Below are 57,671 nucleotides of genomic sequence, written 5' to 3' on the forward strand. Positions count from 1 at the left end.
GAGCTGAAGAAGCTGCGCCAGATGTCGCCGATGTCCGCGGAAGCGACCGTCGTGCGCAACTATCTCGACTGGCTGCTCGGCATTCCGTGGAACCGCCGTTCGAAGATGCGCAAGGATCTCAAGGGAGCGCAGGATCTGCTCGATGCGGATCACTACGGTCTCGACAAGGTCAAGGAACGCATCGTCGAGTATCTCGCCGTTCAGCAGCGCGCGAACAAGCTGACGGGCCCGATCCTCTGCCTCGTCGGTCCTCCCGGCGTCGGCAAGACCTCGCTCGGCAAGTCGCTCGCCAAGGCGACGGGGCGCGAGTTCGTGCGCATGTCGCTCGGCGGCGTTCGCGATGAGTCCGAGATCCGCGGTCACCGCCGCACGTATATCGGCTCGATGCCCGGCAAGATCATCCAGTCGATGCGCAAGGCGAAGACGTCCAACCCGCTCATCCTGCTCGATGAGATCGACAAGATGGGCATGGACTTCCGTGGCGATCCGTCGGCGGCTCTGCTCGAGGTTCTCGATCCTGAGCAGAACAACACCTTCAACGATCATTACCTCGAGGTCGACTACGACCTGTCGAACGTGATGTTCGTGACGACCGCCAACACGCTGAACATCCCGGCGCCTCTTCTCGACCGCATGGAAGTGATCCGCATCGCGGGTTACACCGAGGAAGAGAAGGCGGAGATCGCCCGCACGCACCTGATCCCCTCGGCCATGAAGAAGCATGGCCTCGCGGACAAGGAATGGTCGATCACCGACGAGGGTCTCTTGATGCTGATCCGCCGCTACACCCGCGAAGCGGGCGTGCGTAACCTTGAGCGCGAAGTCGCCAACCTGGCCCGCAAGGCCGTGAAGGAGATTTTGCTCAACAAGGTCAAGAAGGTTCAGGTCAGCCCGGACAACATCGCCGAGTTCTTAGGACCGCCGCGCTACCGTTATGGCGAGGTGGAAGCCGAGGACATGGTCGGTGCCGTTACGGGCCTTGCATGGACGGAAGTGGGCGGCGAGTTGCTGACCATCGAAGGCATCATGATGCCCGGCAAGGGCAAGATGACCGTCACCGGCAACCTGCGTGACGTGATGAAGGAATCGATTTCCGCGGCGGCGTCCTACGTTCGCTCGCGCGCCGTCGATTTCGGTGTCGAGCCTCCGCTGTTCGACCGTCGCGACATTCACGTCCACGTGCCGGAAGGCGCGACGCCGAAGGATGGTCCCTCGGCCGGTATCGCGATGGCCACCGCCATCGTCTCCGTCATCACGGGCATTCCGGTCCGCCGGGATATCGCGATGACGGGCGAGGTGACCTTGCGCGGCCGCGTGCTGCCCATCGGCGGGTTGAAGGAGAAGCTTCTGGCGGCCCTCAGGGGCGGCATGAAGAAGGTCCTGATCCCCGAGGAGAACACCAAGGACTTGGTCGATCTCCCGGCCAGTGTGAAGAACGGCCTCGAAATCGTGCCGGTCTCGCGCATGGATCAGGTTCTCGAGCACGCCTTGACCCGCAAGCCTGAACCGATCGAATGGGAGGAGGGAAGCGTGCTTCCGAAGACCTCCGCTGCCGACGACGAATCGGTCGGCGTGATCGCCCATTGATAGTTGCCGTTACGGCATTTTCAGAAAAAGCCCCCGGATGATGAATCCGGGGGCTTCTTTTTGATGTGGACTGTCGAAAAATGGCTCATTCTAGCCGTTTCAGGGGTTGCATGCGGGTTGGCTTTAGGTCACACGGTTCATCCCTGAAGCGGCGGCCAGCATACTCAATCCGAGCTGCCGCGATCATTGGAGGTTAAGGATATGAATAAAGGCGAGCTCGTTGCTGCCGTGGCCGATAAGGTCGGTTTGTCCAAGGGTCAGGCTGGCGAAGCCATCGACGCCGCCATCGAGGCCATCACCGGCGCTCTGAAGAAGGGCGACGAGGTCAAGATCGTTGGTTTCGGCACCTTTGTCGTGACGAACCGCGCCGCTGGCGAAGCGCGCAACCCGCGCACCGGCGAGAAGGTCAAGGTTCCGGCTTCGAAGACCCCGAAGTTCCGCGCTGGCGCGGGCCTGAAGGACGCCGTGAACGGCAAGTAATCTCTTTTTCGATTACGTTTTTGCCTAACGAGGGCCGGCAGCGCTTGCGTTGTCGGTCTTCTCTTTTTATGTCGTAGCATCTTCAACCGCACGATCCGGCGTATGAGCGCTCGGTCGAAAGCGGCGAGGGCGGTTAGCTCAGTTGGTAGAGCATCTCGTTTACACCGAGAGGGTCGGCGGTTCGAGCCCGTCACCGCCCACCATTTCTCAAGCCGGATCCCGGCTCCTCTTCTGAACATTGCACGCGCTCTGCGCGATTGATCGACAAGCCATGCGGCATGCTCCGATGTGTCGCAGTGTAACGATATTAACTTTTCTTTAACCATGCTCCTGTATTGATTTGTTCATAGTGGAGGATTTTTCAGATGTCCGTACTCCTGATCGGCGTTGTTTTCATTTCCTCGACCTGCCTCGTCTCGATCCCCCTCATTCGGATGTGGGGGCTTCCTCCAGATGAGATCCGCACGGGTCATGCGGGGCCTACACTCGCGCCGCGTTGATCGGGCCACACGTCTCTCGAACGCGAAAGCTTTCAACCTGGTCCCCCCAAAGATCGGCCCGCCGCGAGTTTGCCGGGATCGAGCCGCTAAAGCGTTGGGGCGGCCTGTGTCTTCGGGCGCGCGCCCATGCGGATCGTTCTTGCTCGATCGCTGTCTTGTCCTGTGACGTCGCAGCCACTCACGTCATCGCCGACCGCGCACCTCAAGACAGCCCCGATAAACGCTTGGTATCCTCTCCCGCTTCGAAGGCCTGGAGTGTCGGTCTCTCTTGATTCCCGCCCGGATTGGGCCCCGTAGATTCGCATGGAGCCTCATGAAGGCCCGCGTGGCATGTGTTCGATTTCAAGTTCGAGACGAGCCACGCGATGTCGATCCGAGTCATTTCCACGGTGCAACCCACGCAGACGGCTGCGGGCGTTCATGCCGCAGTCGCCAGCTCAGGCGTTTTCTCATGATCGAGACGTTGGGATCTCTCTCGGCCACCGGCGCCGGTGCCAACGGCATTCGCGGGGCGGTGGGAGCCCTGGCCGTGACCGTCGCGGGAAGCGTGTCTGCCGCGAATTATGGGATTTATGCGAGTAGCGGCAGCAATTCGTTACATGTTGCAACCGGAGGCCCCGAGCCCCGGCAAGCTCCGCGCAGCCTTCTAAGGCTAACCATTGCCGCAGAATTCGGTTGCGCTTCGGCGGCAGCTCCGCCAAACAATGTTGCAATGCAACTGAGTTTCGTTAGTCGTATTCTATCCTTTGCGAATCGGAGGCCCTGACGGTGTCCATCTTCCTGGTCGGTGTGGTTTTCGTCTCCAGCGCCTGTCTTGTCTCGATTCCGTTTTTCCGACTCTGGGGCGCCACCTCGGAGGAGGTTCGCGGCGAGAAAGCTGGCCCTTCGCTCGCTCCGTGATGGAAGGCCTTTCTAATGCCGGTTCGATGCGCCGGCAGAAGGGCCTGTTTTCGCCATTTTTCGGCTTACCCTGCCGTGTTCGACAAACAATCGGCAAATTAAATTTCAGAGGCTTGACACTGCTGGAGGGGCGTCCTTAAACGCCTCACACCGCTTGGGCGGTCAGTTGCGCGGGCGTAGCTCAGTTGGTTAGAGTGCCAGCCTGTCACGCCGGAGGTCACGGGTTTGCCCCGCCCACCTTCACCCTCTGAAAAGCAAGCAGTTCTCGCGCATTATGATCGGGATTTCAGCCCCTCAGAAGAACGAATCTCTAGAGGCAATCAGGGGGTTGGCTTCCCTTAATGTGGCACTGTCCCACTACCTTATATCGTTCTTCCCGTTTGTCGGGAATTTCCTCTGGAATGGCCACGATTTCACGACACGACCGGTCACCCAGCGCTACGATTGGGAGGGATTTTTCGGCGCATTCCCCTTCACTCTGCTTTTTAATGGCACCTTTCCGGTTTGCATCTTCTTCGCTCTCAGCGGATATGTTTTGAGCGCATCCTTTATCTACACAGGTCGATATGAGGCCTTAAGGTCCGCTGCCCTCAAGCGTTACCCGAGAATTGTAATTCCCGTATTAGTCTCTGTGCTTGTTACCTGGGCGTTGATTGCATCGGGAGCCATGTCAACCTGGATGGCGCGGTCGATCGGAGCTGCGCCGTGGTTGACGGATATCTACTCGAAGCCCGTACCGCTGCTTTCAGCGATCTGGACGGGGGCGATTGGTGCTCCTCTGCTGGGGGAGGTGTCTATCAATGTTCCCCTTTGGACCATCAAGATCGAGATCATCGCCTCGTTTATGCTCTTTGCAGCTTACGCCCTTGCGGGAAACCGAAGGCCCTATCTCGCCGCTGCATTCTTTATTGCCGGAGTCGTCGCCTTGTTCCCATCCTCGGATATGGCGATTTATTATATGACGTTTTTTGCAGGCAGCCTTGTCCACTACAGCAAGCGATACCTTGGAAGATTGGAAATTGCGGGAGGCATACTTATCGCTTTTGGCATTTTCCTTGGCGCTTTCGATTATTCGCCGCGACTTGAATGGTTTGCCGGCATTGTGCCGTCGATTGGTTGGTTAAACGCCACAAAGATGCAAGTTTCCTATTCGATCGGTGCCTTGTGCCTTCTGGCTGGTGTGGTGACATCCGCGCGTGCTTCAGCTTGGTTGGAAAGGCCGATTCTTGTTTATACGGGAAAAATTTCTTTCGGACTGTACCTCCTCCATTGGCCAATCATTTGTTCGCTTGGCTTTGCCGTCGTCGGGGCGCTTTTGAATTTAGGAGTGTCTTATCCGATAGCGGTGGGCGGCTCTGCTATTGTCACCTTCGCAGCAATATTTACGGCTGCTGCAGCCTTTACACGGTTCGTCGACAGTCCGGCGACAGAGCTGGGCAAGCGATTGGCGAGGCGTCAGGGGGCGACCGCAATCGATGAAGCGCTGGGACAGGCAGTTCGATAGCGCTAGGCCAAGCGGTTCTGTGCGTATTCTCGTCCGGTGAAAGTTAACGGCAGCCAAGGTCGTCGGAAACGAGGCTATGACCGCCCAACTAACACGGCCTCGTGAGATTCGTAGTTCGAGTGACGTGCCGCCTCTGCCGCTTCGCTAGCTAGCTTTCTCAAGTCTCAGGTCGGGTTTCTTTCTCAGGTTGCTCGTTTGCTGCTTTTTCGCCCCTTTTTCATTGCCGCCGTCAACATTCTTCAAATTAAAATCCCGAGGCGCTTGACACCGCCGGGGGGCGCCCTTAAACCCCGCCCCACACCGCTTCGGCGGTCAGTTGCGCGGGCGTAGCTCAGTTGGTTAGAGTGCCGGCCTGTCACGCCGGAGGTCGCGGGTTCGAGCCCCGTCGCCCGCGCCACTCATCAGCAGTTTTGAAAACTGCCACGCGGCCAGAGTCGCCTTGCTCCCAAGATAATTCGTTCATGATTAACCGCTGCTCTTCGTGACAGGGCGAAGCGTTTTTGCCGGAACGCCTGCGGCAGTGAGGCATTCCTGCCGCGCATGGCAGATGTTTTTCTGGCCTTTCAATTGCATTGCCGGAATGCCCCTCTATGCCCCACCCGGGCTTGCAGCCGGGATTTCCAATCCCTTGCCGCTATTCGGCCCGGCTGCAGGCTGGGGCGGTCGTTTTTGGCACTTCAGGAGGGCTGTTCGGGGCTCCGCAGGGGGCAAAAAAAGGCGGTAGAGTACTTTAGAAACGTTCTTTCCGCAGTGCGGCAAACACTTGTCAGGGAAGGGGATCTCGGTTAAGCGTCCGGCCACAATTCGTGGTTTGTCGCAGGGCCTGTCACAAGGCGCTATTCCGATTAAATCCAGGAGTTGAGGCGGGTTTTGGAACCTGCCCGTTTCCCTTAGGTGTCGCATGACGAATCTTCTCGCGGACTACCTGCCTCTGGTCATCTTTATCGGCGTTTCGCTGGTGATCGGTCTGGCGCTGCTCGTTGCCCCCTTCATCGTTGCCTATAGCCGCCCCGACACGGAGAAGCTGTCGGCCTACGAGTGCGGCTTCAACGCCTTCGACGATGCGCGCATGAAATTCGATGTGCGATTCTATCTCGTCTCCATCCTTTTCATCATCTTCGACCTTGAAGTGGCCTTCCTCTTTCCCTGGGCGATCACGTTCGGCGGTCTCGGGTGGTTCGGCTTCATCTCCATGATGATCTTCCTCGGGGTGCTGACCGTCGGCTTCGTTTACGAATGGAAGAAGGGAGCTTTGGAATGGGATTGATCACGAATACCAATTCGACCCTCATCGCTCCGGCCCCCGTCGGGGCGCTCGATCCGGCGACGGGGCAGCCCGTCGGGGCGAACGATCCGTTCTTCGGTTCGATCAAGGATGAGCTGGCCGACAAGGGTTTCCTCGTCACCTCGACGGAGGATCTCATCAACTGGGCCCGCACCGGCTCGCTGATGTGGATGACCTTCGGCCTCGCTTGCTGCGCCGTGGAAATGATGCAGGCTTCCATGCCGCGCTTCGACGTGGAGCGTTTCGGTTTCGCACCCCGCGCCAGCCCGCGCCAGTCCGACGTGATGATCGTCGCCGGCACGCTCACCAACAAGATGGCCCCCGCGCTCCGCAAGGTCTACGACCAGATGCCCGAGCCGCGCTACGTCATCTCGATGGGTTCCTGCGCCAATGGCGGCGGGTACTATCACTATTCCTATTCGGTGGTGCGCGGCTGCGACCGCATCGTGCCCGTCGACATCTACGTTCCCGGCTGTCCTCCCACTGCTGAAGCGCTGCTTTACGGCATCCTGCTTCTGCAGAAGAAGATCCGCCGCACCGGCACTATCGAGCGCTGAACGAAAAAGGTTATCGCATGAGCGCGGAGCTTCAGGCCCTGAGCGACCACATCGCCGCCTCCCTTGGCGGAACGGTGAAGGAGCAGGCCATCGCCTATGGCGAACTGACCATCGGCGTCGGCGGACAGGATATCGTCAAAACCATCGAGTTCCTGCGTGACGATTCGAAGTGTCTCTTCGTCAGCTTCATCGACTTGTGCGGGGCGGATTATCCGGGGCGCGAAATGCGCTTCGATGTGGTCTATCACCTGCTGTCGCCGCGCCATAACCAGCGCATCCGCGTGAAGGTCGCAACCGACGAGGTGACGCCTGTTCCCTCGATCATCGGTGTGTTCCCCTCCGCCAACTGGTTCGAGCGCGAGGCTTATGACCTCTACGGCATCCTCTTCTCCGGCCATCCGGATCTGCGCCGTCTTCTCACCGATTACGGCTTCGAGGGCTTCCCGCTCCGCAAGGACTTCCCGCTCACCGGCTTTGTCGAGGTTCGCTACGATGATGCCCAGGCGCGCGTGGTCTATGAGCCGGTGAAGCTGAACCAGGAATTCCGCAACTTCGACTTCCTCTCGCCGTGGGAGGGCACGGACTACGTGCTCCCGGGCGACGAGAAGGCGAAGGCGTAAAGCGGAGAGGGCGATCCAATGGGCGAGCATAATATCCGCAACTTCTCGATCAACTTCGGCCCGCAGCATCCGGCGGCGCACGGCGTGCTGCGCCTCGTGCTGGAGCTGGACGGTGAGGTGGTCGAGCGTGTCGATCCGCATATCGGCCTGCTTCATCGCGGCACCGAGAAGCTGATCGAGTACAAGACCTACACGCAGGCGACACCTTATTTCGACCGGCTCGATTACGTCGCGCCGATGAACCAGGAACATGCGTTCTGCCTTGCGGCCGAGCGGCTTCTCGGCATCGAAGTGCCGCGCCGCGCGCAGCTCATCCGCGTGCTGTTCTCGGAAATCGGGCGTCTTCTCTCGCACCTGCTCAACGTGACGACGCAGGCGATGGACGTGGGCGCGCTCACGCCGCCGCTCTGGGGCTTCGAGGAACGCGAAAAGCTGATGGTGTTCTACGAGCGCGCTTCCGGCGCGCGCATGCACGCCAACTATTTCCGTCCCGGCGGCGTGAACATGGACATCACGCCCGAGCTCATCGACGACATCGAAGCCTTCTGCGACCCGTTCCTGAAGGTCGTGGACGACCTCGACGCCCTCGTGATGGACAACCGCATCTTCAAGCAGCGTAACGTCGATATCGGCGTGGTGACGCTCGACGAATGCTGGAAATGGGGCTTCTCGGGCGTCATGGTGCGCGGCTCCGGCGCGCCGTGGGACCTGCGCAAGTCGCAGCCCTACGAGTGCTACGAGGAAATGGATTTCGACATTCCCGTCGGCAAGAACGGCGACAGCTACGACCGTCAGGTGATCCGCATGGAAGAGATGCGCCAGTCGGTCCGCATCATGAAGCAGTGCGTCGCCAAGCTCCGTCAGCCTGACGGGAAGGGGCCCGTGCGCACGCTCGACGGCAAGGTTGCGGCGCCCTCGCGCAAGGACATGAAGCGCTCGATGGAAGCGCTGATCCACCACTTCAAGCTCTACACGGAAGGCTTCCATGTGCCGGCGGGCGAGGTCTACGCTGCCGTCGAGGCTCCGAAGGGCGAGTTCGGCGTCTATCTCGTGTCGGACGGCTCCAACAAGCCGTATCGCTGCAAGATCCGCGCTCCGGGGTTCGCGCACCTGCAGGCGATGGACTTCATGTGCCGTGGGCACATGCTGGCCGACGTCTCGTGCATTCTAGGTACGCTCGACATCGTGTTCGGCGAGGTCGATCGGTGAGCGTGATCGTGACAGCCGCGAGAGGTGTCGCATTCGGTGCTACAATCGTAGCGTCGCTCTTTGCGAGCGGGTTCGTCGCATGGCTTGTCACGTATTTCTTTATTGATGGCTCCGAGCCTGAGAGTCCGGGAACCGACCCGGGGGCTGGCTTGGCGTTCCTTGGGCTTCTGTTCGTTTTTGCTCCGGTTTTTGTGGCCGCAGGCAGTGTTCTGAGCTGGAAGTTCGTCATTAGGAAGATTGGGCGGCAGCAGGGTTCGATGAACTCTGCCGTTGCTTGATACAGAGGTAAGAGATGGCTGTTCGTAAGGTCGCTCCTGAGGAATTGCAGCCCAAAAGCTTCGCGTTCACGCCTGAAACCGAAGCCTTTGCGCAAGCGCAGATCGCCAAGTACCCGCCGGGCCGTCAGGCTTCGGCGGTGATTCCGCTGCTCTGGCGCGTGCAGGAACAGCATGACGGCTGGTTGCCGCAGAAGGCCATCGAGGTGGTCGCCGCGCGGCTCGACATGCCGCCGATCCGCGTGATGGAGGTGGCGACCTTCTACACGATGTTCAACCTCGCCCCGGTCGGCAAGTATTTCATCCAGTTCTGCGGCACCACGCCCTGCCAGCTTCGTGGCGCGGGCGACATCAAGAAGGTGCTGGAAGCCCGCGTCGGCGAGCAGGGCCATGTGAGCGACGATGGCATCTTCTCCTGGCTCGAGGTCGAGTGCTTGGGCGCGTGCTGCAACGCGCCGATGGTGCAGATCAACGACGATTACTATGAAGACCTGACCACCGAAAACTTCGAGAAGCTGCTCGACGATCTCGCCGCCGGCCGCCCCGTGAAGAAGGGCCCGCAGAATGGTCGCCACGCTTCCGAGCCGCAAGACGCGATCAAGACGCTGCAGGACCCCTCGCTCTATGACGGGTCCGTCATCGGCTCCTGGCGCAAGCGTTTCGAGGAAGAGGCGGTGAAGGCCGCCGACGCCGACACCGAAAAGAAGTCCTGAGGGAGGAACAGACATGCTTCAGGACAAAGACCGCATTTTCACCAACCTCTACGGCCTGCATTCGCCGGGCCTGAAGGCTGCGCAGATGCGCGGCGCCTGGGACGGCACCAAGTTCCTGCTCGAGAAGGGCAAGGATTGGATCATCGACGAGATGAAGAAGTCGGGCCTTCGCGGGCGCGGCGGCGCGGGCTTCCCGACCGGCATGAAGTGGTCCTTCATGCCCAAGCAGTCGGATGGCCGTCCGAGCTACCTCGTCGTCAACGCGGACGAGTCGGAGCCGGGCACCTGTAAGGATCGCGAGATCATGCGGCACGATCCGCATCTTCTTGTCGAAGGCTGCCTCATCGCGTCCTTCGCCATGAATGCGAACGCGGCCTACATCTACATCCGTGGCGAATACATCGCCGAGAAGCACGCGCTGCAGAAGGCCATCGACGAGGCCTATGAGGCCAAGCTCATCGGCAAGGACAACATCCACGGCTATCCCTTCGACCTCTATCTCCACCACGGCGCGGGCGCTTACATCTGCGGCGAGGAGACAGCGCTTCTGGAGAGCCTCGAGGGCAAGAAGGGCATGCCGCGCCTCAAGCCTCCGTTCCCGGCGAACATGGGCCTCTATGGCTGTCCGACGACGGTGAACAACGTGGAATCGATTGCGGTGGCGGGCACGATCCTGCGCCGTGGCGCGTCCTGGTTCTCGGGCATCGGCCGCCCGAACAACGTGGGCACCAAGCTGTTCTGCGTTTCCGGCCATGTGAACAAGCCGTGCAACGTGGAAGAGGCGATGGGCATCACCTTCCGCGAGCTCATCGACACCCATTGCGGCGGCATTCGCGGCGGCTGGGACAACCTGCTTGCGGTGATCCCCGGCGGATCATCCGTGCCGTGCGTTCCTGCGGACCAGATCGCCGACGCCTACATGGATTTCGACACCCTGCGCGGCCTGCGCTCGGGCCTCGGCACGGCGGCGGTCATCGTCATGGACAAGTCCACCGACATCGTGCGCGCCATCGCCCGCATCTCGTACTTCTACAAGCATGAGAGCTGCGGCCAGTGCACGCCGTGCCGCGAAGGCACGGGCTGGATGTGGCGCGTTCTGAACCGCATGGCGGAAGGCCGCGCGCAGAAGCGCGAAATCGACATGCTGCTCGAAGTGTCGACCCAGATCGAAGGCCACACCATCTGCGCGCTCGGCGATGCGGCGGCGTGGCCGGTGCAGGGCCTCATCCGGCATTTCCGGCATGAGATCGAGAAGCGCATCGACGACTATGCGGCGAACCCGCATTCCGAATCCGTGCTGATTGCGGCGGAGTGAAGTCATGACAGGAACGGCACAAGGCTTCACGCCTCCCCGCAAAGAGCCGGTTGGGATCGGTGGCTGGCTGATCCTGCCCATCATCGGGTTTATTGGAACACTCGGCCTAACGATCTTCAATCTCTCAGGACTCTTCAAGGAGCTTGACGGATTTATTGCGATCTTCTCCGCGACTTCAGGGCAGCTTGCCGAGATGAGGCTTCCCGTAGCGTTGTCTATGCTGGGTGGCGTGGCAGTGATCCTGAGCGCTGGCGCGTGCTTGGTCTTCATCTTCCAGAAGAAGCCGATCATCGTGAAGGCCGCGACAGCGCACTACCTTATTCTCGTGGCTGCAAGCCTGATCGAGCTTTGGGGGGATGCAAGGTTTCGCGAGATACTTCCTGACGAGCCGGTCGATCCCAAGGTGGCCAGGGATACGGTGCGCGTGTTCATGACTGCGCTGATCTGGATCCCGTATTTTCACGTTTCCAAACGTGTGAAAAACACCTTCCGGAACCCTGTAGTCGGGCATAACGAGTCGGCTTCGGCCATGCGGCCCGCGCCATTGGATGCAAACTCATGACCAAGATCATCGTTGACGGTATCGAGGTAGACGTTCCGCCGGAGTTCACGCTGCTGCAGGCGGCGGAAGCGGCGGGCGCGGAAGTTCCGCGTTTCTGCTTCCATGAGCGTCTTTCCATCGCCGGCAATTGCCGCATGTGCCTTGTGGAAGTGAAAGGCGCGCCGAAGCCGGTCGCATCCTGTGCCTGGGGCGTCCGCGATTGCCGTCCCGGCCCGAACGGCGAGCCGCCGGAGATTTCCACCAAGTCCGCGACGGTGAAGAAGGCGCGGGAAGGGGTGATGGAGTTCCTCCTCATCAACCACCCGCTCGACTGCCCGATCTGCGACCAGGGCGGCCAGTGCGACCTGCAGGACCAGGCGATGGCCTACGGCGTCGACACCAGCCGCTACGAGGAAAACAAGCGCGCGGTGCCGGACAAGTATCTCGGCCCGCTGGTCAAGACCTCGATGAACCGGTGCATCCACTGCACCCGCTGCGTGCGCTTCACCACCGAAGTCGCAGGCGTCTCCGATCTCGGCGCGATCTGGCGCGGCGAGGACATGGAGATCACGAGCTATCTCGAAAAGGCGATGGGCTCGGAGCTGCAGGCCAACGTGGCGGATCTCTGCCCCGTCGGCGCGCTCACCCACAAGCCGGAAGCGTTCCACTATCGTCCGTGGGAGCTGAACAAGACCGATTCCGTCGATGTGGTGGATGCGGTCGGCTCCTCGATCCGCGTCGACTCGCGTGGCCGCGAAGTCATGCGCATTCTGCCGCGCGTGAACGAGGCGGTGAACGAGGAATGGATCACCGACAAGGCGCGCCAGATCGTGGACGGCCTGCGCGTGCAGCGCCTCGACCGCCCCTTCGTGCGCGAGAACGGCAAGCTGCGCCCGGCCACCTGGCAGGAGGCCTTCGGCGTCATCGCGAGCCGCGTGAAGGGCACGGCTCCGAAGAAGATCGGCGCCGTCGTCGGCGATCTTGCCGCGGTTGAGGAAATCTACGCGCTCAAGCTCCTCATGCAGAGCCTCGGCGTTGCGAATATCGACGCCCGTCAGGACGGCGCGGCGCTGTCGCCCGCTTTCGGCCGAGCGTCGTATGTCTTCAATTCGACCATCGCCGGCATCGAGGAAGCGGACGCGATCCTCATCGTCGGCTCGAACCCGCGTGTCGAGGCATCTCTCGTCAACGTGCGCATCCGCAAGCGCTGGCGCGCGGCTCCGCTGCCGATCGCGCTGATCGGTGAGAAGGTCGACCTGACCTACGCTTACGAGCACCTCGGCGCTGGCCCCGAGACCTTGGCGGAACTTGCCGCTGGTCGTCACAGCTTCGTCGAGAAGCTGAAGGCCGCGAAGAAGCCGCTCATCATCGTCGGGCAGGGCGCTTTGTCCCGCGCCGATGGTCAGGCGATCCTCTCGCTTGCCGCACAGCTCGCGCGCAGCGTCGGCGCTGTCGCGGAAGGCTGGAACGGGTTCTCGATTCTCCACACCGCTGCCTCCCGCGTCGGCGCGCTCGATCTCGGCTTCGTGCCGGGTGAGGGCGGCCTGAATGCGCAGGACATGGCCAAGGGCGGCGTGGACGTTCTGTTCAACCTCGGGGCCGACGAGATCGACGTCGCTCCGGGTGCTTTTGTGATCTACCAGGGCACCCACGGCGACCGCGGCGCGCACCGCGCGGACGTGATCCTGCCCGGCGCGGCCTATACGGAAAAGTCCGCGACTTACGTGAATACGGAAGGCCGGGTGCAGATGGCCAACCGCGCGGCTTTCGCTCCGGGCGATGCCCGTGAGGATTGGGCGATCCTGCGCGCGCTCTCCGACGTGCTCGGCCAGCGCCTGCCGTTCGACTCGCTCAACGCGCTTCGGGCCAAGCTTTATGCGGAATATCCGCATTTCGCGGCTCTCGACGAGGTGGCGCAGGGCGATGTGGCGAAGGCCGTGGAGGCGCTTGCCGCCATCGGCGGCACGCCGGGCCGCGACGCCTTCCAGAGCCCGGTCAAGGACTTCTATCTCACGAACCCGATCGCCCGCGCGTCCGGTGTGATGGCCGAGTGCTCCGCGCTCGCCCGCCATGTCCGGCTCGAGGCGGCCGAGTAAGAGGAACCGAACATGGAACTCGGAGACCTTCTCCTCTCTCTGGCGATCATCCTGGGCAAGAGCCTGCTCCTGCTCGTGGCGCTTCTCGTCTTCATCGCCTACGCGCTTCTGGCCGACCGCAAGATCTGGGCGGCGGTGCAGCTGCGGCGCGGTCCGAACGTGGTCGGCCCCTGGGGCCTGTTCCAGTCGTTCGCGGACCTGTTGAAGTTCGTGTTCAAGGAACCGGTGATCCCGGCTCCCGCCAACAAGGGCATGTTCCTGCTCGCCCCGCTGCTGACCTGTACGCTGGCGCTCGCAGCGTGGGCCGTGATCCCGCTCAACGCGGGCTGGGCCATCGCCAACATCAATGTGGGCGTTCTCTACATCTTCGCGATCTCGTCGCTCGGCGTTTACGGCGTCATCATGGGCGGCTGGGCCTCGAACTCGAAATACGCCTTCCTCGGCGCGCTCCGTTCCGCCGCGCAGATGGTGTCTTACGAAGTCTCCATCGGCTTCGTAATCGTCACCGTGCTCATGTGCGCGGGCACGCTGAATCTCTCGGGTATCGTCGAGGCGCAGGATACGCGCTTCGGCATCCTCGGCTGGTACTGGCTGCCGCTTCTGCCGATGTTCGTGGTGTTCTTCGTCTCGGCTCTCGCGGAGACGAACCGTCCGCCCTTCGACCTGTCGGAAGCGGAATCGGAGCTCGTTGCGGGCTACATGGTCGAGTATTCCTCGACGCCGTACCTTCTCTACATGCTCGGCGAATATGTGGCGATCATCACCATGTGCGCGCTCGGCACGATCCTCTTCCTCGGCGGCTGGCTGTCGCCGATCCCGTTCGCGCCCTTCACCTGGGTGCCGGGCGTGATCTGGTTCGTCATCAAGGCCAGCTTCCTGTTCTTCCTCTTCGCGATGGCGAAGGCGATGGTTCCGCGTTACCGCTACGACCAACTCATGCGTCTGGGCTGGAAGGTGTTCCTGCCGCTCTCGCTCATCATGGTCATCGTGGTCGCGGGCGTTCTGATGGCGTTCCGGCTCGCGCCGGGCATGCAGTAAGGAAACCGGTCCATGAAACTCGATCAGGTCGCGAAGTCGCTGCTGTTGAAGGAGTTCGTGTCGGGGTTCTTCCTCGCCATGCGCTATTTCTTCAAGCCGAAGGCCACCATCAATTATCCGTTCGAGCTGAGCCATCGCGGCCCGCGTTTTCGCGGGGAGCATGCGCTGCGCCGCTATCCCAACGGGGAAGAGCGCTGCATCGCCTGCAAGCTCTGCGAGGCCATCTGCCCGGCGCAGGCCATCACCATCGAAGCCGGCCCGCGCCGCAATGACGGCACGCGCCGCACCACGCGCTACGACATCGACATGGTGAAGTGCATCTATTGCGGCCTGTGCCAGGAGGCCTGCCCGGTGGATGCCATCGTCGAGGGGCCGAACCTGGAATTCTCGGTGGAGACCCGCGAGGAGCTCTACTACGACAAGGCTAAGCTTCTCGCGAACGGCGACCGGTGGGAGCGGGAGATTGCCCGCAACCTCGTGAAGACCGCGCCGTACCGCTAAACGAATTTTTCCTGCCCGGCAGGGCAGGGGATTGAGCATGTCCCGGCGGGTTGTCCCGCCGGGATTTCTTGAAACGAGAGACAGGCCGCCGGTTCGCCGGCGCTTCGTCGGAAGGGGCCGCCTTGAGGCGGCTGAGCTTGAAGCATGACGGTGACCGCCGCCTTCTTTTATCTGTTCTCGACCATCGCCATTGCCTCGGGCTTCATGGTGATCGCGTCGCGCAACCCCGTGCAATCGGTGCTCTTCCTCATCCTCGCCTTCGTCAACGCGGCGGGGCTCTTCCTGATGATGGGCGCGGAGTTCCTGGCGATGATCCTCGTCATCGTCTATGTCGGCGCGGTCGCGGTTCTGTTCCTCTTTGTCGTGATGATGCTCGACGTGGACTTCGCCGAGCTGCGCCAGGGCTTTCTGCAATACCTGCCCATCGGCGCGCTGATCGGCATCGTGTTCCTGCTCGAACTCGTCCTCGTCATCGGCACCTATGTGGTGGACCCGCACCTCATCCGCGCAACCACGGCGCCCATTCCGGCTGCTGACGTGATGACCAACACCCAGGCCATCGGCCAGGTGCTCTACACCCGTTATTTCTACTTCTTCCAGACGGCGGGCCTGATCCTGCTGGTGGCGATGATCGGCGCTATCGTGCTCACGCTGCGCGAGCGCACCGGCGTCAAGCGTCAGGACATCGCCAAGCAGAATGCCCGCACGCAGGAAACCGCCATCGAGGTGCGGAAGGTTCCCTTCCGCCAGGGCGTCTGAGGAGCGAAAACATGGTTATCGGTCTCGGCCATTATCTCACCGTCGCCGCCGTGCTCTTCACGCTGGGCGTGTTCGGCATCTTCATCAACCGCAAGAACGTGATCGTCATTCTGATGTCCATCGAGCTCATCCTGCTCTCGGTGAACATCAACATGGTCGCCTTCTCGACGCATCTGAACGACATCGTCGGCCAGGTCTTCGCGCTGCTGATCCTCACGGTAGCAGCGGCGGAGGCGGCCATCGGGCTCGCCATTCTCGTGGTGTTCTTCCGCAACCGCGGCTCCATCGCGGTCGAAGACGTCAACATGATGAAGGGCTAAGGGGTAGGACAGGGCATGTACTACGCAATCGTCTTCCTGCCGCTTGTCGGCTTCCTCATCGCGGGCCTGTTCGGCCGCGTGATCGGCGCGCGCCCCAGCGAGCTGATCACCACCGCGTTCCTCTTCATCGCCGCTGCGCTCTCCTGGGTGGCGTTCTTCCAGGTCGGCTTCGGTCACGGCGCCGTGCGGATTCAGATCGCCCAGTGGTTCTCCTCGGGCGACCTCATGGTGGACTGGGCGCTGCGCATCGACACGCTGACCGCGATCATGCTGATCGTCGTCAACACCGTGTCTGCGCTCGTGCATCTCTACTCCATCGGCTACATGCACGAGGATCCGCACCGTCCGCGCTTCTTCGCGTATCTCTCGCTCTTCACCTTCGCCATGCTCATGCTGGTGACCGCCGACAACCTCGTCCAGATGTTCTTCGGCTGGGAAGGCGTGGGTCTCGCGAGCTACCTGCTCATCGGCTTCTGGTATCAGAAGGAATCCGCGAACGCGGCGGCCATGAAGGCCTTCATCGTTAACCGCGTCGGCGATTTCGGCTTCCTGCTCGGCATCTTCCTGATCTTCGTCCTGTTCAAGACGGTGAACTTCGACCAGATCTTCCCCCGCGTGGCGGAATTCGAGAAGGCGCAGTTCCACTTCCTCGGGTTCGACTGGAATGCCCTGACGCTCGCCTGCCTGCTGCTCTTCATGGGCGCGATGGGTAAGTCGGCGCAGTTCCTGCTGCACACCTGGCTGCCGGACGCGATGGAGGGCCCGACCCCGGTTTCCGCTCTCATCCACGCCGCCACGATGGTGACGGCGGGCGTGTTCATGGTCGCGCGCCTGTCGCCGGTCTTCGAGTACGCGCCTGATGCGCTGACGGTCGTCACCGTCATCGGCGGCATCACGGCCTTCTTCGCCGCCACCGTCGGCCTCGTGCAGAACGACATCAAGCGCGTGATCGCGTATTCGACCTGCTCGCAGCTCGGCTACATGTTCGTCGCTCTCGGCGTCGGCGCTTATTCGGCGGGCGTGTTCCACCTCTTCACCCACGCCTTCTTCAAGGCGCTGCTGTTCTTGGGCGCCGGCTCGGTCATCCACGCCATGCACCATGAGCAGGACATCCGGGCGATGGGCGGCCTGCGCAAGTACATCCCCTTCACCACGGGGATGATGGCCATCGGCACGCTCGCACTGACGGGCTTCCCGTTCTCGGCGGGCTACTACTCGAAGGATGCGATCATCGAGGCGGCATACGCCGCGCATTCGCCGGCGGGCAGCTTCGCCTTCCTCGCCACGGTCGTCGCGGCCTTCATGACCTCGTTCTATTCCTGGCGCCTGTTCTTCCTCACATTCGAGGGCAAGGCGCGCTGGAACGGCGAGGCGCACACCCATGAGGGCGCAGAGCACAACGCGAGCGGTCATGACGTTTCGCACGCCCATGCCGATCATTCCCACGACGATCACGGGCACGGCGCTCACAAGCCGCATGAGAGCCCGCTCGTGATGTTGATCCCGCTGCTGGTTCTGGCCATCGGCGCGGTCGTTGCGGGCTTTGCCTTCTCGGGCGCCTTCATCGGCCACGGCTATGAGCACTTCTGGAAGGGCGCGATCTTCACCCGTCCGGACAACAAGATCCTCGAGGATATGCACCACCTGCCGGGTTGGGTGCCGCTGTTGCCGACGGTGATGATGGTGCTCGGCTTCCTGCTGGCCGTGTGGATGTATCTCATCGACACCAAGAAGCCCGCGCAGATCGCAGCGGATCACCCGATCCTCTACCGCTTCCTGCTCAACAAGTGGTACTTCGACGAGCTGTATGACGCCATCTTCGTGCGTCCGGCGATGGCTCTCGGCCGCTTCCTGTGGCGCACGGGCGATGGAAAGATCATCGACGGCCTCGGGCCGGATGGCATCTCGGCCCGCGTCCTCGACGTCACGCGCGGCGTGGTGCGGGTCCAGACCGGCTATCTCTACCACTACGCCTTCGCCATGCTCATCGGCGTTGCGGCTCTCGTTACCTACTATCTCTTCAGGGGAGCACACTGATGCTCGGCTTCGGCATCCTCTCCGGACTTCTCGTCCTTCCCCTCATCGGGGCGGCGTTCATCCTGACGCTTCGCGGCGACAGCGAGGCGGCGCGTTCCAACGCCCGTTGGGCGGCTCTGGCGACGACCATCGTCACCTTCTTGCTCTCGCTGGTGGCCTGGAGCCGCTTCGACGCGGGAAGTTCGGCCTTCCAGCTCGTCGAGACGCATGGCTGGCTCTCCGAGACCATCCGCTTCAAGCTCGGCGTCGACGGCTTCTCAATGCCGTTCGTGCTGCTCACCACGTTCCTGATGCCGTTCTGCATCCTGGCCTCGTGGGAATCCATCACGCACCGGGTGAAGGAATACTTCGTCGCCTTCCTCGTGCTTGAAACCACGATGATCGGCGTCTTCGAGGCTCTCGATCTGGTGCTGTTCTACCTGTTCTTCGAGGCCGGCCTCATTCCGATGTTCCTCATCATCGGCATCTGGGGTGGCAAGCGCCGCATTTATGCGAGCTTCAAGTTCTTCCTGTACACGCTGCTCGGCTCCGTGCTGATGCTGCTCGCCATCATGGCGATGTACTGGGCGGCGGGCACCACGGACATCCCGACGCTTCTCACCTTCAAGTTTGGGGCGCAGGTGCAGCTCTGGCTATGGCTCGCCTTCTTCGCATCGTTTGCGGTGAAGATGCCCATGTGGCCGGTCCACACCTGGCTTCCCGACGCGCACGTTGAAGCGCCGACGGCGGGCTCGGTGATCCTGGCGGGCATCCTGCTCAAGATGGGCGGCTACGGATTCATCCGAGTGTCGCTGCCGATGTTCCCGGAGGCGTCGCAGTACTTCGCGCCGTTTGTCTATGCGCTCTCTGTCATCGCCATCGTCTACACCTCGCTGGTGGCGCTGATGCAGGAGGACATGAAGAAGCTGATCGCTTATTCGTCCGTCGCCCACATGGGCTTCGTGACGATGGGCATCTTCTCGATGACCACTCAGGGCGTGCAGGGGGCCATGTTCCAGATGGTCTCGCACGGCCTCGTCTCCGGCGCGCTCTTCCTGTGCGTCGGCGTGGTCTACGACCGCATGCATACCCGCGAGATCAAAGCCTATGGCGGCCTCGTCACACGCATGCCGCTTTATGCCGTCGCGTTCATGATCTTCACGATGGCCAATGTGGGCCTGCCCGGCACTTCGGGCTTCGTCGGCGAGTTCCTGACGCTGATGGGCGCGTTCCGCTCCAATCCGTGGGTGTCGTTCTTCGCGTCCTCGGGCGTGATCCTGTCGGCGGCTTACGCGCTCTGGCTCTATCGCCGCGTCGTTTACGGCGTGCTCGACAAGCCCGCGCTGCAGGACATCATGGATCTCAACCGCCGCGAGATCATCACGCTCGCTCCGCTTGTCCTTCTCGTCATCTATTACGGCGTCCAGCCCGGTCCCATCCTCGACGTCTTCGCGGCGCCGACGGATGCGCTCCTCAAGAGCTACGAGGCCGCGCTCGCCACCGTGAAGACGGCCGCCCTGGTCGCGCATTGAGGTCATGATGAACACCGTCCTCGCCATTCCCTCCTTTGCCCCCGCGCTGCCGGAAATCATCCTGGCGGCGGGCGCGCTGGTCCTGATCCTTCTTGGCGCGCTGCGCGGCGAGAAGTCCGCCGGCACGGTAAGCGTCATCGCGCTCGCGCTCCTGGTCGCCGCTCTCGTCGCCGTGTTCATGCTGCCGGCCGAGCGCGTCGAAACCATGAGCGGCTCATTCGTCATCGACGGCTTCGCCAAGTTCATGAAGACGCTGACGCTGCTCGGCTCCATCGCCGGCATCGTTCTCTCGTCCGACTTCATGCGCCGTGAGGGCATCACGCGCTTCGAGTACCCGATCCTGATCGTGCTCGCGACCATCGGCATGCTGATGGTGATCTCGGCGAACGACCTGATCGCGCTCTATCTCGGCGTCGAGTTGCTCAGCCTCGCATCCTACGTGATCGCGGCTTTCGACCGGGACAACGTGCGCTCCACGGAAGCGGGCCTGAAGTATTTCGTGCTCGGCTCGCTCTCTTCCGGCATGCTGCTCTACGGCGCTTCGCTGATCTATGGCTTCACGGGCACCGTGTCCTTCCCCGGCATCGCCAAGGTGTTGACGGGCGAGGTCGGAACCGGCGTGATCTTCGGCATCGTGTTCGTCGCGGCCGGCGTCGCCTTCAAGATCTCGGCGGTGCCGTTCCACATGTGGACGCCGGACGTCTATGAGGGCTCGCCGACCCCGGTCACGGCCTTCTTCGCCGCCGCCCCCAAGATGGCGGGCATGGCGATGACGACGCGCCTTTTCATCGAGGCGTTCCCCGGCATCACCGGCCAGTGGCAGCAGATCATCGTCTTCATCTCGCTCGCCTCGATGGCGCTGGGCGCCTTCGCGGCCATCGGCCAGCGCAACATCAAGCGCCTGATGGCCTATTCGTCCATCGCCAACGTGGGCTATGCGCTCATCGGCCTTGCCGCCGGCACGGCGGAGGGTGTGCAGGGCGTCGCGATCTACATGGCGATCTATCTCGCCATGACGCTCGGCGCTTTCGCCTGCATCTTGAGCCTGCGCCGCGGCAACGTGATGTTCGAGAACATCTCGGACCTGTCGGGCATCGCCCGCACGCATCCCATCATCGCATTCTGCCTTGCGATGATGATGTTCTCGATGGCGGGCATTCCGCCGCTCGCCGGCTTCTTTGCCAAGTTCGCGGTGTTCAACGCGGCGATCAAGGCGAACCTCGTGGCGCTCGCCGTCATCGGCGTCATCACGAGCGTCGTGGGCGCTTACTATTACCTGCGCATCGTCAAGGTCATGTACTTCGATGAGCCGGGCGAGCGCTACGATGCCATGCCTGCGGGCGTGAAGCTCGTGCTTGCCGTGTCCAGCATCTTCGTCGTCCTGTTCGGCCTCGTGCCCGCGCCGCTGGTCTCCGTGGCGGGCGCCGCTGCGCGTTCTCTGTTCTGACGTGCGGCTGTCGGCGGAAACAGAGAATAACGGCTATCGGCTCATTTCGTTAAGCGAGACGAGTTCGACGAATGACGACGCGGTTCGGGCCGCGCAATCCGGCGATCCAGGGTTTCTCTGGATCGTCACGGAACAGCAGAATGCGGGCCGGGGGCGGCATGGACGGCAATGGGTGTCTCCCCCCGGCAATCTCTATGCCAGCCTGCTTCTGATCGACCCTTGCGAGGTTGCGGATGCCGCACAGCTCGGCTTCGTTGCGGGGCTTGCCGCGCATGAGGCTGTCGAGGCGGTGGCAGGCGTCTCCGCGCCGCGTCTCGCCTTGAAATGGCCGAACGATCTTCTCCTTGATGGGGCGAAGGTTGCGGGGCTCCTGCTCGAGGGGCATCGGGTTGGGCCGCAGAACCGCCTCGCCATCGTGATCGGCATCGGCATCAACGTCGCTCACGCACCGACGGGAACGCCATATCCGACGGCGCTCCTTCACGCGGTCAAGCCCGGGCTGACGCGGGAGGACGTGTTCCTGGCGCTGTCCGATGCCTTCGCGCGCACATTCTCCGCCTGGCGGACAGCGCGCCGGACGAACCCCGCCGATTCCTTCGGCGCGATCCGCCAACTCTGGCTGGAGCGTGCCGCCGGGCTCGGCACCGAGGTCACCTTGCGCTTGCCATCGGGCGAGAAGAGGGGACTTTTCGAGGGCCTCGACCGCTCGGGACGACTGCAATTGAAGACCGCTCGGGGGCTGGAAGCCATCGATGCGGGCGACCTATATCTTTCCAACCTCACTCACGAGGCCGCGCCAAACGTCGGCTCGACAGGATTTTAATTGATGGCTTCCCCCAACGACGAACTCGTCTTCGTGCCGCTCGGCGGCTTGGGCGAAATCGGGATGAACGCCGCGCTTTACGGATTCGGGCCGGAAGAGAACCGCCAGTGGATTCTGGTCGATTGCGGCATGGGTTTCGGCGGCGAAGAGCATCTTCCCGGCATCGATGTGGTCTATCCGGATCTGCGCTTCATCGAAGAGGAGCGTCACAACCTCCTCGGCATTTTCATCACCCACGCGCATGAGGACCATATCGGTGCGCTGGTCGAGATGTGGCCGCGCCTGCGCGCGCCGGTTTACGCCACGCGCTTTGCCATCGGCCTTCTCGAAACGCGTCGCCTGTCCGAACCTGGCGCACCGAAGCTCGATCTCAACGAGATCAAGCCCGGCGAGCGTATCAAGCTTGGGCCGTTCGATGTCGAGTACGTGCCCGTGGCGCACTCGATCCCGGAATCGAACGCGCTCGCGATCCGCACTGCGCATGGCCTCGTGGTCCACACCGGCGACTGGAAGCTCGACGCTACGCCCTATCTCGGCAGCCTGACGTCGGAAGAGACCTTCCGCGCGCTCGGCGAAGAGGGCGTACTGGCGCTGATCTGCGATTCCACCAACGTGGTGCGCGAGGGCACGAGCCCGAGCGAGGCCGATGTGTCGAACCACCTCGCCGAACTCATCAAGACCGCGCCGCAGCGCGTTGCTGTCACCACCTTCGCCTCGAACGTCGCACGCATCCGCTCGGTTGCGGAGGCTGCGCGCGAGGCGGGCCGCGAGGTCGTGATTGTCGGGCGTGCGATGGACAGGGCTGTGGACGTGGCGCGCGAATGCGGGTTTCTCGACGGCATTCCGGATTTCCGCACTCCCGAGAACTACGGCTACCTGCCGCGCGACAAGGTCGTTGCCATTCTCACCGGCTCGCAAGGAGAGCCGCGCGCCGCGATGGCGCGCATCGCGCAGGACGAACACCCAGACATCGCGTTGTCGCAAGGTGACCGGGTAATCTTCTCCTCCCGTGCGATCCCCGGAAACGAGAAGGCGGTCAGCGCCATCATCAACAGCCTCATCGAGCAGGGCGTCGAGGTCGTTACCGACCGTACCGCGCTCGTTCACGTCTCGGGCCATCCTCGCCGTGGCGAGCTGGCGCAGATGTATCAATGGACGCGCCCGCGTATTGCGATCCCTGCGCACGGCGAGGCGCTGCATCTGGAAGAGCACGCGCGCTTCGCCAGAGGGCAGGGGGTCGAGGAGGTCGTCCGCGCTCGCAACGGTAGCGTCGTCCGCCTCGCGCCAGGCAAGGCCGAGATCGTCGACACCGTCCCGTTCGGACGGGTTTATCGCGACGGCAACCTCGTCATCGATCCCAGCGAGCGCGCCGTGCCGGAACGCCGCAAGCTCTCCTTCGCGGGGCTCGTCAGCGCCGCCATCGCGATTGAGGAGGACGGTGAGATCGCGGGCGATCCTATCATCGAAACGATGGGCCTGCCGGCAAAGACGCGCAGCGGCGAGGCTTTCGACGATCTCATCGCCGACACGGTTTCTGACGTGCTCGACGGCCTGTCCAAGGCCAAGCGCCGCGATCCGGATACGGTCGAGAACGCGGTCAAGCGCGCCATCCGCGCCAAGGTCAACGAGGCTTGGGGCAAGAAACCTGCCTGCCATGTGTTGGTGATCGAGGTATAAGCGGCTCAACGGATCGAGGGGGAACAGCATGATCGGACGGCTCAATCATGTCGCCATCGCCGTGCGCGACATCGCAGCGGCCTCGAAGCTCTATCGCGAGACGCTGGGCGCGAACGTCTCTGCGCCGGAGGCTTTGCCCGAGCATGGGGTGACGGTGGTGTTCATCACCCTGCCGAACACCAAGATCGAACTTCTCGAGCCGCTCGGAGCGGATTCCCCCATCGCGAAGTTTCTTGAAAAATCCCCTGACGGCGGCATCCATCACATCTGCTACGAGGTTGAGGACATTCTCGCCGCGCGCGACCAGCTCACGAGGAACGGCGCGCGCGTGCTGGGTTCCGGTGAGCCCAAGATCGGGGCGCACGGAAAGCCGGTCCTGTTTCTTCACCCCAAGGATTTCTGCGGAACGCTCGTGGAACTCGAGCAGGCATAAGGGCTTTCGAAGTGGTTCGGTTCGTTAAATCCGTCGCGGCCTCGTTCTGGGCGACTGCCGCCGTGGTCATCGTTGTTTCGGCCATCGCCATCGCCATCGCGGTGCAGGCGTTCGGCCTGCGCGCCACCGGGGGTATTGGCCTTTATTTCGTCATCTGGTGGATCGCGCTTTTCGCCGTCCTGCCCTTCGGCGTGCGCGGCCAGCATGAGACGGGGGAGGTTGTCCGGGGCTCCGAGCCCGGTGCGCCGAGCTATCCGGCCTTAAGGGAAAAAGCGGTCTGGAACACATTCCTGTCGAGCGTGATCCTGCTCCTCGTCGCGGGTCTTCTGCCGCTGTCGGGACTGTAAATCCGGCCTCACCGGGAGGCGCAAGGGCCGCGCGGATCATGGCCCAACTGGCCTTTTGCAAGGATTTTCACCCCAGATCGGGCCGGGCTGTGCAGTACAAAGCCCCCAACAGGGTGGGAGACGGGTCTGCTTTTCACGTTGCTGGAAAAGAAAAAGCAAGGCTTTCGCCTTGCCTAGCTGCCTTTTTGGCAATTTTCGGTTCCCGGCTTTTTGAGCCGTCGCCTGTTCCTGGCGAACTGGGACCCTATCCTCCCGAAACTCGGACCGCGGCCTCTGGCGCATTGACGTCTGAGACTTTCAGTGGGTCGGTTATAAACGTGTTAACCGTGAGTGTCACCACTTTTTAGGCAGCCTCTGGCGCGAATTTCGGCACATATCATATTGATCTTTCGTCTAATGATCTGGCGAAGGGCCTTAAGAGCGCGATCCCGGCTTGTCTTTTGGCCGGCGGCTGTGTTGTGTGCTGAATTACGAGTCGAAACTCCAATTCCTACTTGATCCGAAGGCGTTCCATGCGTTTGAGCCGTTATTTCCTGCCGATCCTCCGTGAAACGCCGAAAGAGGCGGAGATCGTCTCTCACCGTCTGATGCTGCGCGCCGGCATGATCCGCCAGGAAGCGGCGGGTCTCTATGCCTGGCTACCGCTCGGCCTGAGGGTGCTCAACAAGATCAACGCTATCATCCGCGAGGAGCAGAACCGCTCCGGGGCCATCGAACTCCTGATGCCGACGATCCAGTCGGCGGATCTGTGGCGCGAATCCGGCCGCTACGACGCCTACGGCAAGGAAATGCTGCGCATTCAGGATCGGCACGACCGCGAGATGCTGTTCGGCCCGACGAACGAGGAAATGATTACGGAGATCTTCCGGGGCTATGTGCGCTCCTACAAGGATCTGCCGCTCAACCTCTATCACATCCAGTGGAAGTTCCGGGACGAGGTGCGCCCGCGCTTCGGCGTCATGCGTTCGCGCGAGTTCCTGATGAAGGATGCCTATTCCTTCGACATCGACCAGGCCGGCGCGCGCCACTCCTACAACAAGATGTTCGTCGCTTACTTGCGCACCTTCGCCCGCATGGGCCTGAAGGCGATCCCGATGAAGGCCGATACGGGCCCCATCGGCGGCGACCTGAGCCACGAATTCATCATTCTTGCCTCCACCGGTGAGAGCGAGGTGTTCTGCCACAAGGACTATCTCGATTTCGACATTCCGGCGGTCAATACCGATTTCGATAACATCTCGGCTCTCCAGGGCATCGTCGACAAGTGGACGTCGCTCTACGCCGCGACCTCCGAGATGCACGACGCTTCCGCCTTCGAGGGTCTGCCTTCGGAGAAAAAGGTTTCCGCGCGCGGCATCGAGGTCGGCCACATCTTCTACTTCGGCACCAAGTACTCGAAGCCGATGGGCGCGAAGGTCATGGGACCGGACGGTCAGGAGCACGAGGTCCACATGGGCTCCTACGGCATCGGCCCGAGCCGCCTCATCGCCGCGATCATCGAGGCGAGCCACGACGAGAACGGTATCGTGTGGCCTGACGCCATCGCACCTTTCGATGTGGCGCTCCTCAACCTGAAGGCGGGCGATGCCGCGACGGACGAGGCTTGCGAGAAGCTCTATCGCGAGCTCGGTGCGGCGGGCGTTGACGTATTCTACGACGACCGCGACGAGCGACCCGGCGCGAAATTCGCCACCGCCGATCTCATCGGCATTCCGTGGCAGGTCATCATCGGGCCGAAGAGCCTCGCCGAGGGCAATGTGGAACTGAAGCGCCGCGCCACGGGCGAGAAGGAAGTGCTGCCGCTCGCCGACGTGGTCGCGCGCCTGACCAGGAAGGCCTGACGGGTCCCGATGGCAGGCGAAACCCCTTCATCGACAAAGCCTTTCGCTCCCTTCGAGTGGATGATCGCGGGGCGTTATTTGCGCACGCGCCGCCGCGAAGGGTTCGTGTCGGTGATCGCGGGCTTCTCCTTCCTCGGCATCATGCTCGGCGTTGCGACGCTGATCGTGGTGCTCTCGGTCATGAACGGCTTCCGCAAGGAATTGCTGGACAAGATCGTTGGCATCAACGGCCATCTCTTCGTCGCGCCCCTCGAGTCGCCCCTGACCGACTATGCGGAGGTGGCAAAGCGCATCGCCGCAGTACCCGGCGTCAAGCTCGCAATTCCGCTGGTCGAAGGGCAGGCCTTCGGCTCGTCGCCCTATGGCGGCAGCGGCGTTCTGGTGCGGGGCATCCGGGCGGAGGACCTGAAGAAGGTCCACAGCATCGCCGACAACATCCGGCAGGGCACCCTCGACGGGTTCGACACGGGCGAGGGCGTCGCCATCGGGCGCCGCCTGTCTGAGTCGCTTGCCCTGCAGGCGGGTGACACCTTCACCCTCATCACCCCACGCGGAGCCTCGACGCCGTTCGGCACCGCGCCGCGCGTGAAAGGCTATCCGGTGAAGGCGGTGTTCGAGATCGGCATGTCCGAATTCGACTCCAGCTTCGTCTACCTGCCGCTGACAGAGGCGCAGAGCTACTTCAACCGCCAGGGCGATGTGAACGTCATCGAGGTCTATCTCGACAACGCGGACAAGGTCGACGAGGCCCGCGACGCCATCGAGAAGGTCGCCGGACGCCAGATCCTCATCACCGACTGGCGGCAGCGCAACCGCACCTTCTTCGGCGCGCTGGAAGTGGAACGGAACGTGATGTTCCTCATCCTCACGCTCATCGTGCTGGTTGCGGCGCTCAACATCATTTCCGGCCTCATCATGCTGGTGAAGGACAAGTCGAGCGACATCGCGATCCTGCGCACGATGGGGGCGACGCGCGGCACCATCATGCGCGTGTTCCTCATCACCGGCGCGTCCATCGGCGTCGTCGGAACCATCGCGGGGTTCTCGCTCGGGCTGCTGCTCGCCTTGAACGTGGAGCGCATCCGCAGCTTCGTCTCGTGGCTCACGAACACCAATCTTTTCCCCGCCGAACTCTACTTCCTGAGCAGCTTGCCCGCGGAGGTGGATCCGGCTGAGGTGATGACCGTGCTCTTCATGGCGATGGCGCTTTCCTTGCTCGCGACGGTCTATCCGTCCTGGCGGGCGGCGAAACTCGATCCGGTAGAGGCGTTGAGGTACGGATAAGCCATGTCAGCCTCTCAGCCTCAACCCGCCCTTTATCTCGCCCAGGTCGAGCGCCGTTACCCGCAAGGGGAGGGCTTTCTCGAAGTGCTGCGCGGCGCGGACCTCGCCATCTGGCCGGGGGAAATCGTCGCTCTCATCGCGCCCTCCGGCACCGGCAAGTCGACGCTCCTGCATGTCGCGGGCCTGCTCGAAAAGCCCGATGGCGGCGAGGTCTATGTCGGCGGGCAACCGACCGCCGGAATGAACGATGCCGAGCGCACGCGCATTCGCCGCGAGGACCTGGGCTTCGTCTACCAGTTCCACCACTTGCTGCCTGAGTTCTCCGCGCTGGAGAACGTCGTTATTCCGCAGCTCGTGCGCGGCCTCGACAAGAAGGAAGCGCAGGAGCGCGCATCGCAGATCCTCACCTTCCTCGGCCTCGGGCCGCGCCTGTCACATCGCCCTGGCGAACTCTCCGGCGGCGAGCAGCAGCGCGTGGCGATCGCCCGCGCGGTGGCGAACGCGCCGCGTCTCCTGCTGGCCGACGAGCCCACCGGCAATCTCGACCCGCAGACGGCAGACCGCGTGTTCCAGACACTTGTCTCCATCGTCCGCGCCTCGCGCCTTGCGGCTCTGATCGCCACCCATAACCTGGATCTCGCCGCCCGTATGGACCGCCGCGTGACCATCAAGGACGGGCAGATCGTCCAGTTGCGGTGAGGGCGCGGACTTCCGCGTGGCGCGTGTAATCGAAGCTGCAAAACTGGCTATCGGTGGCGGCTACTAACTGATCCGTCGTGGAACGCGCTCTTTGGCGGAGACTTTTTGCGATAATTGCTGGAACTTTTGAATTGGAAAGGACAGCAGCTCTTTGCCGTATCCCTTTCTGTGGCCAAAGGCATCGGTCAGGATACGGCCGGGGCCGTTGTAAATAACTTCATGGCTGCCGTCCTTGTAGAGCTTGAGACCAAGATAAAGCACCGGCTCTTGCCTGATCGTTAGCGAGTCCTTGAAGGTCGCTTTGATCTGCACTTTTCTGCCATCGCTTGTGACACCATCATGGAGCTTTTGTTGGACACCGTCCAAGGTGATGTCGAATTCTCTCGCAGCGATGATTTCGCCGATGTCGCCGACCAGACGGCCATCGATCGTAAAGTGCCGCTTGTAGTCCGAGATCTCTCGAAGCTGATCGATTCCCCCGAAAATGGATGTCAAGGCAACTTGCAGCTTGTCTCTCATGGAACTTCCTTAGTGTGACCAATCGCATGGACCTCAACGGCTCTTATGAAGTCGCATCATACAGTTCCAACAGTTTCCGGGATTCGACGCGGCAACGGTGATCTGAATGCGCAAGCCCTCTTGCACAACCTAAAGATGATTGAGTTCGTTTTGCAGCCCGGGTCCCTCGGTTCCCGCTTAACGCTTCGTTGACTCACCCGAAAACTGAACTTTTCCTCCGCTTTACACAGAACATACAATGAACAATAATGAACATTATGGGAACACGGAGGAAAAGCCATGCTTCGCGCCTTGCTCGAAACGACCGCTGAAATCACTTCGCTGACGATCTTTGGAAGTGCCGTCGCCATCTGGGCGATGCTGCTTTCGCCTATCGCGTAATCCCCGGACTTCACACATATCCAGAAGGCGGGCCGAAAAAACCGGGTGGGATCGTTCCGGTGAGGCGGTTCGCTCTCTGGTGAGGGGCGGTGGGCCTGTGCGAGAATGAGCCCACGCCTTTGAGTCGGGTTTTTCATGTCGCGCATTCTGCAAGAAATCGGCTTCGTGCATCTGCACGTCCACTCGTCCTATTCGCTCCTCGAGGGGGCGATGAAGATCGAGTACCTGGCGAAGCTCGCCGCCGCCGACAAGCAGCCGGCACTCGCGCTGACCGATACGAACAATCTCTTCGGCGCGCTGGAGTTCTCGCAGAAGCTGTCGGGCATGGGCATTCAGCCCATTGCTGGATTGCAGCTCTCCGTCCTCTTCGAGGAGCCGGACCCTGCGGCGCGGGTGCAACCGCAGCCCTCCGACATCGTTCTTCTCGCCCAGACGGACGAGGGCTATCGCAATCTCATGCGGCTTGTGAGCCGCGCCTATTTCGACGTGCCGCTCGGCGATGCGCCGCAAGTGGCGGCGGCCACCCTCGCCAAGCATTGCGAGGGTCTCATCGCGCTCACCGGCGGCTGGACCGGGCCGCTCGATACGGCCCTGCGCAATGGGGCGCGGGAGGATCTCGCGCAGGCGCGGCTCGATATTCTCAAGCATGCCTTCGGCCATCAGCTCTACGTTGAAATCCAGCGCCACTCCTTCAACGAGCAGCGCATGGTGGAAGGCGCGCTGATCGAGCTTGCCGATCGCAACGGCCTGCCGCTCGTCGCCACCAACGAGCCGTTCTTCAAGGCGCCCTCCGATTTCGAGGCGCATGACGCGCTGCTCGCCATCGCAGCGGGACGTCTCGTCTCCGACGAGAACCGCCGCCGCCTGACGCCGGATCACCATTTCAAAACCCGCCAGCAGATGATGGAGCTGTTCCACGATCTGCCGGACGCGCTGCAATCGAGCGTCGAGATCGCGATGCGTTGTTCGACGCGGGTCAACACGCACAAGCCCATCCTGCCGAGTTTCGGCACGGGGCCGGATGCGGTGACATTGGATGAGGGCGAGGAGTTGCAGCGGCAGGCGGAGGAGGGGCTCGCCAAGCGTCTCGCCGCACACGGCCCAGCGCCGGGGCTGACCGAGCAGGATTATCACGACCGCCTCGCGTTCGAGATCGGCATCATCCGCAAGATGAAGTTCCCCGGCTACTTCCTGATCGTGGCGGACTTCATCAAGTGGGCGAAGGATCACGATATTCCGGTGGGGCCGGGGCGCGGCTCGGGTGCGGGCTCGCTTGTCGCCTACGCGCTCACCATCACCGACCTCGATCCAATACGTTTCAGTTTGCTGTTCGAGCGCTTCCTCAACCCCGAACGCGTGTCGATGCCTGACTTCGATATCGACTTCTGCGTCGATAACCGCGAGCGCGTGATCGAGTACGTGCAGAAGCGTTATGGTGAGGAACAGGTCGCGCAGATCATCACCTTCGGTACGCTGCTCGCGCGCGGCGTGATGCGCGACGTCGGCCGCGTACTTGAAATGCCCTACGGCCAGGTGGACAAGCTCACCAAGCTCGTGCCGCAGAACCCGGCCAACCCCGTGACGCTGGCGCAGGCCATCGAGGGCGAGCCGCGTTTGCAGGCGGCCATCGAGGAGGAGCCCGTCGTCAAGCGGATGCTCGACATCGCGCAAAATCTCGAGGGCCTTCACCGCCACGCCTCCACACACGCCGCAGGCGTCGTGATCGGCGATCGCCCGTTGCAGGAGTTGGTGCCGCTCTACCGAGACCCGAAGACCGGCATGCGCGTGACCCAGTTCAACATGAAGTGGGTCGAGCAGGCCGGCCTCGTGAAGTTCGACTTCCTCGGCCTCAAGACGCTTACCGTGCTGCGCACGGCGGTCGATCTCATCAAACGCCGCGACATCCACATCGACCTGTCGGCTCTGCCGCTCGATGACAAGAAAACCTACGAGATGCTGCGCCGGGGCGAGACGGTCGGCGTGTTCCAGGTGGAAAGTGCCGGCATGCGCAAGGCGCTGGTCGAGATGGAGGCCGACCGGTTTGAGGACATCATCGCTCTCGTGGCGCTCTACCGTCCGGGCCCGATGGCGAACATCCCCGTTTACTGCGCCCGCAAGCTCGGCAAGGACGAGCACAACAAGAAGGGTTGGTATCCTCACGACAAGCTTGAGCCGATCCTGCGCGAGACCTTCGGCATCATCGTCTACCAGGAGCAGGTGATGGAGGTCGCGAAGGTCCTCTCGGGCTATTCGCTCGGGGACGCGGATCTTCTGCGCCGCGCAATGGGTAAGAAGATCAAGGCCGAGATGGACGCGCAGCGCGAGCGCTTCGTGTCAGGCGCCATCGGGGGCAATCTCGACAAGTCGAAGGCCAATGAGATCTTCGACCTTCTGGCGAAGTTCGCGGATTACGGCTTCAACAAGAGTCACGCGGCGGCCTATGCGCTCGTCGCGTTCCAGACGGCTTATCTGAAGGCGAACTTCCCCGTCGAGTTCATGGCGGGGTCCATGACGATGGATCTCGACAACACGGATAAACTCGCGGAATTCCGTCGCGAGGCTCAGCGTCTCGGCATCAAAGTCCTGCCCCCGTGCGTCAACCGCTCCGGCGTGGTGTTCGACGTGCGTTACGACGCTGAAGGAAATGGCTCGATCCTTTACGCGCTCGCCGCGGTGAAGGGCGTCGGGCGGCAGGCCGTTGAAAGTCTCGTGGAAGCGCGCGGCGACAAGCCCTTCAAGGACCTCGCGGATTTCGCGCGGCGCATCAATCCGCGCCAGCTCAACAAGCGCACCCTCGAAAACCTCATCGCCGCCGGCGCGCTCGATGCGCTGGAGCCCGATCGCGCCAAGGCGCATGCCTCCATCGACGCCATGATGAGCCTTGCGCAGCAGGCAGCGGAAGCAGCGAACGGTGGCATGAGCGACATGTTCGGCGGCGTTGCCTCCGACGATGTGCAGTTGCGCATCCCCTCATTCGAGCCATGGCCCGCCTCGGTGAAGCTGCAGAAGGAATACGACGCGGTCGGCTTCTTCCTCTCCGGCCACCCGCTCGATGAATACGGCGAGCTTCTGAAGAAGCTGCGCGTTCAGACCTGGGCGGATTTCTCGCGCTCGGTGAAGGCGGGCAATTCCGTGGGCAAGGTGGCGGCCACCGTCCTCGACCGGCAGGAGCGCCGCACCAAGAGCGGCAACAAGATGGGCATTCTCACCCTGTCGGATCAGACCGGGCATTTCGAGGCGATCATCTTCTCCGAGGGCCTCGTGCGTTTGCGCGAAGTGCTGGAGCCCGGCAACGCCGTGGTGCTCATGCTGCAGGCGGGCGTCGAGGGCGAGGAGGTGCGCGCCCGCATCGGCATGGCCGAGCCTCTGGAGGAGGCCATCGCGAAGCACCAGAAAGGCATGCGCATTTTCTTGCGCGACGAGCGCCCCATCGCCAGCGTTCAGGAGCGCCTGAAGACGCGCGGGGAGGGCGAGGTGTCCCTCGTGCTCATTCTTGATGAGGGCGAACGCGAGGTGGAAGTGAAGCTCCCCGGCAAGTACATGGCCTCGCCCCAGATCGCGGGCGCGCTCCGCGCCGTGCCGGGGGTTGTGGATGTGCAGATGAATTAGCGCGCCTCGGAAGGCGACGCTTTCCAGACGGAAATGCCGCGAACTTCTGCACCGTTGTCTTTCGTGCTACCAGCGCTCCCATGAATCATGCGCTCGACAACAGACAAGCCTCACCCGCTGGCGAGATGGGAGACGCGGTCATCCGCGTTTCCGGGCTCAACAAGGTCTACACATCCGGCCTTCATGCGCTGAAAGACGTGGATCTGGAGATCCGGCAGGGGGAGATCTTCGCGCTTCTCGGCCCGAACGGGGCGGGGAAGACGACGCTCATCAGCGTGATCTGCGGCATCGTCAATCCGAGTTCCGGCACGGTGCTGGCGAGCGGGCACGATGTCGTGCGCGATTACCGCATCACCCGCTCGCTCATCGGCCTCGTGCCGCAGGAACTCTCCACCGATGCCTTCGAGAGCGTGTGGGACACGGTGACGTTCAGCCGGGGCCTGTTCGGCAAGCCGCGCAACCCGGCCTATATCGAGAAGATTTTGAAGGACCTGTCTCTCTGGGAGAAGAAGGACAGCAGGATCATGACCCTCTCCGGCGGCATGAAACGCCGGGTCATGATCGCGAAAGCTCTCTCCCATGAGCCGCGCATTCTCTTCCTCGATGAGCCGACGGCGGGCGTCGACGTGGAACTGCGCCGGGACATGTGGGAGATGGTGCGGGGCTTGAGGGCGAGCGGCGTCACCATCATCCTCACCACCCACTACATCGAGGAAGCCGAGGAGATGGCCGATCGGATCGGGGTGATCCGCAAGGGCGAGCTCATCCTGGTCGAGGAGAAGGCGGCGCTGATGCGCAAGCTCGGCCGCAAGCAGATGACCCTGCAGCTGCGCTCGCCGCTCGCCGCATTGCCGCCCGCGCTTGCTGGTTTCGATCTGGAGCTGTCCGAGGGTGGAACGAAGCTCGTCTATACCTTCGACGGGCAAAGGGACGAGACCGGGATTCCCGAATTGCTGCGCCTTCTGGGAGAGCAGGGGATCGACTGGAAGGATCTTCAGACGGCCCAGAGTTCGCTCGAGGACATTTTCGTCAACCTGGTCAGGGGGCGCGCATGAACATTTACGCCATCAGGGCCATCTATCTTTTCGAGATGGCGCGTACCTGGCGCACGCTCATGGAGAGCATCGCCTCGCCGATTTTGTCCACGTCTCTCTATTTCATCGTCTTCGGCTCGGCCATCGGCTCGCGGATCGCGGACGTAGACGGCGTCAGCTACGGCGCGTTCATCGTGCCGGGCCTCATCATGCTCTCCATTCTCACCGAGAGCATCTCGAACGCGGCTTTCGGTATCTATATGCCGAAATTCTCGGGCACGATCTATGAGTTGCTGTCGGCCCCGGTCTCCGCGCTGGAGGCCATCATCGGCTATGTGGGAGCTGCGGCAACGAAGTCGATCATTCTGGGCGCCATCATCCTCGTGACCGCGCGCCTGTTCGTGGATTTCTCCATCGAACATCCGGTCTGGATGGTGGCCTTCCTCATCCTGACCTCCATCACCTTCAGCCTGTTCGGCTTCATCATCGGCATCTGGGCGGACAGTTTCCAGAAGCTGCAGATCATTCCGATGATGATCGTGACGCCCCTGACGTTCCTGGGCGGGAGCTTCTATTCCATCACCATGTTGCCGCCGTTCTGGCAAAAGGTCGCCCTGTTCAACCCGGTGGTCTACCTCGTCAGCGGCTTCCGCTGGAGCTTCTTTGGCGCTGCGGACGTGAACGTGGCTGTCAGCCTCGGCATGACCCTCCTCTTCATGCTGGCCTGCCTGACAGGCATCTGGTGGATCTTCAGGACGGGCTACCGCATCAAGGCCTGAGGGCAGGGGGCTGGGCCAAGTTTCTCGCCTCAAACGTCCGGTTTTGCGGGCTCTTTCAGCGCTCCGAGGGGCACTGCTGGGGCCGGGGGCGGTGCTTTTGACTTGCCTTTCCCCGATTCCTCGCCTATACGCGCGCCCATCCCACACGCGGAGTTGGCCTCATGCCTGAATGAGGCTTCTGGTGCCGGTCCATTCAGGGCCGGGTCATGCTCCGCGGAGGCTTAACCGGAGAATACAAATGTCGCTTCCCGAATTTTCGATGCGCTCGCTGCTTGAGGCTGGCGCTCACTTTGGCCACCAGGCCCACCGTTGGAACCCGAAGATGGGTCAATACATCTTCGGAACCCGCAACAACATCCACATCATCGACCTCGCCCAGACGGTCCCGATGCTGCACCGCGCCCTTCAGGCCGTGAGCGACACGGTGGCCAAGGGTGGTCGCGTGCTGTTCGTCGGCACCAAGCGCCAGGCTTCCGACGCCGTGGCCGATGCCGCCAAGCGCTCGGCCCAGTATTATGTGAACTCCCGCTGGCTCGGCGGCATGCTCACCAACTGGAAGACCATTTCGGGCTCGATCCAGCGTCTGCGCAAGGTCGACGAGATCATCGCCACCGGCGGCCAGGGCCTCACCAAGAAGGAGCGCCTGATGCTCTCCCGTGAAAAGGAGAAGCTCGAGCGCGCCCTTGGCGGCATCAAGGACATGGGCGGCACGCCCGACCTGATCTTCGTCATCGACACCAACAAGGAGCAGCTGGCGATCCAGGAGGCCAAGCGCCTCGGTATCCCGGTGGCCGCTATCGTCGACACTAACTGCGATCCGGACGGCATCACCTTCCCGGTTCCGGCCAACGACGACGCGGGCCGCGCCATTGCTCTCTATTGCGACCTGATCGCCCGCGCCGCTCTTGACGGCATCTCCCGTGGCGCTGGCGCCATGGGCATCGACGTCGGCGCGTCCGAAAACCCGATGCAGGAAGAGCTTCCGGCTGCCGATCTCGGCGCTGCTTCTGGCGAGGCTTTCGAGCGTCTGGCCGCTCCGCGCGGCGCTCCGGACGATCTGACCAAGCTCACGGGTGTCGGCCCGCAGCTCGAGAAGAAACTGAACGAAGCCGGCATCTTCCACTACTGGCAGCTCGCCGCCGCGACCGCGGCCGACGCCGCTGGCCTCGACAAGGATCTCAAGCTCAACGGCCGCCTGGACCGTGACGGCTGGATCGCCCAGTCCCGCGCCCTGATCGAGGCCGCGTAAGGCTTGACCGGCGCCGTCCTCACGATGGCGCCCCTTGAGTTGAATTGATCTTGCCCGGCGTTCCCTGAGCGCCGGGCTCCCTATATGTGAACCCGAGAAAGGAACAGGCATGGCGACTATTACCGCTGCGATGGTGAAGGAACTGCGCGAAGCGACGAGCGCCGGCATGATGGATTGCAAGGCGGCCCTCGCCGAAACCAATGGCGACATGGAAGCCGCCATCGACTGGCTCCGCAAGAAGGGCCTTTCGAAGGCTGCGAAGAAGGCCGGCCGTGTGGCTGCCGAGGGTCTGGTGGCCGTTGAGTCCGCCGGTCACACCGCTGCGATCCTCGAAGTGAATTCCGAGACGGACTTCGTTGCCCGCAACGATTCCTTCCAGGCTTTTGCTCGCGAAGCCGCCAAGATCGCCCTGAACGGCGACGGCACCGTGGAAGGCCTCGAGGCCGCTCACTTCCCCGGCTCCTCCACGACCGTGAAGGACCGCCTGCAGGAGCTCATCGCCACCATCGGCGAAAACATGACCCTGCGCCGTGTCGCCAAGCTCCAGGTCTCGAAGGGTTTCATCGCGTCTTACGTCCACAACGCGGTCAACGAAGGCCTCGGCAAGATCGGCGTGCTCGTCGCGCTTGAGTCGGAAGGCGACGTGACGGTTCTGGGCAGCCTCGGCCGCCAGATCGCCATGCACGTTGCCGCGACGAACCCGGTGGCCGTCGATGCCTCGGGCGTCGATGCCGCGACCGTCGAGCGTGAGAGCGCGATCCTTCGCGAGAAGAACGCCGGCAAGCCGGACAACGTTCTCGCCAAGATCATCGAGAGCGGCCTCAAGAGCTACTACAAGGAAGTCACGCTCATCGAGCAGGCTTTCGTGCACGATCCTTCTAAGTCCATCGCTCAGGTGCTGAAGGAAGCCGAGTCGAAGGCCGGCAAGCCGGTCACGCTCACGGGCTTCGTCCGCTATGCCCTCGGCGAGGGCATCGAGAAGGAGGAAGCTCCTGACTTCGCCGCCGAGGTCGCTGCGGCGGCCGGCGTAAAAGCCTAAAATCAAACGATCTCAAACGGCGGCTCTTGAGCCGCCGTTTTCATGAGAGGCCTTGCGCGGCCGGGGAAGGGCGGTTTCGCGCTTTCCGGGCTGCGTAGGATCGAATAGCGATAAGACAACAAGGGAGGTCTGCAGTGGCACGTTTCCGGCGCATTCTGGTGAAGCTCTCGGGCGAGGCCTTGATGGCCCCCGACGGATATTGGCTCGATCCGCAGACCCTTTCCGGCCTTGCCGAGGATCTCGCCAACGCCACCCGCGCCGGGTTCGAGATTGCCCTCGTGATCGGCGGCGGCAACATCATTCGCGGCGCGCGCATGAGCACCGCCGGCTGGATCGACCGCCCGACAGCCGATTCGATGGGCATGCTCGGCACTGTGATGAATTCGCTGGCTATCGAGACGGCGCTCAACGCGGCAGGAGTCTTCGCGCGCACCATGTCGGCGGTGTCCATGCCGACGATCTGCGAGACCTATGCGCGCCAGCCTGCTCTCCACCACCTCGACAAGGGGCAGGTGGTCGTGCTGGCGGGTGGCACGGGCAACCCGTTTTTCACCACCGACACCGCCGCCGTGCTGCGCGCCGCCGAGCTTCGCTGCGATGCGGTTCTGAAGGCCACGCAGGTGGACGGCGTCTATTCCGCCGACCCGAAGAAGGATCCGAATGCGGTGCGCTTCGACCGGCTGACCCATGACGAGGCCATCGCCAAGGACCTGAAGGTGATGGACACCGCCGCCTTCGCGCTGGCGCGGGAGAGCCGTCTTCCCGTCATCGTTGGCTCGGTTCACGCGCCGAGTTCGGTGACAGCAATCCTTCAGGGCACCGTGCCGTCCACCATCGTGGCCCCTTGATGCGCGGGCGCGGGCAGCGTAAGGCCCTTGTCCAAATGAGGTTTGAGGAAAATACACCATGACCACGACTTTCGACCTTGGTGAAGTCAAGCGCCGCATGCAGGGCGCGATCAACGCCTTCAAAAACGACCTTGCGAGCCTTCGCACGGGCCGCGCGTCGCCGAATCTGCTCGATCCCTTGCAGATCGACGCCTATGGCTCCCTGATGCCCATCTCGCAGGTGGCGACGGTGAGCGTGCCCGAACCGCGCCTTCTCAGCGTGCAGGTCTGGGATCGCGGCATGGTCGCAGCTGTTGAAAAGGCGATCCGCGAATCCGATCTTGGTCTCAATCCGCAGACCGAAGGCCAGATCATCCGTCTGCGCATTCCGGAAATGAACGAGCAGCGCCGCAAGGAAATGGTCAAGGTCGCGCACAAGTATGCGGAGGAGTCGAAGGTCGCCATCCGCCACGTGCGCCGCGACGGTCTCGATTTGCTCAAGAAGCTCGAAAAAGACCACGCGATCAGCGAGGATGACGGCAAGCGCCACGCGGATCAGGTGCAAAAGGCAACTGATCAGTTCGTTTCCGAGGTCGATACCCTTGTCGCGGCCAAGGAAAAGGAGATCATGCACGTCTAAGTCCTTCGGACGTGCAGTGGGTTTGATGGTGACATGAGCGGAGAAGCCAAGCTGTCGGCTCCATCCCTTGCTCTCCGCGAAACGGGCGGCGAGGTGCCGACGCACGTCGCCATCATCATGGACGGCAATGGCCGCTGGGCCGCCAAGCGCGGGCTTCCCCGGTTCGAGGGACATCGGCGGGGCGTCGAGGCGATCCGGCGGGCCGTGCGCAGCGCCATCGGTCTCGGTATCAAGTATCTCACCGTCTACAGCTTCTCCTCGGAGAACTGGCGCCGGCCAGCTCAAGAGGTCGCGGACCTCATGGGGCTGCTGAAGCGCTTCGTGCGGCACGATCTCGCCGATCTTCACGCCCATAACGTGCGGGTCAGGATCATTGGCGAACGGGAGGGACTTTCTCCCGATATCCGTGCCCTGCTGGACGAGGCCGAGGCGCTGACTCGCGAGAACACCGCCCTGACCCTCGTGATCGCCTTCAATTACGGCGGGCGGCAGGAAATTACCCGCGCCGTGCGCGCGCTGGCCGAGAAGGTGAAGGCGGGCGATCTCGAGCCGTCCGCTATCGACCTCGACAGCATCGAGGCTCACCTCGACACGCAAGGCATTCCGGACCCGGATCTCGTTATCCGCACGTCCGGCGAGCAGCGGGTGTCCAACTTCCTGATCTGGCAGACCGCCTATTCGGAATTCGTGTTCATTCCCGATTTCTGGCCCGATTTCGACGACAACACCTTCAGGGCGGCCCTCGATGAATACAGCCGCCGTGACCGTCGTTTCGGCGGTTTGAGCGCCCGGGCCGTCTGACATGGCGGGGGGCGAGGAGGGCGCGGCAAAGCCGACCGCGGGGTTTGCTTCCAGCGAGCTTGGAAAGCGCGTCGCTTCCGCCATCGTGCTCATCCCCATCGCTTTGGCTGCAGCCTGGCAGGGAGGCTGGGCTTTCGCCCTGTTCTGGCTTGCCGCCGGCATCGCTACGGCCTGGGAATGGACAAACATGACGCGGGTCGCACCGCGCCTGCCCGTTCAGGCCGTGCTCGGCGTCGGCCTTACGGTTCTGACTGTTCTTCTGCTCACGGATGCCTCGTTCGTCGCCTTCGCCGGCGTTTGTGCGCTGACCCTTCTGGCTGCGGCGCTCTTGTCGGAGGGGCGGGAGGGCAAGTTCTGGGCCCTAACGGGCTTCGCTTATGCGGTCGTTCTTACTCTCGTACCGCCGATCGTCCGAGAGCACCCCAATCTCGGCCTTCCGGGGCTGTTGTGGATGTTCGCGGTGGTGTGGTCGACCGACATCGCAGCCTATTTCACCGGGCGCTCGCTCGGCGGCCCGAAATTGTGGCCGCGCGTTAGCCCGAAGAAAACCTGGTCCGGCTTTGCGGGCGGGCTTCTTGCGGCGGCCGTGGCCGGTTTTCTGGTGGCGTGGGGCGTTCAGAAGCTTGGCCTGATGCCTCCTTTCAGCCTTAGAAACGTGGTGATGCTCTCCCTTGTCGCTTCCGTCGCCAGCCAGTTGGGCGACCTTGGCGAATCCGCCCTCAAGCGGCATTGCGACGTCAAGGATTCGAGCCATCTCATTCCGGGGCATGGCGGTGTCATGGACCGGCTCGACGGATTCTGGGCTGTCGCCCTGATCCTCGGCATTGTTTTGCTGATCATTCGGTTTGCGTCGTAAAAAAGTTGATGACCCGCACCCTCACCATTCTCGGAGCCACCGGCTCCATCGGCCGTTCTACGGCCGATGTCGTTTTGGCCCATCGGGACGAATTCCGTGTCGAAGCCGTCGTCGGCGGCAAGGACGCCAAGGCCCTTGCGGCGATGGCGAAGCGCCTTGACGCGAAATTCGCCGCGCTCGCCGACGAGGCTGGCCTGTCCGATCTGCGCGCGGAACTCGCAGACTCCGGCATCGAATCCGGAGCAGGGGATTCGGCTCTCATCGAGGCCGTGGACCGGGATGCCGAAATCGTTCTTGCCGCCATCAGCGGCACGGCAGGGCTTCGCCCGACCCATGCCGCCTTGAAGCCGGGACGGCGCATCGCGCTCGCCAACAAGGAAAGCCTCGTCTGCGCCGGGCAGGCCTTCATGGCCGACGCCCGCCGCCTCGGCGTCGAGGTCATGCCGGTCGATTCAGAGCATAACGCGCTCGATCAGGCTTTCGCCGCTGGGCAGGGCAAGGATGTCGAGAAGGCGGTCATCACCGCGACCGGCGGGCCGTTCCGCACCTGGAGCCGCGAGCGGATCGCCGCCGCGTCTCCCGCCGAGGCTGCGGCTCACCCGGTCTGGTCGATGGGCTCGAAAATCAACATCGACTCGGCGACTTTGATGAATAAGGGCCTCGAACTTATTGAGGCGCATCATCTTTTCGACCTTGGCGCCGATCAGCTCGACGTTCTCGTCCACCCGGAGGCCATCGTCCACGGTCTCGTGCAGTGGAGCGACGGAGCGCTGACGGCGGGCCTTGCCTTGCCCGACATGAAGGTGCCTATCGCCAATGCCCTGCGTCACCGGCAGCGCCTTGCAATGGACCTTCCCCGTCTCGATCTTGCCTCTATCGGGCGTTTGAGTTTCGAGCGGGCCGACGAAGACCGCTTTCCCTGCCTTGCGGCGGCGCGGGCGGCCCTCAAGGCTGGAGGAGCGATGCCGACCGTCCTGAATGCCGCGAACGAGATTGCCGTCGCGGCCTTCATGGGCGGCAAAATCGCATTTTACGATATATATGAAATTGTTGAGAGCGTTTGCTCATCTTTTGCGGCAAGGCAGCTCCAGGCCCCGGCCACGGTGGCCGAGGCGCTTGCCATCGATGAGGAAGCGCGGCGGGCCGCCTCCGCCCGTCTCGGTGAGAGAGTAATGGCGCCGGTCTGACGGCGCGAAAGGAACGGCTATGGATCTGCTCGCAACCATCGGCGGGGCGACGAATTCCTTGCTCCTGACGATTGTCTCCTTCCTGATCGTCCTTGGGGTCGTCGTCTTCGTCCACGAGTTCGGCCACTTCTGGGTCGGCCGCCGCTGCGGCGTCGGCGTGACGGCGTTTTCCATCGGGTTCGGGCCGGAGCTTGCGGGCTGGAACGACAGGCACGGCACGCGCTGGAAGCTCTGCGCGATTCCCCTCGGTGGGTACGTGAAATTCGTCGGAGACCTCAACGCGGCGAGCGTCCCGGACAACGACGAAGTCCAGCGGATGCCGGAGGAGGAAAGGGCGATCAGCTTTCCCTTCCAGCCCCTGTGGAAGCGCGCGGCCATCGTCGCGGCGGGGCCGGTTGCGAACTTCATCCTCGCCATCGCGATTTTCTCGGGCCTCAATTATGCGATGGGCCGCCAGGTCATAGAACCGCGCATTGAGCTGGTGCAGGCGAACAGCGCCGCTGAGCGGGCGGGTTTCAAGCCGCACGATCTCATCCTCTCCATCAACGGCAGTGCCATCGAGACCTTCGCGGACATGCAGCGCTGGGTCAGCGCGAGGGCGGGCGAGACCCTGAATTTCGTTGTGGAGCGGGACGGGCGGCAGGTTCCGCTCGAGGCGGTTCCTGACCTGAAGGAGCAGGAGACGCCCTTCGGCAAGCAGCGGATCGGCCTTCTCGGATTGCAGGCCTCCCGCGACCCTGCCTCCATCAAGACGATGACCTACACGCCGCTCGGGGCTCTGAAATCAGGCGCGCTTGAGACCTGGTACGTGGTCGACCGCACCTTCGATTACATGGGCAAGCTGATCTCCGGCCGGGAATCGGCGGATCAGCTCTCCGGCCCGATTCGGATCGCCCAGGTTTCGGGACAGGTGGCTAGCCTCGGCGGCGTGGGCGGGCTCATCAGCCTTGTAGCGGTCCTGTCCGTTTCGATTGGGCTTATTAACCTTTTTCCCGTTCCGCTCTTGGATGGCGGGCACCTTCTGTTCTACGCCATTGAGGCGGTTCGTGGCCGGCCCTTGAGCGAAAAAGCCCAGGAAATCGGCTTCCGGATCGGTTTTGCCATCGTGGCGATGCTCATGTTGTTCGCGACCTGGAATGATATTGTTCACCTTGGTGCAACATTTATCACCCGCGGGACGTGACAAGGACGCCACGCTAGGCAAAAATGACACTCTGTTGGGGATAGCGCCGTTTGCATTAGCGGCGAAAGTTTGTACAAGCGGGACCTTACCAATATGGCTGGAGGCGAAAGCCCCCGGCTTGCGGGGCTCTCCGCCTTGAACAACGAGATATAAGAGACGGGCCAGTTGATGATGTCGACGACCACGCCACGCCGGAAAGTGCCGGCCAGAACCGCGATGATCGCCATGAGCGCGATGATTGCCGGACTTGCCGCGGCGGATCCTTCCTTCGCGCAGCAGGCTGCCCAGGGGAATCGTGCCGGGGCTGTCGCCAGCCGCTCGGTCATCAACCGCGTCGCCATTGAAGGTAATAAGCGCGTCGAGAAGGCCGCCATCGAAGGCGAACTCCAGCTCCGCGCTCGCACGCCTTACAATCAGGCGGTCGTGGATGCGGACGTTCAGCGCATTCTCGAAGTTTATCGTCGGCAGGGCCGGGCGCTTGCCTCCGTCACCCCGCGCATCGTCGATCTGCCGAACGGCAACGTCGACGTTGTCTACTCGATCAACGAGGGCGACAAGACGGGCGTGAAGGAAATCCGCTTCGTCGGCAACGATCAGGTTTCGTCCAGCCGTCTGCGCGGCGTGATGACGACCACCGAGTCGAACCTCCTGAGCTTTTTCAAGAGCTCGGACGTGTACGATCCGGACCGCGTCGATAACGATCTCGAGCTGATCCGCCGTTACTACCTCAAGAACGGCTATGCCGATTATCGCCTCGTCTCGAACAACGTTCAGTTCGACGAGAACGCCGGCGGCTACATCATCACCATCACGGTGAGCGAGGGCGAGCAGTATCGCCTCGGCAACGTGAGCGTCGATTCCCGCCTGGCCAACGTCGATGCTGCGCGCCTCGAGGGCAAGGTTTCGACCTCGTCCGGCTCCGTCTACAGCGCGGATGCGGTGCAGAAGTCGCTCCAGAATCTGACCACGGAAGTCGTCCGCGAAGGTCATGCCTTCGCGCAGGTTCGCCCGGTGGCGACCCGCGATCCGGCGACCCGCACGATCAATCTCGGCTACGTGGTCGAGGACGGTCCGCGTGTCTACGTCGAGCGCATCAACGTTCGCGGTAACACTCGTACCCGCGATTACGTCATCCGCCGCGAATTCGATCTCGGCGAAGGCGACCCCTACAACAAGGTGTTGATGGAGCGCGCCGAGCGTCGCCTCAACAACCTCGGTTACTTCAAGCGCGTCCGCGTTTCGAATGAGCCGGGTTCCGCGCCTGACCGTGTCGTCGTGAACGTGGATGTCGAGGATCAAAGCACGGGCGCCTTCTCGGTGTCGGGTGGTTACTCGACCGCCGACGGCTTCATCGGTGAAGTCGCGGTCAGCGAGACCAACTTCCTCGGCCGTGGCCAGTATGTCCGCCTCGCGGGCCAGCTCGGCCAGCGCACCAACGGCGTCGATTTCTCGTTTACCGAGCCGTACTTCCTCGGCTACCGCCTCGCGGCCGGTATCGACCTGTTTTCGAAGTTCAGCGACCAGACCAAGTATGCGCGTTATGAAAACCGCATGACCGGTGGTCAGCTCCGCTTGGGCATGCCCTTCACGGAAGAGCTGACGATCACGGCTCGCTACTCGCTGTACCAGCAGGATCTGAAGGTCCCGAACGACTTCAAGCAGCCCTTCAACGACTGTACGCAGCCGATCCCGGGCTACACCCGGTTGAATCCAGACGGCACAGTCAACAGCACCTTCTGTGAAGGCAATGGCGAAGCGTCGTTGGCGATCAAGGAATCAGAGGGCAAGACCCTGACTTCGCTCGCGGGTCTGACCTTCAACTACAACACCCTCGACAACACGAAGGACCCGCGCAACGGCTTCTACGCCGAAGTGAAGACCGACGTGGCTGGCCTTGGCGGCGATTCCCACTACTTCCGCGCCACCGGTGACGCGCGTTACTACTACGAAGTCCTCGAGGACATCGTCGGTATCGCCCGCGTCCAGGGTGGTCACATCGCGGGCTTTGGGAACAATAACAAGGACAACTTCAGCCAGGGCGGCAGCCTGCGCATTGTCGACCAGTTCTTCCTCGGCCCGTCGCTGGTCCGCGGCTTCGCGACCAATGGTATCGGCCCGCGCGACGTCTCGACGCTCGACACGAACGCCAACGCCATCGGTGGTACGACTTACTATGGCGGTTCGCTCGAGCTGCAGTTCCCGATCTTCGGCCTGCCGCGTGAGCTGGGCCTGAAGGGTGCTGTGTTCGCTGATGCCGGTACGCTGTATGGTTATGAAGGGCCGACGCACTTCAACACCACCGGCAACACGTTCCTTAACGGGTTTGCGCCATGCGTTAGGACCACGGATGTGGTTCAAAACTGCATCAGGGTCCGCGACAGCAACATGATCCGTTCGTCGGTCGGTGCGTCGATCCTCTGGAGCTCGCCGCTTGGGCCGATCCGCTTCGACTACGCCTTCGCCCTCACCAAGGATGACGGTGAGTTGGCTCCGAATGGAGCAAGAATTGGCGGCGACCGGACGCAAGCCTTCCGGTTCTCCGGTGGTACCCGCTTCTGATTTGGGAGGGCGCCCTTGCGGCGCCCTCGGTCTTTCTACATGACAGATTCCAGTTTCTTTCCGCAGGCCGGGACGCTTTCGCTTCGCCAGGTCGTGGAGATGGCAGGTGCGCAACTCCCCGAAGGTTCCGACGGGGAGTTTGTGCTTACAGGGGTTGCTCCGCTGGAAAGCGCGGGGCCGGGCGATCTCGCCTATATGGACAATGCCGCCTATGGCGCGATCCTGAGCCAGACCAAGGCTGGCGTGTGTCTCGTCACACCGCGTTTCGCCGCCAAGGTCCCTGCAGGTACCATCGCCATCGTCACGCCACTGGCCTACCGCGTTTTCGCGCAGGCGATGGCGCTGCTCTTCCCGAGTGCCATGCGTCCGGGCTCGTTCTTCGACGCGACGGGTATTTCGCCAGGCTCCTCCGTGCATCCCACCGCGCGCCTCGAGCACGGTGTCCGGGTCGATCCCGGCGCGGTGATCGGCCCGGGAGCGGAGATTGGCTCCGGCACGATCATCGGCGCGCATGCCGTCATCGGCCCACAGGTGCGGATCGGGCGTGATTGCTCTATCAGCCCCAATGTCACGATCTCCAATGCCTTTATCGGCAACAGGGTCATCCTGCATCCGGGCGTCTGCATCGGGCAGGACGGGTTCGGCTTCGCGATGGGCCCGCAGGGACATCTCAAGGTGCCGCAGATCGGGCGTGTCATCATTCAGGACGACGTGGAGATCGGCGCGAACAGCACTGTGGATCGTGGCGCGAGCCGGGACACGGTGATCGGGGAGGGCACCAAGATCGACAATCTGGTGCAGATCGCCCACAACGTCGTCATCGGCCGCCATTGCGTCATCGTCGCCCAGGTCGGTATCGCGGGTTCCACGACCATCGAGGATTTCGTGGCGCTTGGTGGACAGGTGGCGGTGAGGGGCCATGTCCGTATCGGCATGGGCGCGCAGATCGCGGCGACCAGCGGCGTGAACGGCGACGTGCCTCCCGGCGCGCGCTGGGGCGGCTCCCCGGCTCGTCCGATGCGGGAGTGGTTCCGCGAGATCACAGCTTTGAAAAAGCTTGCATCGCGGAAAGATTCCAGCGATTCCGCCGAAGATTGAGAATATCAGTCATTTTCGGACGGGCGAGGAACCCTTCCGTCACAGGAAAATGCGAGACAGTAAACAGACCGAACCTGAACGGCCGCGAGCGGTTGAAGGTTGGGAAACGACTTTCGGAGTTGACGTCATGAGCGAAGCGCCGACTACGCTTCAAACCGCCGACATCATGCAGATCCTCGATCTGCTGCCGCACCGCTATCCGTTCCTTCTCGTGGACAAGATCATCGAGATCGACGGCGACAGGTCCTGCATCGGCATCAAGAATGTCACGTTCAACGAGCCGCAGTTCCAGGGCCATTTCCCGACGCGGCCGATCTACCCCGGCGTGTACCTGATCGAGGGCATGGCCCAGACGGCGGGCGCCATCTGCGTCGCCTCGAAGCTCGCGGAGCAGACCCGCCCCAAGCAGGTTTTCTTCATGACCATCGACAAGGTGAAGTTCCGCCGGCCCGTGGAGCCGGGCGACCGGGTCGAGTTCCACATGACCAAGCTCAATAACCGCCGCAACATGTGGTGGTATCGCGGTGAGGCGAAGGTTGACGGCGCGCTCGCCTGTGAGGCTGAGGTCAGCGCCATGCTGGTGACCGAATGAGCGCGCTCATCCACCCCAGCGCCATCGTCGAGGATGGCGCGAAGATCGGCGAGGGCGTGAAGATCGGCCCGTTCTGCACGGTCGGTGCCAATGTCGAACTGGGCGATGCTTGCGAACTCGTGAGCCATGTGGCGGTCGCCGGCCGCACCACCATCGGCGCGCGTACACGCATCTTTCCCTTCGCCTCCATCGGCCACATCCCGCAGGACCTGAAGTATCACGGCGAGCCTTCGACGCTCACCATCGGGTCGGATTGCATGATCCGCGAAGGCGTGACCATGAACCCCGGCACCGAGGGCGGCGGCATGGCGACGGTCATCGGCAACAACTGCGCCTTCCTCGCCAACTCGCATGTCGGCCACGACACCAAGGTCGGCAACAACTGCATCCTGTCGAACAACGTGATGCTCGCCGGCCATGTGACGGTGGGCGATTTCGTGATCTTCGGCGGTGGATCGGCGGTCATTCAGTTCGCCCGTATCGGCTCCCACGCCTTCGTCGGCGGCCTGTCGGGGCTCGAGAACGATCTCATTCCGTACGGCATGGCGATGGGTAACCGCGCGCATCTGGCCGGCCTCAACATCGTCGGCCTGCGCCGTCGCGGCTTCACCCGCGAGCAGATCCACGAGATCCGCCGCGCTTATCGCCTGCTTTTCGCGGAAGAAGGTACGCTCGCGGAGCGTGTCGAGGATGTCGGCAACGAGTTCTCCGCGCAGCCCTTCGTGCAGGAGATCATCGATTTCATCCGCGCGGGCGGTGACCGTGCCATCTGCACGCCGCGCGAGCCTGTCGGGTCCGCCTGACATGACGGCGAATGGTCCGATCGCGATCATTGCAGGGTCCGGTCAGCTCCCCATTCAACTCGCGGACAACCTGAAACAGAAGGGCCGGGATTTCCGTATCCTGGCCTTTCGTGGTTTTGCAGAGCCGGAACTGCGCCGCCGCGCGGATGCGGTGGTCGGGCTTCTCGATCTGAAAACCATCATGGCGACCCTCGATGCGTGGCAGCCCTCCGCCGTCACCCTCGTCGGCGCGGTCCAGCGTCCGGGCTTCTCGGCGCTGCTCGGGGCCTATTCGCTTCTGCGCAACATGCAGGAGGTGAAGGACGTGATTTCGCGCGGGGACGATCAGGTCCTGCGCGGCGCGGTCATGCTCATCGAGGAACGCGGGCACAAGGTCGTCGGCGTACGCGATCTCGCGCCCGAACTCATCGCTCCGCCGACCTTGCGTGGCAAGCTTGAGCCCAACGCGGATGATCGCGAGGCCATTGCCTTCGGTCTCTCGCTTCTTGAATCCCTTTCCGGTTTCGACATCGGCCAGGCGGCTGTCGTCGCGCAGCGCCATGTGCTCGCCATCGAAGGCCCTGAGGGTACGGACCGCATGTTGAGGCGGGTGAGGGCAATGCGCCGCTCCCCCTTCGGCTTTGGCCGCCGCAAGGAAGGCGGCGTGCTCGTGAAGGCCGCGAAGAGGGGCCAGGACCTGCGCGTGGACATGCCCGCCGTCGGCCCGCGCAGTGTGATCGAGGCTGCCCGCGCGGGTCTTTCCGGCATCGCCATCGGTGCGGGCTCCACCCTCGTTCTCAACGAGGAGGTGACGCTGCGCACCGCCGACAGGCTCGGCCTGTTCTTCACTGCCGTCGAACTGCCTTCTGCGGAGGCCATCCGTGGTTGAAAGAACATCGTCCGATAGCCTCACCCTGAGGAGCCGTGCCAGCGGCGTCTCGAAGGGCGAGGCGCCTCAAGAGCGCACTGGATCCTCCTTCGAGACGCAGACTTTGTCTGCTCCTCAGGATGAAGTTCAGGGTTTCAATGAAGGAGCGCCCCCCCTCAAGATCTGGATCGTCGCGGGAGAGGAATCCGGCGATCAGCTTGGCGCGAAGCTGATGCGCGCGCTCAAACAACGCCTTGGTGCGGAGCACCTGCAATTCGGCGGCGTCGGCGGCCATGCGATGGGGCAGGAGGGGCTTAACAGCCTTTTCCCGCTCGAAGAGATCGCGGTCATGGGCATCTCCGCCGTCATCGCGCGGCTGCCTGCGATCCTGCGGCACATCAAGGATACGGCGGATGCAACTGTCGCGGCGAGGCCCGACATCCTCATCATCATCGACAGTCCGGATTTCACCCACCGCGTGGCGAAGGCCGTGCGCAAGCGCGCGCCACAAATTCCGATTGTCGATTATGTCAGCCCCTCCGTCTGGGCGTGGCGCCCGGGACGGGCGAAGAAGATGCGCGCCTATGTGGACCATCTTCTCGCGCTTCTGCCGTTCGAGCCGGAGGCGCATCGCCGTCTTGGCGGTCCGCCGACAACCTATGTGGGTCATCCGCTCATCGAGCGTCTCAACGAGATCCGGCCCGCTGCGGGCGAGCGCGGGGCAGGGGCGGGGAAGCCGCTGCAACTGCTCGTGCTCCCCGGCAGCCGCCGCTCTGAAGTCAGCCGCCTCATGGAGCCGTTCGGGGAGGCGCTGGCGTTGCTGCAGGCGCGCTCCACGCGCCCCTTCGAGGTCACGATCCCTGCCGTTCCGCACCTCGCCGCCGAGATCAGGGCGCGCGCCGAAGCGTGGAGCGTCAAGCCCACCGTCGTCGAGGGCGAGGCGGCGAAATGGGCCGCCTTCCGCAAGGCCGACGCGGCGCTCGCCGCTTCTGGCACGGTGACGCTCGAACTCGGCCTTTCCGGTGTTCCGATGGTCGTCGCTTACCGGGTGTCGAAGATCGAGGAAGTGCTGAAATATCTCATCAAGGCACCCTCGATCGTGCTCACCAATCTGGTGCTCGGCGAGAACGTGATCCCCGAGCTGATCCAGTGGGATTGCACGCCGGAAAAACTTGCAGACGCGCTGCTGCCACTCTTGACTGACACGCCTGAGCGCCGCCGCCAGATCGAGGCCTTCGTGAAGATGGACGATCTCATGCGTATCGGCGACGAAAAGCCGAGCGAGCGCGCCGCGCGCATTGTGGATGAGGTATTAAAGGCGAGAGCCTCCAAGTAGGGACAGTCCATATGGGAAAGGCGCGTCCATCTCAGCTTATCGCCGCTGCAGCGGCATTCACTCTTTCCGCCCTCTGGCAGGTTCACGCGGACGAACTGAAATGCGAAGGGCCTTTTGCGCCGGACACCACGCATGCGCGGCTCGTTCAGGTTTTCGGCGCCAAGAACGTCGCGCGAAAGACTATCTCCGACCCGGAAGGCATCACCTTCAAGGCGAGCGTCCTCTTCGGCAAGGACCCGGCGCGCCGGTTGGAGGTGATCTGGGAGGATGAGGCTCGCGGCAGACGCCCCGCCCGCATCCAGTTTTCAGGGAACGGCTGGTCTGTGGCTGGCCTTCAGGTGGGAGCGCCGCTCGCCGTGGTGGAGGCCGCAAATACGCAGCCCTTCAACCTTTACGGCTTCGATTGGGACTTCGGAGGCACCGTCTCCAACTGGAATGGCGGCGCGCTCGAAAAACTGCCCGGAGATTGCGCCCTCATCGCCATGCTGGAGGCCGACCAAAGCCTGGACGACGAAACTCTGAACAAGGCATCCGGCGATCAGGAGTTCAGCTCTCAGGACCCGGTCATGAAAGCCGTGCACCCGAAAATCATGCTGCTTGGCGTGCGCTATAGCCGCAAGTGAAAGTCGGGATCCAGGCAACATGAAAAAAGGGGCCTTTCGGCCCCTTTCTCGTATTTTCTGTCGGGTAATCTTTACCCGCGCTGGGCGACCGTCACGTAGTCGCGCTTGGGCGCGCCGACATAGAGCTGGCGCGGGCGGCCGATGCGCTGGGACGGGTCTTCGATCATCTCGCTCCACTGTGCGATCCAGCCGACCGTGCGGGCCAGCGCGAAGAGCACCGTGAACATGGAGGTGGGGAAGCCCATCGCCTTGAGGGTGATCCCCGAATAGAAGTCAATGTTCGGGTAGAGCTTCTTCTCGACGAAGTACTCGTCCTTCAGCGCGATCTGCTCGAGCTCCACGGCGACGTCGAGGAGCGGATCGTCCTTGATGCCGAGTTCGCGCAGAACTTCGTGCGTGGTCTTTTGCATGATGCGTGCGCGCGGGTCGTAGTTCTTGTAGACCCGGTGGCCGAAGCCCATGAGACGGAACGGATCGTTCTTGTCCTTGGCCTTGGCGATGTATTCCGGAATGCGATCAGGCGTGCCGATCTCTTCCAGCATCTTGAGCGCGGCCTCATTGGCGCCGCCGTGGGCAGGGCCCCACAGGCAGGCGATGCCGGCGGCGATGCAGGCGAAGGGGTTCGCGCCCGAGGAACCGGCGAGGCGCACCGTCGAGGTCGAGGCGTTCTGCTCGTGGTCGGCGTGAAGGATGAAGATGCGGTCGAGCGCCCGCGAGAGCACCGGGTTCACCTTGTAATCCTCGCACGGCACGGCGAAGCACATGCGCAGGAAGTTCGAGGTGTAGTCGAGATCGTTCTGCGGGTACACGAAGGGCTGGCCGATGGAATACTTGTAAGCCATCGCCGCCAGCGTCGGCATCTTCGCGATCATGCGCATGGAGGCGATCATGCGCTGCTGCGGATCGGAGATATCCGTCGAGTCGTGATAGAAAGCCGAGAGCGCGCCGACGCAGGCGACCATGACGGCCATCGGGTGCGCGTCGCGGCGGAAGCCGTTGAAGAAGCGGGTCATCTGGTCATGCACCATCGTGTGGCGCGTGACGCGATAGTCGAAATCGGCCTTCTGAGCGGCGGTCGGCAACTCTCCGTAGAGCAACAGGTAGCAGGTCTCGAGGAAGTCGCCGTGCTCGGCCAGCTGCTCGATGGGATAGCCGCGATACAGAAGAACGCCCGCGTCGCCGTCGATATAGGTGATCTTCGACTCACAGCTCGCTGTCGAGGTAAAGCCGGGGTCGTAGGTGAACATCCCGGTCTGGCCGTAAAGCTTCGAGATATCGACCACCGACGGGCCGATGGTGCCCTCTTTGATCGCGAGGTCGACCGACTTGTTGTCCACATTGAGCGTGCTGGTGTTGGCACTCATGCGTCTTCGCCCTTTCAACAGGAGGCCGTGCATTACCTAGAGCAGCCGGGACTTTCGAGAACATCCGTTCTTCAGCGGGGCTGTCGACCTGGGATGACGGTCGGTTGGATTTATGGGGGGTTCGGTAGCTTATCCTTATGCCCGGAGCAAGCACATCTAAAGGCGGGGGGCTTGCGCTATGCAGCAGGCGCATCCGTGAGGGCTGAAGCTCCCCGAAATGCCTTGGTCTGCGCCTGCGACGTCTTCCGTAAGGTCATGAAAATGTTATAGTATTTAAACCCGCCCGACAGGCCCGGGCGGGTTTGTGTCGCGCTGCTCAGAGCGCGTCGCGCAGGCGCTCCAGTGTCTCCTCGCGGCCCAGAACCACCATGACGTCGAAGAGGCCGGGGGAGGTGGCACGGCCCGTCAGGGCCGCGCGCAGGGGTTGGGCCACCTGGCCGAGTTTGACGCCGGTGGCTTCCGCATGCTGGCGCACCACGCCTTCCACGCCTTCCGCCGTCCAGTCGTTGAGCCCGGCGAGCTTCTCCACGATGCCCTGAAGCCGCTCGCGCCCATCCTTCAGCAGCACACCCGCCTTCTCGTCGAGCTGCAGCGGACGCGGGGCGTAGAGGTAATAGGCGCTATCGAGAAGCTCGATCAGGGTCTTCGCGCGCTCCTTGAGGCCCGGCATGGCGGCCACGAGCTTCTCCCGCAGGACGGGTGCGAACTTGCGGCCAATGCCGCGCTCTTCACCAATCTCGGGGAGCAGATCCTCCAGGGCCGCGACGAGCTCTTCGTCCGGGGTCTGGCGCATGTAATGGCCGTTGAGGTTCTCGAGCTTGGCGAAATCGAAACGTGCAGGCGAGCGGCCGATGCTGCCGAGATCGAAGGCGTCGATCATTTCCTGCGTCGAGAACATCTCCTGATCGCCATGGCTCCAGCCGAGGCGCACGAGATAGTTGCGCAACGCGGCAGGCAGGTAGCCCATGCTGCGGTAAGCCTCGATGCCGAGCGCGCCGTGGCGCTTGGAAAGCTTCGCGCCGTCGGGCCCGTGAATGAGCGGAATGTGCGACATGTTGGGCACCGCCCAGTCGAGCGCCTGATAGATCTGCGTCTGGCGCGCGGCGTTGGTGAGATGGTCGTCCCCGCGGATGACATGCGTGACGTTCATGTCGTGATCGTCAACCACGACGGCGAGCATATAGGTGGGCGTGCCGTCGGAGCGCAGCAGCACGAGGTCGTCGAGATCCTTGTTCTGCCAGACCACGCGACCCTGAACGGCATCTTCCACCACCGTCTCGCCGTCCTGCGGGGCTTTCAGGCGGATTACCGGCTTGACGCCTGCCGGAGCCTCGGACGGATCGCGGTCGCGCCACCGACCGTCATAGCGCATCGGGCGGCCTTCGCGGCGCGCGGTCTCGCGCATCTCCTCGAGTTCCTGCGGGGTGGCATAGCAATAATAGGCGCGGCCCGCCGCAAGCAGGCTCTCCGCGACCTCGCGATGACGCGCTGCGCGGGAAAACTGGTAAACCACCTCGCCATCCCAATCGAGACCGAGCCAGGTCAGCCCGTCGAGGATCGCCTGGATGGCGGCTTCCGTGGAGCGTTCGCGGTCCGTGTCCTCGATGCGCAGCAGCATCTTGCCGCCGGTGTGCTTGGCGTAGAGCCAATTGAACAAGGCCGTGCGCGCGCCGCCGATATGCAGGAAGCCGGTGGGAGAGGGGGCGAAACGGGTGACGACGGTCATGGCGAACCTTGTAAGCAACCGGGAAAGAGGGCTGCGTTTAACCTAAAAGCCCGACTCGTCAACAAGCTGGGTTGGGTCGGGCGCAGCGGTCGTCTAACATGCCAGGTCTCCCGCGTTAAGCCGAACCGATGGCCGAATACGAACCACATGCCCGCAAACAGGTCCGGCCCACGCCCGCGCGGGTGTTGAGCCTCGCTGGCCCGCGCCTGTCGGGGTTCGTCACCTTTCCAGACTGGCGCGGCTGGATTGCGGCGAATGCCGCACTCGAGATCGAGCAAAGGCGGCTCTTTCCCTGGATCGCGGTTTGTTTCGGCCTTGGCATCGTCCTGTTCTTCCAGGCGGACGGACGCCCGGCCCTGTGGGCCCCGCTCATCGGCTTCGCCCTTAGCGTCGCGCTGCTGGTGACCTTGCGCCGCAGCCTCTGGGGGCTTGCCGTCGCCATCGGTTTTGCCGCGCTCTTCGCAGGCTTTGCCGCCGGTGTGATCCGCACCCGGCAGGTGACAGCGCCCGTCCTTGGCCGGGTTGTGATCGCCCCGGTTTCCGGTTTCGTCGAAAGCGTCGAGCAGCGTCCGCAGGGTGCGCGGCTTCTGTTGCGTCTTACAGGCATGAAGGATGTGCCGGAAAGCGAGCGCCCGCGTTTCGTGCGCGTGACCTTGAAGAAGGGCGAAGCGCTTTCCGCCGGGCAATACATCGAAGGCACGGCGCGCCTGTTGCCGCCGCCGCAGCCTGCCTGGCCGGGCGGATACGATTTCGCCCGCGATGCTTTCTACAAGGAGATCGGCGCGGTGGGTTCAATGGTCGGCGCGATCCGCTATCTGCCGCCGCCGCAACCTCTCGCCTGGGACTTGTGGCTGACAAGCCAGATCGATGCGGCGCGCAATGCCCTGACGGAGCGTATCGCCCGTTCCATCGGCGGGCAGGAGGGAGCGGTCGGCGCTGCGTTGGTGACAGGCAAGCGCGGGCTGATCGGTGAGACGACGAACGACGTGCTGCGCGCTGCTGGCATCTACCACATCGTTTCCATTTCGGGCCTGCACATGGTGCTCGCCGCTGGAACGTTCTTCTGGCTTGTGCGCGCCTTGCTCTCGCTTTCGCCGGCTCTCGCTTTGTCATGGCCGGTGAAGAAGATCGCGGCCTGTGCCGCCATGATCGGCGCAGTGGCCTATTGCATCTTCTCCGGATCGGAAGTCGCGACCGAGCGCTCACTCATCATGACGCTCGTCATGTTCGGCGCGATCCTCGTGGACAGGCCCGCGCTCAGCATCCGCAATCTCGCCATCGCGGCGTTGATCGTGCTCGCGCGCGAGCCGGAGACGATCCTCGGTCCGAGTTTTCAGATGTCCTTCGGCGCGGTTGCCGCGCTCACGGCTTGCGCGCCGTTGCTCGGCCTCGGTACCCCGCAGACGCGCGCGGAGAACGTGTTCGACAAGGCATCGGCTTGGGTCTTTCGCGGTGTGACGGGGCTCATCATCACGACGTTGGTGGCAAGCCTCGCCACCGCGCCATTCACCGCGTACCACTTTCAGACGCTCAACCCGCTTGGGCTGATAGGCAATGCGTTGGCTCTGCCGCTGGTCTCCATTGTCGTGATGCCTTCGGCGCTGCTCGGTGTCATCGCCTATCCTTTCGGTCTCGACCAGCCGGTGTGGCGGATCATGGGGCTTGCCGTCGCTAAGGTGCTCGATGTGTCCGCATGGGTTGGCGGCCTCAATGGCGCGACGGTCCTCGTTCCGGCCATGAGTGTCGGCGCGGTGGTTTTGATGGGCCTTGCGCTCATCATGGCAACCTTGATGGTGTCAGGCCTGCGGTGGCTTGCCGTTATTCCCGCAAGCGTCGGATTGATGTTCGCGGGCATGCCCAATCGCGTGGATGCGTTCATTGATCGTGATGGAACGGGAGCCGCCATCCGCAACGTCGAGGGACGCCTCGTTCTGGTCGGCAAGCCTTCACGCTTTGTTGTGCAGCAGTGGCTGCAAGCGGATGGCGATACGCGCTCGCCCGATGACAAGGCGCTGCGAGAGGGTGTCCGCTGTGACCGTCTCGGATGCGTGGTGGAGACCTCCAGCGGTCGCGCGGTTGCCTTCGTTCAGGATGCAGCGGCCTTCGAGGAGGATTGCCGCAGGGCAGGGCTCGTCATTGCGCGTTTGAACGCGCCGGCGACATGCGGCGCATCGCTGGTGCTCGACAAGGCAGCCCTTGCCGGGCGCGGCGCGACGACGGTCCGCTTTGCGGAAGGGGCGATGGAGATGCGGTCTGTGAACAGGGAAGGCGAGGCGCGTCCCTGGCAGGAAAAACTACGTATCGCGGCGACAAAGCCGCCGGTTCAGGAGCAGCCACGACCCGCGCGGCCAACCCCTGAACTGGACATCCCGGAGGAGGATGTCAGTAGCGGCGCACCAGACTGACGAGCTTGCCCTGGATCTTCACCCGGTCGGGCCCGAGCACGCGCGTCTCGTAGCTCGGATTGGCAGCCTCCAGCGCGATGGAAGAGCCGCGGCGACGGAAGCGTTTCAAGGTCGCTTCCTCATCGTCGATCAACGCAACGATGATGTCGCCTGTGTTGGCGGAATCCTGTTTGCGAACAACGACGAGATCGCCATCGAGAATGCCGGCTTCCACCATCGAGTCGCCGCGCACTTCAAGCGCGTAATGCTCGCCCTGTGCCAGAAAGTCGGCGGAGAGCGTGATGGAATGACTCTTGTTCTGGATTGCCGAGATCGGCGTGCCGGCGGCGATCCGGCCCATAACCGGAATGGAAATATCGCGCGTCCGCTCTTCCACGACAGGAGCTGGCTTGGCGCGGGTAGCGAGCCCGCCTTCGACGACGCTCGGCGTGAATTGGCGGCGGCCAGCGGTGCCGCCCACGGTCTCCGGCAGGCGGATCACTTCCAGCGCGCGAGCGCGGTTGGGCAGGCGGCGAATGAAGCCGCGCTCCTCAAGAGCGGTAATTAGGCGATGGATGCCCGATTTCGACTTGAGATCCAGCGCATCCTTCATCTCGTCGAAGGATGGCGGAACCCCCGATTCACGTAGGCGCTCGTGAATGAAACGAAGCAGTTCGTGCTGTTTGCGCGTCAGCATGGCCGTCCCTTGCAGCTCCTGATGGAGCGATTCTGAAACAAATCGCGAACAAGGTAGCTGTTCTTGCTGTGTTCCGCAAGCGGCTTGCGCCCGGGCGGATGTTGCCGAAGCGGGATCTGTCCGGAAGGTTTGCCGCGGACTGCGCGCAAGGCCGTGCAGAGCGGATCTCATCCCAGCGGTTCGCGATCCTGGTGCTAGCAGTCAGAGGCCTCTGGAGGCCTTCTGTAACAATACATAGTCCCCCGTACGAACGCATGGTGTCCATGCCTGGACCCGACCTTACGGTGCAGGCTCGGAATAGCACTCGCTTTTGTATGCGGAGAGTAAAATGGCAAGCGGACCGACCCGTTGGAACCTGGAAGCGCAAATTAGCAGCGATCAGGGGCTGAACAATTCGGCTATGGCCGTTGCCTCCGATGGGACGACCATGGTCGTCTGGCAAGACCGGCGTTCGGATGGGACGGTTGTCAACTTTGCGAGGCTGGTGAGCTTCGATGGAGAGCTGATCCGGCAGTTCGAGGTGGCGCCACCTGGCGGCATTGGGGGTTACGTGCAGGGGGGCGCGTCGGTTTCCGTTTTGGCTAACGGCAACTTCGTTGTGGGCTGGAACCAGGAAACATTCTTCGGTGACACTAATATTGTATCGCAGGTCTATACAACTGCCGGGGACGTTGTTTTAACAAATCCTGGCGTTGTGTCTTATCAGACCGGCTATGACCACGATGTTTCGGTTTTCGGTAATCCTGCGCCTGCCTGGGCTAATGGCGATGAAGGGTACCGCGCCGTATGGGAGCGGGGCGGCTCTATCTATACTCGCGGGTTCCATAAGGATGGGTATGGTCTAACCGATTACGAATATGTCCTCGTCGCGCCCTCTGCTAATGGGACAGTTTCTAAGCCGACGGGAATATACCTTTCCGATGGGACCGGGCTTGTTGCCTATCGCTATGAGACTGTGACTACTTGGCCGGGGCAAGACCCTGTCGTTACCTACGGCATCGCCTTCAAGTATGCCTCTGGTTCTACTGGTATCGTCGGCGTTAGTTCCGGCGACGATGCTGTGCTCGATTATTCTCTAATCGCAATGCCCAATAATGGGTTTCTGGTGACCTGGTCCAGTGGAGGGATAAATACTCCCTACTCGACGCGCAGCCAGTATTACGATGCGACCGGTGTAAAATCGGGGGGCGAAATTGTCCTTTCGACCGGTGTGCCGGTCTATGCTGTCAAGACAGCCCA

General features: G+C 62.7%; 48 protein-coding genes, 2 tRNA genes and 2 pseudogenes (2 of these 52 running past the window's edge). 48 read left to right on the top strand and 4 right to left on the bottom strand.

The window, feature by feature from the left end:
* The 28 genes and pseudogenes from lon to DQW91_RS13220 all read left to right on the top strand — a co-directional run.
* Window positions 1–1,587 carry the 3' portion of an endopeptidase La gene (gene lon, locus DQW91_RS13085; protein WP_112664089.1) on the top strand. 837 nt of this gene lie to the left of the window's left edge, so only the last 1,587 of its 2,424 coding nucleotides appear in the window; the start codon falls outside the window, past its left edge; the stop codon is at window positions 1,585–1,587.
* A 171-nt stretch (window positions 1,588–1,758) separates the two neighbouring features.
* Window positions 1,759–2,067: pseudogene (locus tag DQW91_RS13090) on the top strand (HU family DNA-binding protein); the annotation flags it as partial.
* A gap of 127 nt (window positions 2,068–2,194) precedes the next feature.
* Window positions 2,195–2,270 (top strand) — tRNA-Val (locus DQW91_RS13095).
* 162 nt (window positions 2,271–2,432) lie between these two features.
* Window positions 2,433–2,567, top strand: a complete 135-nt coding sequence (locus tag DQW91_RS17240; protein WP_281024034.1) for a hypothetical protein — start codon at window positions 2,433–2,435, stop codon at window positions 2,565–2,567.
* 1,174 nt (window positions 2,568–3,741) lie between these two features.
* A complete protein-coding gene (locus DQW91_RS13100; protein WP_112664091.1) occupies window positions 3,742–4,971 on the top strand; it encodes an acyltransferase family protein in 1,230 nt (409 codons plus the stop codon).
* A 320-nt stretch (window positions 4,972–5,291) separates the two neighbouring features.
* Window positions 5,292–5,368: transfer RNA gene (locus DQW91_RS13105), tRNA-Asp, on the top strand.
* Window positions 5,369–5,872: 504 nt separating this feature from the next.
* Entirely contained in the window at window positions 5,873–6,238 is a 366-nt protein-coding gene (locus DQW91_RS13110) for an NADH-quinone oxidoreductase subunit A (protein WP_112664092.1), read from the top strand.
* Window positions 6,229–6,813 (top strand): NuoB/complex I 20 kDa subunit family protein, encoded by a 585-nt coding sequence (locus DQW91_RS13115; RefSeq protein ID WP_112664093.1) that lies wholly within the window; start codon window positions 6,229–6,231, stop codon window positions 6,811–6,813. Before DQW91_RS13110 ends, DQW91_RS13115 begins: the two co-directional genes overlap by 10 nt.
* Window positions 6,814–6,830: 17 nt before the next feature.
* Window positions 6,831–7,433 carry an NADH-quinone oxidoreductase subunit C gene (locus DQW91_RS13120; RefSeq protein ID WP_112664094.1) on the top strand — a complete coding sequence of 201 codons (603 nt, stop codon included), beginning with the start codon at window positions 6,831–6,833 and terminating at the stop codon, window positions 7,431–7,433.
* 18 nt (window positions 7,434–7,451) lie between these two features.
* A complete protein-coding gene (locus DQW91_RS13125) occupies window positions 7,452–8,642 on the top strand; it encodes an NADH-quinone oxidoreductase subunit D (RefSeq protein WP_112664095.1) in 1,191 nt (396 codons plus the stop codon).
* Between the two features lie 292 nt (window positions 8,643–8,934).
* Window positions 8,935–9,609, top strand: a pseudogene (nuoE, locus tag DQW91_RS13135) (NADH-quinone oxidoreductase subunit NuoE); the annotation flags it as partial.
* Between the two features lie 34 nt (window positions 9,610–9,643).
* Window positions 9,644–10,945: an NADH-quinone oxidoreductase subunit NuoF gene (gene nuoF / locus DQW91_RS13140; RefSeq protein ID WP_112664098.1), complete on the top strand. Its 1,302-nt coding sequence runs from the start codon at window positions 9,644–9,646 to the stop codon at window positions 10,943–10,945.
* Between the two features lie 4 nt (window positions 10,946–10,949).
* Complete coding sequence (locus DQW91_RS13145; protein ID WP_112664099.1) at window positions 10,950–11,507, top strand: DUF2569 domain-containing protein; 558 nt, start codon at window positions 10,950–10,952, stop codon at window positions 11,505–11,507.
* On the top strand, window positions 11,504–13,582 hold the full coding sequence (gene nuoG, locus DQW91_RS13150) for an NADH-quinone oxidoreductase subunit NuoG (protein WP_112664100.1): 2,079 nt from the start codon (window positions 11,504–11,506) through the stop codon (window positions 13,580–13,582). The genes DQW91_RS13145 and nuoG overlap by 4 nt, the downstream gene beginning before the upstream one ends.
* 12 nt (window positions 13,583–13,594) lie before the next feature.
* On the top strand, window positions 13,595–14,620 hold the full coding sequence (gene nuoH, locus DQW91_RS13155) for an NADH-quinone oxidoreductase subunit NuoH (protein WP_112664101.1): 1,026 nt from the start codon (window positions 13,595–13,597) through the stop codon (window positions 14,618–14,620).
* Between the two features lie 12 nt (window positions 14,621–14,632).
* Window positions 14,633–15,121, top strand: a complete 489-nt coding sequence (gene nuoI, locus DQW91_RS13160; protein ID WP_112664102.1) for an NADH-quinone oxidoreductase subunit NuoI — start codon at window positions 14,633–14,635, stop codon at window positions 15,119–15,121.
* Between the two features lie 144 nt (window positions 15,122–15,265).
* Window positions 15,266–15,880: an NADH-quinone oxidoreductase subunit J gene (locus tag DQW91_RS13165; protein ID WP_112664103.1), complete on the top strand. Its 615-nt coding sequence runs from the start codon at window positions 15,266–15,268 to the stop codon at window positions 15,878–15,880.
* 11 nt (window positions 15,881–15,891) lie between these two features.
* The gene (gene nuoK / locus DQW91_RS13170) at window positions 15,892–16,200 is read left to right on the top strand and encodes an NADH-quinone oxidoreductase subunit NuoK (protein WP_047187180.1); all 309 of its coding nucleotides are present in this window, start codon (window positions 15,892–15,894) and stop codon (window positions 16,198–16,200) included.
* Between the two features lie 15 nt (window positions 16,201–16,215).
* Window positions 16,216–18,237 (top strand): NADH-quinone oxidoreductase subunit L, encoded by a 2,022-nt coding sequence (gene nuoL, locus DQW91_RS13175; RefSeq protein WP_112664104.1) that lies wholly within the window; start codon window positions 16,216–16,218, stop codon window positions 18,235–18,237.
* Window positions 18,237–19,748, top strand: a complete 1,512-nt coding sequence (locus DQW91_RS13180; protein ID WP_112664105.1) for an NADH-quinone oxidoreductase subunit M — start codon at window positions 18,237–18,239, stop codon at window positions 19,746–19,748. The genes nuoL and DQW91_RS13180 overlap by 1 nt, the downstream gene beginning before the upstream one ends.
* Before the next feature lie 7 nt (window positions 19,749–19,755).
* A complete protein-coding gene (gene nuoN / locus DQW91_RS13185) occupies window positions 19,756–21,195 on the top strand; it encodes an NADH-quinone oxidoreductase subunit NuoN (protein ID WP_112664149.1) in 1,440 nt (479 codons plus the stop codon).
* Window position 21,196: 1 nt separating this feature from the next.
* Window positions 21,197–22,018, top strand: coding sequence for a biotin--[acetyl-CoA-carboxylase] ligase (locus DQW91_RS13190; RefSeq protein WP_112664106.1), 822 nt, complete (start codon window positions 21,197–21,199; stop codon window positions 22,016–22,018).
* Window positions 22,019–22,021: 3 nt separating this feature from the next.
* Window positions 22,022–23,695, top strand: coding sequence for a ribonuclease J (locus DQW91_RS13195; RefSeq protein WP_112664107.1), 1,674 nt, complete (start codon window positions 22,022–22,024; stop codon window positions 23,693–23,695).
* A 28-nt stretch (window positions 23,696–23,723) separates the two neighbouring features.
* Entirely contained in the window at window positions 23,724–24,128 is a 405-nt protein-coding gene (mce, locus tag DQW91_RS13200) for a methylmalonyl-CoA epimerase (RefSeq protein ID WP_112664108.1), read from the top strand.
* Window positions 24,129–24,139: 11 nt separating this feature from the next.
* Complete coding sequence (locus DQW91_RS13205) at window positions 24,140–24,475, top strand: DUF1467 family protein (protein WP_112664109.1); 336 nt, start codon at window positions 24,140–24,142, stop codon at window positions 24,473–24,475.
* A 512-nt stretch (window positions 24,476–24,987) separates the two neighbouring features.
* On the top strand, window positions 24,988–26,316 hold the full coding sequence (proS, locus tag DQW91_RS13210; protein WP_112664110.1) for a proline--tRNA ligase: 1,329 nt from the start codon (window positions 24,988–24,990) through the stop codon (window positions 26,314–26,316).
* 9 nt (window positions 26,317–26,325) lie between these two features.
* Window positions 26,326–27,600, top strand: a complete 1,275-nt coding sequence (locus DQW91_RS13215) for a lipoprotein-releasing ABC transporter permease subunit (protein WP_112664111.1) — start codon at window positions 26,326–26,328, stop codon at window positions 27,598–27,600.
* Window positions 27,601–27,603: 3 nt separating this feature from the next.
* On the top strand, window positions 27,604–28,299 hold the full coding sequence (locus DQW91_RS13220) for an ABC transporter ATP-binding protein (protein ID WP_112664112.1): 696 nt from the start codon (window positions 27,604–27,606) through the stop codon (window positions 28,297–28,299).
* A gap of 63 nt (window positions 28,300–28,362) precedes the next feature.
* On the opposite strand, the gene DQW91_RS13225 is transcribed toward DQW91_RS13220, so the two are convergent.
* Entirely contained in the window at window positions 28,363–28,818 is a 456-nt protein-coding gene (locus DQW91_RS13225) for a DUF6998 domain-containing protein (RefSeq protein ID WP_112664113.1), read from the bottom strand.
* 516 nt (window positions 28,819–29,334) lie between these two features.
* Here DQW91_RS13225 and dnaE point away from each other — a divergent pair.
* From dnaE to DQW91_RS13315, 18 genes are all read left to right on the top strand, one after another.
* Window positions 29,335–32,808: a DNA polymerase III subunit alpha gene (gene dnaE / locus DQW91_RS13230; RefSeq protein WP_112664114.1), complete on the top strand. Its 3,474-nt coding sequence runs from the start codon at window positions 29,335–29,337 to the stop codon at window positions 32,806–32,808.
* Window positions 32,809–32,888: 80 nt separating this feature from the next.
* The gene (locus tag DQW91_RS13235; protein WP_245411023.1) at window positions 32,889–33,863 is read left to right on the top strand and encodes an ABC transporter ATP-binding protein; all 975 of its coding nucleotides are present in this window, start codon (window positions 32,889–32,891) and stop codon (window positions 33,861–33,863) included.
* Window positions 33,860–34,621, top strand: coding sequence for an ABC transporter permease (locus tag DQW91_RS13240; protein WP_112664116.1), 762 nt, complete (start codon window positions 33,860–33,862; stop codon window positions 34,619–34,621). The genes DQW91_RS13235 and DQW91_RS13240 overlap by 4 nt, the downstream gene beginning before the upstream one ends.
* A 238-nt stretch (window positions 34,622–34,859) precedes the next feature.
* Window positions 34,860–35,870, top strand: coding sequence for a 30S ribosomal protein S2 (locus tag DQW91_RS13245; protein WP_112664117.1), 1,011 nt, complete (start codon window positions 34,860–34,862; stop codon window positions 35,868–35,870).
* A gap of 109 nt (window positions 35,871–35,979) precedes the next feature.
* Complete coding sequence (gene tsf / locus DQW91_RS13250) at window positions 35,980–36,909, top strand: translation elongation factor Ts (protein WP_112664118.1); 930 nt, start codon at window positions 35,980–35,982, stop codon at window positions 36,907–36,909.
* A 134-nt stretch (window positions 36,910–37,043) separates the two neighbouring features.
* Window positions 37,044–37,757, top strand: a complete 714-nt coding sequence (gene pyrH / locus DQW91_RS13255; RefSeq protein WP_112664119.1) for a UMP kinase — start codon at window positions 37,044–37,046, stop codon at window positions 37,755–37,757.
* Between the two features lie 58 nt (window positions 37,758–37,815).
* Window positions 37,816–38,376, top strand: a complete 561-nt coding sequence (gene frr, locus DQW91_RS13260) for a ribosome recycling factor (protein ID WP_112664120.1) — start codon at window positions 37,816–37,818, stop codon at window positions 38,374–38,376.
* A 33-nt stretch (window positions 38,377–38,409) separates the two neighbouring features.
* Complete coding sequence (locus DQW91_RS13265) at window positions 38,410–39,177, top strand: isoprenyl transferase (protein ID WP_112664121.1); 768 nt, start codon at window positions 38,410–38,412, stop codon at window positions 39,175–39,177.
* 1 nt (window position 39,178) lies between these two features.
* Window positions 39,179–40,033 carry a phosphatidate cytidylyltransferase gene (locus DQW91_RS13270; protein ID WP_112664122.1) on the top strand — a complete coding sequence of 285 codons (855 nt, stop codon included), beginning with the start codon at window positions 39,179–39,181 and terminating at the stop codon, window positions 40,031–40,033.
* Between the two features lie 8 nt (window positions 40,034–40,041).
* The gene (gene dxr, locus DQW91_RS13275; RefSeq protein ID WP_112664123.1) at window positions 40,042–41,220 is read left to right on the top strand and encodes a 1-deoxy-D-xylulose-5-phosphate reductoisomerase; all 1,179 of its coding nucleotides are present in this window, start codon (window positions 40,042–40,044) and stop codon (window positions 41,218–41,220) included.
* A 19-nt stretch (window positions 41,221–41,239) separates the two neighbouring features.
* Window positions 41,240–42,403, top strand: coding sequence for an RIP metalloprotease RseP (rseP, locus tag DQW91_RS13280; RefSeq protein WP_112664124.1), 1,164 nt, complete (start codon window positions 41,240–41,242; stop codon window positions 42,401–42,403).
* A 168-nt stretch (window positions 42,404–42,571) separates the two neighbouring features.
* Window positions 42,572–44,962 carry an outer membrane protein assembly factor BamA gene (gene bamA, locus DQW91_RS13285; protein WP_112664125.1) on the top strand — a complete coding sequence of 797 codons (2,391 nt, stop codon included), beginning with the start codon at window positions 42,572–42,574 and terminating at the stop codon, window positions 44,960–44,962.
* A gap of 39 nt (window positions 44,963–45,001) precedes the next feature.
* On the top strand, window positions 45,002–46,060 hold the full coding sequence (lpxD, locus tag DQW91_RS13290) for a UDP-3-O-(3-hydroxymyristoyl)glucosamine N-acyltransferase (RefSeq protein WP_112664126.1): 1,059 nt from the start codon (window positions 45,002–45,004) through the stop codon (window positions 46,058–46,060).
* A gap of 127 nt (window positions 46,061–46,187) precedes the next feature.
* Window positions 46,188–46,652, top strand: coding sequence for a 3-hydroxyacyl-ACP dehydratase FabZ (gene fabZ, locus DQW91_RS13295; RefSeq protein WP_112664127.1), 465 nt, complete (start codon window positions 46,188–46,190; stop codon window positions 46,650–46,652).
* The gene (gene lpxA, locus DQW91_RS13300; protein WP_112664128.1) at window positions 46,649–47,455 is read left to right on the top strand and encodes an acyl-ACP--UDP-N-acetylglucosamine O-acyltransferase; all 807 of its coding nucleotides are present in this window, start codon (window positions 46,649–46,651) and stop codon (window positions 47,453–47,455) included. The genes fabZ and lpxA overlap by 4 nt, the downstream gene beginning before the upstream one ends.
* A 1-nt stretch (window position 47,456) precedes the next feature.
* Window positions 47,457–48,323: an LpxI family protein gene (locus DQW91_RS13305; protein ID WP_112664129.1), complete on the top strand. Its 867-nt coding sequence runs from the start codon at window positions 47,457–47,459 to the stop codon at window positions 48,321–48,323.
* A gap of 103 nt (window positions 48,324–48,426) precedes the next feature.
* Window positions 48,427–49,638: a lipid-A-disaccharide synthase gene (lpxB, locus tag DQW91_RS13310; RefSeq protein WP_112664130.1), complete on the top strand. Its 1,212-nt coding sequence runs from the start codon at window positions 48,427–48,429 to the stop codon at window positions 49,636–49,638.
* A gap of 11 nt (window positions 49,639–49,649) precedes the next feature.
* Window positions 49,650–50,261: a hypothetical protein gene (locus DQW91_RS13315; protein WP_112664131.1), complete on the top strand. Its 612-nt coding sequence runs from the start codon at window positions 49,650–49,652 to the stop codon at window positions 50,259–50,261.
* Between the two features lie 71 nt (window positions 50,262–50,332).
* Here DQW91_RS13315 and gltA read toward each other — a convergent pair whose 3' ends face one another.
* Together gltA and gltX are read right to left on the bottom strand one after the other, a co-directional pair.
* Window positions 50,333–51,625: a citrate synthase gene (gltA, locus tag DQW91_RS13320; protein ID WP_112664132.1), complete on the bottom strand. Its 1,293-nt coding sequence runs from the start codon at window positions 51,623–51,625 to the stop codon at window positions 50,333–50,335.
* A 316-nt stretch (window positions 51,626–51,941) separates the two neighbouring features.
* Entirely contained in the window at window positions 51,942–53,351 is a 1,410-nt protein-coding gene (gene gltX / locus DQW91_RS13325; protein WP_112664133.1) for a glutamate--tRNA ligase, read from the bottom strand.
* A gap of 128 nt (window positions 53,352–53,479) precedes the next feature.
* On the opposite strand from gltX, the gene DQW91_RS13330 reads away from it, so the two are divergent.
* Window positions 53,480–55,756 (top strand): ComEC/Rec2 family competence protein, encoded by a 2,277-nt coding sequence (locus DQW91_RS13330; RefSeq protein WP_112664134.1) that lies wholly within the window; start codon window positions 53,480–53,482, stop codon window positions 55,754–55,756.
* On the opposite strand, the gene lexA is transcribed toward DQW91_RS13330, so the two are convergent.
* Window positions 55,734–56,432 (bottom strand): transcriptional repressor LexA, encoded by a 699-nt coding sequence (lexA, locus tag DQW91_RS13335; protein WP_112664135.1) that lies wholly within the window; start codon window positions 56,430–56,432, stop codon window positions 55,734–55,736. The genes DQW91_RS13330 and lexA overlap by 23 nt on opposite strands.
* Window positions 56,433–56,760: 328 nt before the next feature.
* On the opposite strand from lexA, the gene DQW91_RS13340 reads away from it, so the two are divergent.
* Window positions 56,761–57,671 carry part of the coding region annotated (locus DQW91_RS13340) for a beta strand repeat-containing protein (RefSeq protein ID WP_425373402.1) on the top strand (this coding region is incomplete at its 3' end). Its footprint extends 4,612 nt past the window's final position, so 911 of the 5,523 annotated nt are shown.

This window comes from Microvirga flavescens (assembly GCF_003290125.1).
Classification (GTDB): domain Bacteria; phylum Pseudomonadota; class Alphaproteobacteria; order Rhizobiales; family Beijerinckiaceae; genus Microvirga; species Microvirga flavescens.

Excerpts from the sequence above, each read along its gene's own strand:
- DQW91_RS13305 (WP_112664129.1), top strand. The coding sequence starts at position 47,457 with ATGACGGCGAATGGTCCGATCGCGATCATTGCAGGGTCCGGTCAGCTC.
- DQW91_RS13270 (WP_112664122.1), top strand. The coding sequence starts at position 39,179 with ATGGCGGGGGGCGAGGAGGGCGCGGCAAAGCCGACCGCGGGGTTTGCT.
- DQW91_RS13225 (WP_112664113.1), bottom strand. The coding sequence starts at position 28,818 with ATGAGAGACAAGCTGCAAGTTGCCTTGACATCCATTTTCGGGGGAATC.
- lexA (WP_112664135.1), bottom strand. The coding sequence starts at position 56,432 with ATGCTGACGCGCAAACAGCACGAACTGCTTCGTTTCATTCACGAGCGC.
- DQW91_RS13120 (WP_112664094.1), top strand. The coding sequence starts at position 6,831 with ATGAGCGCGGAGCTTCAGGCCCTGAGCGACCACATCGCCGCCTCCCTT.
- nuoL (WP_112664104.1), top strand. The coding sequence starts at position 16,216 with ATGTACTACGCAATCGTCTTCCTGCCGCTTGTCGGCTTCCTCATCGCG.
- bamA (WP_112664125.1), top strand. The coding sequence starts at position 42,572 with ATGATGTCGACGACCACGCCACGCCGGAAAGTGCCGGCCAGAACCGCG.
- mce (WP_112664108.1), top strand. The coding sequence starts at position 23,724 with ATGATCGGACGGCTCAATCATGTCGCCATCGCCGTGCGCGACATCGCA.
- nuoG (WP_112664100.1), top strand. The coding sequence starts at position 11,504 with ATGACCAAGATCATCGTTGACGGTATCGAGGTAGACGTTCCGCCGGAG.
- nuoN (WP_112664149.1), top strand. The coding sequence starts at position 19,756 with ATGAACACCGTCCTCGCCATTCCCTCCTTTGCCCCCGCGCTGCCGGAA.
- DQW91_RS13315 (WP_112664131.1), top strand. The coding sequence starts at position 49,650 with ATGGGAAAGGCGCGTCCATCTCAGCTTATCGCCGCTGCAGCGGCATTC.
- DQW91_RS13330 (WP_112664134.1), top strand. The coding sequence starts at position 53,480 with ATGGCCGAATACGAACCACATGCCCGCAAACAGGTCCGGCCCACGCCC.
- DQW91_RS13165 (WP_112664103.1), top strand. The coding sequence starts at position 15,266 with ATGACGGTGACCGCCGCCTTCTTTTATCTGTTCTCGACCATCGCCATT.
- DQW91_RS13235 (WP_245411023.1), top strand. The coding sequence starts at position 32,889 with ATGAATCATGCGCTCGACAACAGACAAGCCTCACCCGCTGGCGAGATG.
- lpxD (WP_112664126.1), top strand. The coding sequence starts at position 45,002 with ATGACAGATTCCAGTTTCTTTCCGCAGGCCGGGACGCTTTCGCTTCGC.
- nuoI (WP_112664102.1), top strand. The coding sequence starts at position 14,633 with ATGAAACTCGATCAGGTCGCGAAGTCGCTGCTGTTGAAGGAGTTCGTG.
- DQW91_RS13145 (WP_112664099.1), top strand. The coding sequence starts at position 10,950 with ATGACAGGAACGGCACAAGGCTTCACGCCTCCCCGCAAAGAGCCGGTT.
- fabZ (WP_112664127.1), top strand. The coding sequence starts at position 46,188 with ATGAGCGAAGCGCCGACTACGCTTCAAACCGCCGACATCATGCAGATC.
- nuoH (WP_112664101.1), top strand. The coding sequence starts at position 13,595 with ATGGAACTCGGAGACCTTCTCCTCTCTCTGGCGATCATCCTGGGCAAG.
- nuoK (WP_047187180.1), top strand. The coding sequence starts at position 15,892 with ATGGTTATCGGTCTCGGCCATTATCTCACCGTCGCCGCCGTGCTCTTC.
- dnaE (WP_112664114.1), top strand. The coding sequence starts at position 29,335 with ATGTCGCGCATTCTGCAAGAAATCGGCTTCGTGCATCTGCACGTCCAC.
- DQW91_RS13125 (WP_112664095.1), top strand. The coding sequence starts at position 7,452 with ATGGGCGAGCATAATATCCGCAACTTCTCGATCAACTTCGGCCCGCAG.
- DQW91_RS13220 (WP_112664112.1), top strand. The coding sequence starts at position 27,604 with ATGTCAGCCTCTCAGCCTCAACCCGCCCTTTATCTCGCCCAGGTCGAG.
- proS (WP_112664110.1), top strand. The coding sequence starts at position 24,988 with ATGCGTTTGAGCCGTTATTTCCTGCCGATCCTCCGTGAAACGCCGAAA.
- DQW91_RS13265 (WP_112664121.1), top strand. The coding sequence starts at position 38,410 with ATGAGCGGAGAAGCCAAGCTGTCGGCTCCATCCCTTGCTCTCCGCGAA.
- DQW91_RS13110 (WP_112664092.1), top strand. The coding sequence starts at position 5,873 with ATGACGAATCTTCTCGCGGACTACCTGCCTCTGGTCATCTTTATCGGC.
- nuoF (WP_112664098.1), top strand. The coding sequence starts at position 9,644 with ATGCTTCAGGACAAAGACCGCATTTTCACCAACCTCTACGGCCTGCAT.
- dxr (WP_112664123.1), top strand. The coding sequence starts at position 40,042 with ATGACCCGCACCCTCACCATTCTCGGAGCCACCGGCTCCATCGGCCGT.
- frr (WP_112664120.1), top strand. The coding sequence starts at position 37,816 with ATGACCACGACTTTCGACCTTGGTGAAGTCAAGCGCCGCATGCAGGGC.
- gltA (WP_112664132.1), bottom strand. The coding sequence starts at position 51,625 with ATGAGTGCCAACACCAGCACGCTCAATGTGGACAACAAGTCGGTCGAC.
- rseP (WP_112664124.1), top strand. The coding sequence starts at position 41,240 with ATGGATCTGCTCGCAACCATCGGCGGGGCGACGAATTCCTTGCTCCTG.
- tsf (WP_112664118.1), top strand. The coding sequence starts at position 35,980 with ATGGCGACTATTACCGCTGCGATGGTGAAGGAACTGCGCGAAGCGACG.
- DQW91_RS13115 (WP_112664093.1), top strand. The coding sequence starts at position 6,229 with ATGGGATTGATCACGAATACCAATTCGACCCTCATCGCTCCGGCCCCC.
- DQW91_RS17240 (WP_281024034.1), top strand. The coding sequence starts at position 2,433 with ATGTCCGTACTCCTGATCGGCGTTGTTTTCATTTCCTCGACCTGCCTC.
- DQW91_RS13195 (WP_112664107.1), top strand. The coding sequence starts at position 22,022 with ATGGCTTCCCCCAACGACGAACTCGTCTTCGTGCCGCTCGGCGGCTTG.
- DQW91_RS13100 (WP_112664091.1), top strand. The coding sequence starts at position 3,742 with ATGATCGGGATTTCAGCCCCTCAGAAGAACGAATCTCTAGAGGCAATC.
- DQW91_RS13245 (WP_112664117.1), top strand. The coding sequence starts at position 34,860 with ATGTCGCTTCCCGAATTTTCGATGCGCTCGCTGCTTGAGGCTGGCGCT.
- DQW91_RS13180 (WP_112664105.1), top strand. The coding sequence starts at position 18,237 with ATGCTCGGCTTCGGCATCCTCTCCGGACTTCTCGTCCTTCCCCTCATC.
- DQW91_RS13240 (WP_112664116.1), top strand. The coding sequence starts at position 33,860 with ATGAACATTTACGCCATCAGGGCCATCTATCTTTTCGAGATGGCGCGT.
- gltX (WP_112664133.1), bottom strand. The coding sequence starts at position 53,351 with ATGACCGTCGTCACCCGTTTCGCCCCCTCTCCCACCGGCTTCCTGCAT.
- DQW91_RS13215 (WP_112664111.1), top strand. The coding sequence starts at position 26,326 with ATGGCAGGCGAAACCCCTTCATCGACAAAGCCTTTCGCTCCCTTCGAG.
- lpxA (WP_112664128.1), top strand. The coding sequence starts at position 46,649 with ATGAGCGCGCTCATCCACCCCAGCGCCATCGTCGAGGATGGCGCGAAG.